Source organism: Pseudomonas sp. SIMBA_041 (assembly GCF_046535095.1).
GTDB lineage: Bacteria > Pseudomonadota > Gammaproteobacteria > Pseudomonadales > Pseudomonadaceae > Aquipseudomonas > Aquipseudomonas mucoides.
Genome location: NZ_JAWRXJ010000001.1, coordinates 630,586 through 688,256 on the forward strand (window position 1 = coordinate 630,586; position 57,671 = coordinate 688,256).

The window sequence follows — 57,671 nt, forward strand, 5'->3', positions numbered from 1 at the left end:
ACCGTCAATCAACGCTGCCAGGCCACGGGCTGCACTGCGCGCATCATCGAGCGGCAATACGCGGCGGAACTGGCAGCACAGGTTGGAATACAGACGGTGATCGTTGATCCGCTGCAACCTGTGCAAAGACGGGTGGTGCATGCTGGTGGCCCAGAAGGCCAGCCAGGTTTTCATTGCCGGGCCATTGACCTGGCTGGCGTCGAAGTTGCCTTCGATGATCACCTGCAGATGCGCCCGCGGGCTGTCATCTGTCAGCGCCTGACGGCGTGCGGTGACGTTCTCGCTGAGTACACTCATCAGGTACTGCGCCGTGGCAGCGATCAGGCCGTTCTTGTCCTGAAAATAGTGACTGATGATGCCATTCGAGACACCGGCCAAACGGGCGATCAGCGCAATGCTGGCGTCCCCCATACCGACCTGATCGACGGCCAGCAAGGTGGCTTCGATCAATTGCTGGCGGCGGATGGGTTGCATACCGACCTTGGGCATCTTGCACATCTCCTTAGGCCTTCCGGCGGACGTAAGACGTCCATCGGTTTGAGGGCCAGTCTATTTTGTTTTGATTGAACGTTCAATCAACAAAGAATAAGATCTGCGACAATTCGTCGCTGCTTACAGATTTTTCCTACGTGTAAATGACGATAAACCGACATCCAAAACGGCTCGAAACCCCTACGCCTTGGCGTTCCGGGCTTCGGGCTTTTTTCGGGGTGTCTTTATATCACCCGTCGGTCGGCTGCCCACTAACCGATTAGTCGGGTACCGCGTTGCCTTGTGTTCTTCTCTCGCACTGCCTGGAGCATCTGTGCCATGAGTTCTGCCTCTCTTATAAAGACCCCACCCGATAAGGTGACGGTCAACGGTTGGGTGTTCTACACCTCTACCGCGCTGATCCTGTTGTTGACCGCCATTCTGATCATCGCCCCGCAAGAGGCCGGCAGAGTGCTCGGTATTGCCCAGGCCTGGTTGTCCCGCAGCTTCGGCTGGTACTACATGGTGGTGATCGCCGCTTACCTGGTGTTTGTGGTGGGCCTGGCGTTTTCGTCCTACGGCAAACTGAAACTGGGCAGCAAGGACGATACCCCGGACTTCAGCTACGGCGCCTGGGCGGGGATGCTGTTCTCGTCGGGTATCGGCATTTCGCTCCTGTACTTCGGTGCCTCCGAGCCGCTGGACCACTACTTCAACCCGCCCGAAGGCGTGGCCGCGAGCAACATGGCCGCCCGTCAGGCCGTTCAACTGACGTTCCTGCACTGGGGCCTGCATGGCTGGGCGATCTACGCACTGGTCGGTCTGGCCGTGGCTTACTTTGCCTACCGTCACAACCAGCCGCTGGCGCTGCGTTCGGCGTTGTATCCGCTGGTGGGCGAGCGTTGGGTCAAAGGCGCGGCCGGTCATGCGGTGGACGGCTTTGGCATGTTCGTGACCTTGCTGGGGCTGGTGACGAACCTGGGGATTGGTTCGCTGCAAGTGTCTTCCGGGTTGGAAAACCTGTTCGGCATGGAGCACAGCAACACCAACCTGCTGATCGTGATCATTGTGATGAGCACCGTGGCGACCATCGCCGCTGTGTCCGGTGTGGAAAACGGTATCCGCCGTTTGTCCAACCTGAACATCGTGCTGTTCAGCGGTTTGCTGATTTTCGTCCTGTTGTTCGGCCCGACCCTGCACCTGCTCAACGGCTTCGTGCAGAACATTGGCGACTACCTGAACGGCGTGGTCCTGAAGACCTTCGACCTCTATGTGTACGAAGGCGACAGTGAGAAGTCCGACCGCTGGTTGGGCCTGTGGACCCTGTTCTACTGGGCCTGGTGGATTTCCTGGGCGCCATTTGTGGGCATGTTCATCGCGCGTATTTCCCGTGGTCGCACGGTGCGTGAACTGGTGGCCGGCGTGCTGCTGATTCCGCTGGGCTTCACCCTGGCGTGGCTGTCGATCTTCGGTAACTCGGCCCTCGACCTGGTGATGAACCATGGGGCGGTGGAGCTGGGGAAGACGGCGCTCGAACAGCCGTCCATGGCGATCTACCAGTTGCTTGAGCATTACCCGGCGTCGAAGGTTGTGATCGGCGTGTCGATTTTTGTCGGTTTTGTGCTGTTCCTGACCCCGGCGGATTCCGGCGCGGTGATGATGGCCAACCTTTCGTGCAAGGGCGGTAATGTCGACGAAGATGCGCCGCACTGGCTGCGGATTTTCTGGTCGGCGGTGATTACCCTGGTGACCATCGGCCTGCTGTTCGCCGGTAACTTCGAAGCCATGCAAACCATGGTGGTGCTGGCCGGTTTGCCGTTCTCGGTGGTGCTGGTGTTCTTCATGTTCGGCTTGCACAAGGCCATGCGCCAGGATGTGCAGATCGAGCAGGAGCAAGCGGAGTTGGCTGCGCGCGGTCGTCGTGGTTTCAGCGAGCGTTTGACTCAGTTGGACCTGCAACCGAACCAGTCGATTGTTCAGCGTTTCATGGACAAACAAGTCAGCCCGGCGCTGGAAGATGCGGCGGTGCAATTGCGCGGTCAGGGTCTGGATGTGCAGACGTTGCTGGGCAAGTCGAAACGCTGCATGGGCGTGCGTATCGAGATGGAAGAGGGCAACCCTTTTGTCTACGAAGTGAGCCTGGACGGCTATCTGGCGGCGGCGAGTGACACGGCGTCGGCTGAAAGCGCTGATGAACCGCGCGCACGCTACTACCGCGCCGAGGTGTACCTGCACAACGGCAGCCAGGATTACGACTTGATGGGCTTCACCCAGGATCAGATCACCCGCGACGTGCTCGATCAGTTTGAAAGCCATCGGCAGCTCCTTGGCCGTGTCTATAGCTAAACCTTGATAGGACGCGGTGTTTCAGTCTGAAACACCGCGTCCTATCCATCGCGGGCAAGCCCGCTCCCACAGGATTGTCACCGTCCTTGTGGGAGCGGGCTTGCCCGCGAAGGGGCCATCACTAGCAAAGCAGCTTGACCCGATGTCCCGATAAACAAAAACGCCGCGATCCTCTCGCGGCGTTTTTGTGTCTGCTGCCTTACCCCAGGTTCTTGCCGAGCAGCGCGTGATACAGCTCGCTGTCGCCGAGAATCCCGACCACTTTGTTGTTGTCGTGAAGCACCAGTTTGTTGCCGGTCTGATAACGAATCTGCAACGCATCGCGCATGCCGATGTTCGAGTCCACCAGCGTCGGCCGACGACCCAGACCTTCCACCGCTTGCCCTGGAATCCAGTTCTGCAGGTCCAGGCTCGCGCCGTTCTGGCGGGCGCCCTTGATGGTGTTGCCTTCAGCCAGGTCCAGCCACGAATCGCCGCCCGGATCGAGGCACACCGAACCGTTGATGCGCTTGCAGTTGTCCAGCGTGCGCATCAGGCTGCGGCCGCACAACACGTTCAGCGGGTTGGTGTGCGCGACGAAGGTCCGCACGTAGTCGTCCGCCGGGTTCAGCACGATCTCTTCCGGTTTGCTGTACTGAATGATCCGGCCGTCTTTCATGATCGCAATGCGGCTGCCGAGCTTGAGGGCCTCATCGAGGTCGTGACTCACGAACACGATGGTCTTGCTCAGCTTGCGTTGCAGTTCCAGCAATTCGTCTTGCAGGCCCTGGCGGATCAGCGGGTCGAGTGCCGAGAACGGTTCGTCCATCAGCAGAATGTCGGCGTCCATCGCCAGTGCGCGGGCCAGGCCCACACGTTGCTGCATACCGCCGGAAAGCTCGTTGGGTTTCTTGTTGCGCCATTGGGTCAGGCCCACCAGCTCAAGCTTGTCGTCCACCAATGTGCGGCGTTCCTTCTCGGGACGCCCCTGCATTTCCAGGCCGAAACTGATGTTTTCACGAACGGTCAACCAAGGCATCAGGGCGAACTTCTGGAACACCATCGCAATGCGCTTGGTGCGCATCATTTTCAGTTCTGCCGGGGTGCAGGAGGCGATGTCGATCTGCTTGCCTTCGTGCTCGACGAACAGCTTGCCGCGGCTGACGGTGTTGAGGCCGTTGATGCAGCGCAGCAGGCTGGACTTGCCGGAGCCGGACAGGCCCATCAGTACGCAGATTTCACCTTTTTCGACGTCCAGGCTGGCCTTTTCCACACCAACGATCTGCCCGGTCTTTTTCAGGATCTCGTTACGGGTCATGCCTTGATCCAGCAGTTTGAGTGCCTCGCGTGGATCTTTGGAGAAGATTACGTCGACGTTATCGAAGCGAATAATGCTCATGCGTCACCCCCTACTTTGGCGTCGGGTTGTTTGCAGATACGGTCGAGCATGATCGCCAGCAATACGATCGCCAGGCCCGCTTCGAAGCCCAGGGCGATATCAGCAGTGTTCAGTGCGTTGACCACGGGTTTGCCCAGGCCGTCGGCGCCTACCAGTGCCGCGATCACCACCATCGACAGCGACAGCATGATGCACTGGGTAATGCCGGCCGCGATGCTTGGCATGGCGTGGGGCAATTCAATCCGTGAGAGCAGTTGACGTCGCGAGCAGCCAAAGGCCTTGCCAGCGTCCATCAATTCTTCCGGTACATCGCGAATGCCCAGGTAAGTCAGGCGGATAGGCGCGGCAATCGCGAACACTACCGTCGAGATCAAGCCCGGGACCACACCCAGACCGAAGAGGGTCAGGGTAGGAATGAGGTACACGAAGGTCGGTACGGTCTGCATCAGATCGAGCACCGGACGCATCAATGTGTAGAACATCGGTTTGTGCGCGGCGACGATGCCCAACGGCACGCCGATGACCACGCAGACCAGGGTGGCGAACAGCACCTGGGCGAGGGTTTCCATGGTTTCCTGCCAGTACCCCAGGTTGAGGATCAGCAGGAAGGAGGCGATGACGAAAACCGTCAGTCCCCACTTGCGTTGAATGAAGTGTGCCAGTAGTGCGATGAGGCCGATCAATGCCAGCGGGTTGAACCAGGTCAGCGCAAAAGTCACGCCGTGGATCATCGTTTCCAGTGTCACGGCGATTGCGTCGAAGGTGTTGGCGCCGTGTTGCGTCAACCATTCAACGAAGCCCGCGATGTACTGGCCTAAAGGGATTTTCTGATCAATCAGCATGGTAGTGAACGTCCGCATGCAAGGAAATAAACAGCCCGGACGGCCGAAGCCGTCCGGCGTAAGCGATTACTGCGCGAGCTTGGCTTTCACGGCCTCCAGGCCTGGTTTACCGTCAATGGTGGTCACGCCAGCGAGCCAGGTATCGAGGACCTGTGGATTCTTTTTGAGCCAGGCCTTGGCGGCCGCGTCAGGCTTCATCTTGTCGTCCAGGATGTTGCCCATCAGAGAGCTTTCCATGTCGACGGTGAATTCCAGGTTCTTCAGCAGTTGGCCGACGTTGCTGCATTCCTGGGTGTAACCCTTGCGGGTGTTGGTTGCCACGGTGGCGGCGCCGAAGTCGGGGCCGAAGAAGTCGTCACCACCGGTGAGGTACTGGATCTTGAAGCGCTTGTTCATCGGGTGCGGCGCCCAGCCGAGGAAGACCACGGCGGTGTCGCGCTTCTGCGCGCGATCGACCTGCGACAACATGCCGGCTTCGCTGGACTCGACCACTTTGAAACCAGCGTCTTTAAGGCCGAAGGCGTTCTTGTCGATCATACTCTGGATCAGGCGGTTACCGTCGTTACCTGGCTCGATGCCGTAGATCTTGCCGTCGAGCTCTTTCTTGAATTTGGCGATGTCGGCGAAGTCATGCAGCCCTTTGTCGTACAACGCTTGCGGCACGGCGAGGGTGTACTTGGCGCCGGTCAGGTTGGTGCGCACCACATCGACGGTGCCGGCATCGCGGTAGGCCTTGATGTCGTTTTCCATGGTCGGCATCCAGTTACCCAGGAAGACGTCCATGTTCTTGCCGTCGGCCAGGGACTTGTAGGTCACCGGCACGGAAATCATCGTGGTTTTGGTCTTGTAGCCGAGGGCGTCGAGCACGACGCTGGTGGTAGCGGTTGTCGCGGTAATGTCGGTCCAGCCGACATCGGAGAAGTTTACGGTACTGCACTGAGCGGGTTCTGCAGCGTGAGCCAGTAACGGCAGACTCAGCATGGCGGCCAACAACAACGACGGGGAACCTTTCATGGATGGACTCCTTGGTGTTTTTTTTGGCAGTGTTCCGACTGGACCACCGCACTTATAGGTTGCGGTTGGATGGCGTTTTGGAGACAGCTCTACCACGGCGCCTTGCAATCGAGTCGATACGATCATGTACCAGTGAAAATCTGACGCCTACAGGGTGCGTCGTAACCAGTACAGGGAGGGTCGCATCCAGTGTCGGTGACGTCGTTTACAGCTTTTTTCAGCCCTCTTTTCCCCTCTGATCCGCTAAAAAACGGCGAAAACATTGCGTCGCCGCCCTGCGGCGTTGGTGGGCATGAGTGCGTCGGTGTGAGACGTCGAACGACATGACAAAAGCCTGATGATGCGGCCATCTCGGCGGATTGCAGCTTGAGCGTAGCAGCTCCGCCACTGGGCGCCTTTGCGTCTGGAGTCGGCACATCCAGGAGTTCGGCAGTAATGGCTATCAGTGTTTTCGACCTGTTCAAAATCGGCATCGGTCCTTCCAGTTCGCACACCGTGGGGCCTATGCGGGCCGCCGCGCTGTTTGTCGAGTCGCTTCGGGACAAGCATCTACTGGAGCAGGTGCGACGGGTCGAAGTTCAACTTTATGGTTCGCTGTCGGCCACCGGCATCGGTCACGGCAGCGACAATGCCGTCATCATGGGCCTGATGGGCGAATGGCCGGATGCGATCGATCCGTCGCAAATCGGCATTCGCATCGAAACCCTGCGTGAAACCCACATGTTGCTGCTCGACGGTCGCTTGTCGGTGCCGTTCATTTGGGCGCGGGACATGCGCCTGATCGACGAAAACCTGCCGTTCCACCCCAATGCCATGACCCTGATCGTCGAAGGCGATCACGGTGAGCTGCATCGCGACACCTACTATTCCGTCGGCGGTGGTTTTGTCGTGGATGAGGCCCAGGCGTCCAGCGGCGTGGTCGATCTGGACCGCACCGTGTTGCCGTACGATTTCTCCAGCGCCGTCGAACTGTTGAGCCTGTGCCAGACGCACAACCTGCGCGTGGCTGAATTGATGATGGCGAACGAGAAGGTCTGGCGCAGTGAAGAGGAAATCCGCGCCGGTCTGATGAAGTTGTGGCGTGCCATGCAGGATTGCGTCGACCAGGGCCTCAAGCACGAAGGCATCCTGCCCGGCGGCCTGAATGTGCGCCGTCGCGCGGCGAAGTTGCACCGTAGCCTGCAGGAACTGGGCAAGCCCAATGTGATCGGCTCGACCTTGAGCGCCATGGAGTGGGTCAACCTGTTTGCGCTGGCGGTCAACGAAGAGAACGCCGCGGGTGGGCGCATGGTCACGGCGCCGACCAACGGCGCGGCGGGGATCATTCCGGCGGTGTTGCACTACTTTATGAAGTTCAGCGAGGCGGTGACGGACGCCAACGTGGTCGACTATTTCCTCAGTGCTGCGGCGGTGGGCATTCTGTGCAAGAAGAACGCCTCGATCTCCGGCGCCGAAGTCGGTTGCCAGGGCGAAGTGGGTTCGGCTTGCGCGATGGCGGCAGCGGGGCTGGCGGAGATCCTCGGTGCCACGCCGGAGCAGTTGTGCAATGCGGCGGAAATCGGCCTGGAACACAACCTCGGCCTGACATGCGATCCGGTGGGCGGGCTGGTGCAAGTGCCGTGCATCGAGCGCAACGCGATTGCCGCGGTGAAAGCGATCAACGCGGCGCAGATGGCGCTGCGTGGGGATGGTCAGCACTTTATCTCGCTGGACCGGGTGATCCGCACCATGCGTGATACCGGCGCGGATATGCATGACAAATATAAAGAGACATCGCGGGGTGGGTTGGCGGTGAGCGCGGTGGAGTGTTGAGACCGAGTTAACGCCATCGCGGGCAAGCCCGCTCCCACAGGATTTGTTGTGTATTCAAAAACTGATGCGCACCACAAATCCCTGTGGGAGCGAACTTGCTCGCGATGGCGTCAGACCAGTCAAAACTGCGCGCTAAATGAACACCCGATTCAAAACACGCCACCTTTTAGCGCGTCGCTTACAGATAAGCCCCTTTCCGAATCACAGGGATCCAAACCGGCCCTGACCACTCGTCACCCGTGCTTGCGGTGACACTCTGTCCCGGCACCTCGCAGCCCTGTTCCCACAAGTGCTACCGATTTGCTCACGCCCCGCAAGGCAGGGCGTCTATCGCCGATAATGGCACTTATATCCACCCGTCGCCGCGCGGCTTATATAGACATGTCGCGACGTCGTTTTCAGGAGTTATTGAACGCGCATTCAATTTTAGGCATGGCATTTGCTCTGTCATTACAAAGCCCGTCTCCCACGCGAGAACGATGGCAATAACAAGAGCCTCCGCCTGAGGCCATCACCCGCTTTGTGTGAGGAGATACCGCGATGACGACGTCCAACTCCGGGGCTCAACCCCAGAACCGTGCGCCTCAATCCATCGGCTTTCTGCTGTTGGACAATTTCACGCTTATTTCTCTGGCCTCCGCAGTTGAACCCCTGCGCATGGCCAACCAATTGTCCGGCCGCGAGCTGTATCGCTGGTCCACACTCACCGTCGATGGTGGCCAGGTCTGGGCCAGTGACGGTCTGCAGATCACCCCCGACTGCTCCATGCACAAAGCCCCACCCCTGGACACCATCATCGTCTGCGGCGGTATCGGCATCCAGCGCACCGTTACCCGTGAACACGTGTCGTGGCTGCAAAGCCAGGCGCGTCAGTCCCGTCGCCTCGGCGCGGTCTGCACCGGCAGCTGGGCCCTGGCCTGCGCCGGCCTGCTGGACGGTTTCGATTGCAGCGTGCACTGGGAATGCCTGGCCTCGATGCAGGAAGCTTTCCCGCGTGTGGCCATGAGTACCCGCTTGTTCACCCTCGACCGTAACCGTTTCACCAGCTCCGGCGGCACCGCGCCACTGGACATGATGCTGCACCTGATCAGCCGCGATCACGGCCGTGAACTGTCCGCCGCGATCTCGGAAATGTTTGTCTACGAACGCATCCGCAACGAGCAGGACCATCAGCGTGTGCCACTCAAGCACATGCTCGGGACCAACCAGCCGAAATTGCAGGAAATCGTTGCGCTGATGGAAGCCAATCTGGAAGAGCCGATCGACCTCGACGAACTGGCGGTGTACGTCGCCGTTTCGCGTCGACAGCTTGAGCGCCTGTTCCAGAAATACCTGCACTGCTCGCCGTCGCGCTACTACCTGAAGCTGCGCCTGATCCGCGCCCGGCAGTTGCTCAAGCAAACGCCGATGTCGATCATCGAAGTGGCATCGGTGTGCGGTTTCGTGTCGACGCCGCACTTCTCCAAGTGCTACCGCGAATACTTCGGCATTCCGCCGCGTGACGAGCGCGTAGGTTCCAACACCACGCAACAGGTGGCGATGATGCCGCTGCCGCAAGCACTGGTGCTGTCGCCATTGTCGGGGCCGTTGTCGGCGTTGAGTCAGGCGCGTAACGAGTCGACTTTCGCTAGCGTACGGCTCTAGACCGCGCTGGCTTCATCGCGGGCAAGCCCGGCTTCTACAGGATCACGCTGTACTGTAGGAGCCGGGCTTGCCCGCGATGGCGGTTTATCAGGTTCTAGGGCTCTGTTGATACTCCGCCAACGCTGGCAGCAATTGCCTGTCGATCGCCTGACGCACTGCCGGCAGGATGGTCGCGCTGCTGGTGTACATATTCTTGACCATCTTGCGCAGTTCATATGCCCGGGCATCGTCCAATCCCCTTACCGCACACTCGCAAGCCTGTTCGGCTGTGGCACCGCTCGGCACTTGAAAACCCAACGATTTCAGCTGGCCCAACAGGTCTTCCTGGTCGATCAAATCGGCGTACATCATGACGCAATCCTTCTTCAGGGAACGGTGTCTTGGCTCGATTCTGGTAGGGGGACGAAGTGGCGGCAAGGGCGATTTGTCGCAATGGCCGCAATACCTATGAGCATGTCGTTTTCGGCTAACTTGTGAATCAAGGGAGTGGGCACACTGGACTCAGCTGGCAACACGAAGGTTTGGTCACCCTCGCGCAACGGCTCCTCAACAGTACCCTCCTCAGCTCCGATCCTGTCACGGCTTGATCGGGGTTTTTTTTGCCTGTGAATCAGGGCGGGATGGGGTGTCTGGATTTAAGCCATCGCGAGCAGGCTCACGCCTACACTCAACCGTATTCCTCTGAAAGAACCCGGTCAACGGCAGGAGTGAGCCTGCTCGCGATGAACGATGACGCGGTCTAGCGTTGCAACACCAGGATCCGCGACAACAACTCATCACGGTCGACATAGCACCCCTGAAAATGCCGGGCGCCACTGGCGGGATCAAACGCATTGCGCGCATGCAGCGTACGACGGTTATCAAAACACCACAGCTCGCCCGGATTCAGCCGCGTCATCACCCGAAACCGTGCTTCCCGAGTCATCGCGATGAACCGCCGGTAAGCGTGATACAGCCCGGGCATCTGCTCCACCGACGCATCAAACGGTCCGCGCAGGAAGTTCGCCATGCGGATTTCCGACACCTGCCCCCGTGCATCCAGCGCGATGATCGGCGCCAGGCAACGGTAGTCGCTGTGACGGTCCTTGTTGCGGAACTCCACAGGGATTTCACAGAGACTTTTAAACGCCTCGGGGTCCTCATTGCGCAAGGCATCGGCGATGGCAAAACCGTCGACAAAAATACTCTCGCCACCGTCGGCATCATTGACCAGGCAATGCAGGAATTGCAGCCCTGGTTGCAGCTCCCGGGTCGGCAGATCGCTGTGCAACGGCAGGTTGAAAGCGGTGTAGGCATTGCTGTCGGCATCGGCCTTGGATTGCACGTTGAACAGCACGCCGAAATTGCTCTCGCGGATGAAGGAAATCCGCTGGGCGATCAGCTTCAGCGAGCCCGGTTCAGTGGGTACGCCGCGCACTTGAGTCAGGCCGATATCGCGCACTGCCAGTAGCCATTGCAGCAGGGCGTCGTTGTCATTCATCAATGCCTGGTAATCGAACACCGGCAGCTGCAAATCCTGCTGCCACAGCCTGGCCTTGGGTTTACGCGCCTCCCGTTCGGCGCGGGATTCATCGTCATAGGCATGGGCGCGCAGCCAGCCGGGGTCGAAGCGGCTGAGATGGCCGTCCTGCCAATCGACGCAGAGACAACCTTCAGCATCGACGCGAGAGTCGGAGGGCAACAGGGTTTCGGCGACATCGACGATTTCCAGCACTTGCTCGCGGGTCACGGTATAGACGCATTGCGGGCAGGGGCAGTTGTCGCGCAACCACTGATGATGAAAGGGGCTGACGCGACCGTCCGCCCAGCTCACTTGAATTCGGTCCGCCAGGGTGTGCACGGCGGTCAACGCGCTGATCAACGGGTAGGTACGGAAGTCGGCAAAAGCGGCGGCGGTGTTCAATGGCGATCTCCTTGTTATTTTTTTTGGGGTAAAGCGATCACTCGACCAATGTACTCGGGGGTGGGCAAGTCAGTCTGCTCGGCGACGATGGCTTGCAGCTTGCTCAGCGACAGTTCACTGAAGGGCGCGGATCGCGGCCCGGCAAGGTCGACGTGCAGCAACATTTGCTCGTTGCCGGCCAGCTCCTTGTCGTCACCGACCCGATGCAGGCTGTGGTAGAGGTGCAGGCGTTTGCTGTCGTGACCGATGATTTGCGTGTGCACTTCGACGTCGGCGTCGAGCTTCACTTCGTGCAGGTAATTGAGGTGCAGTTCGAGGGTGAACAGCGAGTGGCCGCTGGCTTCGCGGTTGTTGCTGTCGAGCCCTAAGCGATCCATCAGCGCGTCGGTGGCGTAGCTGAAGATCAGCAAGTAGAAAGCGTCGCGCAGGTGGCCGTTGTAGTCGACCCAGTCGGGGATGATGCGTGTTTGGTAGGTGGTGAGGGTGGGCATGATGAGGATCCAGAATATAGGGTGATCGGGCTGCCGCTATCGCGAGCAAGCTCGCTCCCACAAGGACTGCGCAAAACCTGTGGGAGCGAGCTTGCTCGCGATGGGGCCAGTCCTGCCAGTTCATTACTCGCTGAAGGCCATCCCATGCTTTTCTTTGGTGGTCTTCACCGCTTCCAGCACCGCCAGCAGGCAATCATCACGATAGCGCTCCAGCGCCGAAATGCTGTGCGTGCCCAACTGATCAGTGGTGCCATCCACCACATCATCGATCAATTTGTCGGTCAGCTCCGGCGCTGGCAAATAGGTCCACGGCAACTGCAACGCCGGACCGAACTGCGCCATGAAGTGGCGCATCCCGGCGTCACCGCCGGCCAGCGTGTAGGTCAGGAACGTGCCCATGAATGACCAGCGCAACCCCGCGCCAAACCGAATCGCGTCGTCGATTTCACCGGTGGTTGCCACGCCGTCGTTCACCAGGTGCAGCGCCTCACGCCAGAGCGCTTCGAGCAAGCGGTCGGCGATAAAGCCGGGCACTTCCTTGCGCACATGCAGTGGACGCATGCCTAGGGATTCATACACTTTCATCGCCGCTTGAACGGCTTCGGGCGCAGTGTTTTTGCCACCGACCACTTCCACCAGCGGCAGCAGGTAGACCGGGTTGAACGGGTGCCCGACCACACAGCGTTCCGGGTGGGTTGCGCTCTCGTAGAACTCGCTTGGCAACAGGCCAGAAGTACTCGAGCCGATCAAGGCATTGGGCTTGGCGGCGGCGCTGATTTTGCTGTGCAGTTCCAGTTTAAGATCGAGGCGCTCGGGGGCGCTTTCCTGGATGAAATCGGCGTCGCGTACGCATTCTTCAATCGTCGCGACAAAGCGCAGGCGATCCTGAGAAGCACCAGGCGCCAAGCCTTGTTTCTCCAGTGCGCCCCACGCGTTGGCGACGCGTTTGCGCAGGGCGGCTTCGGCACCGGGCGCCGGGTCCCAGGCGATCACGTCAAGGCCATGGGCGAGCGCGCGGGACACCCAGCCGCTGCCGATGACACCGCTGCCCAGGGCTGCGAAGGTTTTGATTTCGGTGATAAAAGTCATGGCGACGTCCTGAAAGAATTCGGTGGTCCCGTAGGAGCCGAGCTTGCTCGCGATGGCGTCGGTAAATCCGGCACATTTTTGCGGCCGGGATACCGCAATCGCGAGCAAGCTCGGCTCCTACAGAGAGAGGGTTCGTGTTAACCGCGCTTGGTCAGGCCCATTTTTTCCCGGCCTTGCGCCGGCGTCAGAACCCGGGCGCCGAGGCGGCTGAGGATTTCGCCGGCGCGTTCGACCAGTTGGCCGTTGGTCGCCAGTACACCCTTGTCCAGCCAGATGTTGTCTTCCAGACCCACCCGAACGTTGCCGCCGAGCAGCACCGCTTGCGCTGCCATCGGCATCTGCATGCGACCGATACCAAAGCCTGCCCACACGGCATTGGCCGGCAGGTTGTCGACCATGGCTTTCATGGTGGTGGTGTCGGCCGGTGCGCCCCACGGGATGCCCAGGCACAGCTGGAACAACGGGTCGTCGAGCAGGCCTTCCTTGATCAACTGCTTGGCGAACCACAGGTGACCGGTGTCGAAGATTTCCAGCTCGGCTTTCACGCCCAGCTCTTGAATGCGTTTGGCGCCGGCACGTAGCTGGGCCGGGGTGGACACGTAAATGGTGTCGCCATCGCCGAAGTTCAGGGTGCCGCAATCGAGGGTGCAGATTTCCGGCAGCAGCTCTTCGACGTGGGCCAGGCGGGTCAGCGGCCCGACCAGGTCGGTGTTCGGGCCGAACTCCATCGGGTTCTCGCCGGCACCGATTTCCAGGTCGCCGCCCATGCCGGCGGTGAGGTTGACGATGATGTCAACGTCGGCCTCGCGAATGCGCTCCATCACTTCACGGTACAACGCCACGTCACGGCTGAACTTGCCGGTTTCGGGGTTGCGCACGTGGCAGTGGACCACGGTGGCACCGGCCTTGGCGGCTTCCACGGCGGCGGCGGCGATTTGTTTCGGGGTGACCGGCACGTGTGGGCTCTTGCTGGTCGTGTCGCCAGCACCGGTGAGTGCGCAGGTGATGATGACGTCGTGGTTCATGAGGCGGTTCCTTACAGGCGAGTGTTTTTCAGGAGAAAAGCCGGACGTAATAGTCCCGTTCGCAGCCCGCTCGGGCTGCGAATCGGTGGTTCGGTTCCAGGATTTATTTACTGGTCAGTTGCAGGTTTTCAGCCGCTGGTTTGCCATCGAAGGTGGTCACGCCTTCGAGCCAGCGCTGCTTGTCTTGCGGGTGATCTTTCAGCCATTGCTTGGCCGACTCGAAGGCGTCCTTGTGATCCAGCAGCGGCTGCATCATCCGGCTCTCGTCTTCGGCGGTGTAGGTCAGGTTGCTCAGCAAGCGACCGATGTTCGGGCACTGCTCGGCGTATTTCGGCGCGGTGACGGTCCAGACCGTGGCCATGCCTTCGTTTGGACCGAGGGCGTCGTCACTGCCGGTGAGGTAGGTCATCTTCACGTTGACGTTCATCGGGTGCGGCGCCCAGCCGAAGAACACCACGGCCTCGTTGCGGCGCACGGCGCGATCCACGGCGGCCAGCATGCCGGCTTCGCTGGACTCGACCAGCTGGAATTTGCCGAGGCCGAACTGGTTCTTGGCGATCATCGCCTTGATCTGGGTGTTGGCGCCCGAGCCAGGCTCGATGCCGTAAATCTTGCCGCCCAGTTCCTTCTCGAACTTGGCGATGTCGGCGAAGGTTTTCAGGCCCTTGTCGGCGAGGTACGTCGGTACGGCGAGGGTCGCGCGAGCGTCTTTCAGGCTCGGGGCTTGCAGCACTTTGACCTGGTTGCCATCGACGAACGGGGTGATGGTCTGGGTCATCAGCGGGTTCCAGTAGCCGAGGAACAAGTCCAGGCGCTGGTCGCGGATCCCGGCGAAGATGATTTGCTGGGACGCGCTGGTTTGTTTGGTGTTGTAGCCGAGGCCATCGAGCAGGACCTGGGTCATGGCGCTGGTGGCGATTACATCGGTCCAGTTCACTACGCCCATGCGTACGTTCTGGCACGATGCGGGTTCGGCGGCCATGACGCTGGCGCTCAGCAAAGCGGTACCACTGAGTGCAAGAACACAGCTGCTGATCAGTCGTTTCATCTCAGGTTCCTCGGCAGTTCGTTTATTGTGAGTTCCGGTGTCTGATGCGCCGGTGATGCCAAGTTACGCAGCTAAGCCCCCATGAAAGCGCACCACGGCGACCAGCTCTTGCACTGCAGCGACCTGTCCTCTTGAATGCCGCTTGCAAGTGGCGTATCAACGTCAAACGCTACCCGCCCTGACATTACCCGCCTATCGAGTGCGCTCCATGTCCCAGGATTTCTACTTCTTGTTGATGCCGGGTTTCTCGGCGATTGGATTTATCTCGGCCATCGAGCCGCTGCGGGTCGCCAATCGCTTTCGCGGCGAGCTGTATCGCTGGCATGTATTGAGCGCCGACGGCGGGGCGGTGCTGGCCAGCAACGGCATGTCGGTCAACGCCGACGCGGCGCTGGAGCCGCTGAAGAAAGGTGCAACCCTGTTGGTGGTCGCCGGTTTCGAACCGCTGAAATTCGCCACCCCGGCGCTGGAACACTGGTTGCGCCGGCTGGACAACGAAGGCGTGACCCTCGGCGCCATCGACACCGGCAGCTTCATTCTCGCCGAGGCCGGCCTGCTCGACGGCCATCGCCTGACGCTGCACTGGGAAGCCATCGACGCGTTCAAGGAATCGTATCCACAGCTGAGCGTCACCCAGGAGCTGTTCGAAATCGACCGCCGCCGCATCACCTCGGCCGGCGGCACCGCCTCCATCGACCTGATGCTCGACCTGATCGCCCAGGCCCATGGCCCGGAGCTGGCGATCCAGGTCAGCGAACAATTCGTGCTCGGGCGCATCCGCCCGCGCAAAGACCACCAGCGCATGGAAGTCGCCACGCGCTATGGCATCAGCAACAAGAAGTTGGTGCATGTGATTGGGGAGATGGAGCAGCACAGCGAACCGCCGCTGAGTACGCTTGAGTTAGCCGAATCGATCAAGGTGACGCGGCGCCAGTTGGAGCGCCTGTTTCGGTTGCACCTGAACGACACGCCGAGCAATTTCTACCTGCGCTTGCGGCTGGAGAAGGCCCGGCAGTTGCTGCGACAGACGGACATGAGTGTGCTGGAGGTGAGCATTGCGTGCGGTTTTGAATCGCCGTCGTATTTCACCCGCAGCTATCGGGCGAAGTTTGCGCGGTGCCCGCGCGAGGATCGCCGACGGCTAGGGGATGGGCGAGAGCTGGTCTGAGCACAGATTCCAACAACAAGAAAACCTGTGGGAGCGAGGCTGCTCGCGAATGCAATCTGTCAGCCGCCATTGATGTCGACTGACCCACCGCTTTCGCGAGCAGGCTCGCTCCCACAGTTATGATTTGGTGTGGATCTTATTTCTTCATTAAAGCCGAGCAGGCTGCTTTGTAGGCTTCATGCTGATACTTGTTCAGCGTCGCCGGCAGTTCCACGTTGTGCTTCTTGCTCTGCGCATTGATCGTCTGCGGCGACAGCAGCGTCACCTCGCAATTTTCCAGCAGCTGAAACACACCCTCGATCTTGAACGTGGTCGGTCCACCGGCGAACTCGCCTTTCTTGCTGCGCTTCTTGATCGCGATCCGGTCGATGGAGTTCTCGCGTACAAACGACGCCACCTGAGCGGCGAAGACTTTGACGTTCGCGGCTTCGTCGTCATCGTCGAGGGCGATTTTCTTGGTGGGCAGGGCTACGTGACTCAGCGTCTGACCGTCCAGGGACGCGACGGCAATGATCGCTTCGCTGCCTTTGATTTCGATGCCGCAGATTTTCATTTCGATCCCTTTCACAAATGGTTGTGTGCAGCCTACAGCTCAAGTTGATTAGCCGTGATGCCAAACGCCGCGGCAATTTTCTCGCGGGTGGCCTTGCGAGGCTTCGCTACAGTCTCTTGCTGGGCAAAAGCAGGTTGAGAAATGCCCATGCGTTTGGCCACCTCATCCTGTGTAAGGTTCAGGTGCTCACGCCAGGCGCGAATCGGCGTCGCGCCATCGACGATGCGGCTGACCACTTCATGGGGAATCAGATCGGGCTCAATCTTCTGCGCCACATATTGCGCATAGGGAATGACCACAAACGCAGGATTCCCCTCTGCGTCATTGATGATTTGAACGTCAGTAGGTGCGTTCATCGCGTTTTTTGACCTCTTGAATACTGACCACTTTGATTGCGCCATCCCAGTCGAACATAACTCGATAGTTACCCACTCGAAGTCGATAGGCGTAGTCATGACCGACCAGTGCTTTGACATTGCCTATATCAGGCATGTCAGTCAGCACCGTGACGGCATCACGAACCTGGATCTGGTGAACGGAATGCAATTTCAGAAGCTGCTTAACGGCCTTTCGAGTCCAGTGAATGCTGTTCATGGGAGAATATAAGTCTTTTATAAGATTTTCCAATCGTTACTTATATTTCTCTCTCGGCCAATTAACGAAGCATGTCGGGATGTTACCCAGGCAATAGGGTCTGCTGCGAGGTGTAGGGAGTGCTGTAGGTTCAGTCAGCAAGGTTTGTAGGAAACAGCATCTCTTGAGAATCGAAAGCCGGCGAAGGTGCCAGCTTCTGACGGAAATACAGCGTCACTCCTGCCCAATCGACTCCAAAAACTCCGACCGCTCATCACTCATCCGCGCCACGCAATCATTCTGCGCAATGGTGAATGCCTTGCTACCACTGGTCGCCGGAAACGCTTCAACCGCGCAATCCGCATCCCGGGTCTTCAGCCATTGCTGTTGGGCGGCTTTGAGTTTGGCGGTGATGTCGGCCAGTTGTGCCGGGTTCTTGCCGTAGGCCGTTTGCATGCGTTCGGCCAGGCCCTGGTAGTTTTCTTTGAGCAGGTCTTCGGCGGTGGTTCGGCTAAAGGCCGAGCATTCGAGGGTCTGGACGTCGTTTTCGACTTTGTCGCAGGGGTTGTCGTCGGACTCTTCTGCCGCGTGTACGCCGGTCGCTATCAGTGCCAGAGCCAGGAAGATCGATTTCATTGCGTCGCCGCCTCAATCCAATAGTGCATTCAGTAATGCCGCGAATTCTGGCCCATGCGCAGGCCCTTGAACAGGTGGGCAATCGTGCCTCGCGGCGACCCTTTGTCGCGGATTGACGCTTTCGGCAAACCCCCTGTCGTTTTTGCACCCGGCTGCCCCGTCCCTCAGGCATATGCTGGCCCCAAAGCGCCGGCACACGATTCGGCGCATGAATTGCTAATAGGGGACAGCCTGATGAGCCCAGCCGAATTGCACGCCGACAGTATCGTTATCGACGGGCTGATTATCGCCAAGTGGAACCGTGAACTGTTCGAAGACATGCGCAAGGGCGGTCTGACCGCAGCCAACTGCACCGTGTCGGTGTGGGAGGGCTTCCAGGCCACCGTCAATAATATCGCCGCCAGTCAGAAGCTGATCCGCGAGAACAGCGACCTGGTGATTCCGGTGCGCACCACCGCCGACATCCGTAAGGCCAAGGAGCAGGGCAAGACCGGCATCCTGTTCGGCTTCCAGAATGCTCACGCGTTTGAAGACCAGATCGGCTATGTCGAGGTGTTCAAGCAGCTCGGCGTCGGCATTGTGCAGATGTGCTACAACACCCAGAACCTGGTGGGCACCGGTTGCTACGAGCGCGATGGCGGCCTGTCGGGTTTCGGCCGTGAAATCGTCGCCGAGATGAACCGTGTGGGCGTCATGTGCGACCTGTCCCACGTCGGCTCGAAAACCTCCGAAGAAGTCATTCTCGAATCGAAGAAGCCAGTGTGCTACTCGCACTGCCTGCCGTCGGGCCTGAAAATCCACCCGCGCAACAAGTCCGACGATGAACTGAAGTTCATCGCCGATCACGGCGGTTTCGTCGGCGTGACCATGTTTGCGCCGTTCCTGGCCAAGGGCATCGATTCGACCATCGACGACTACGCCGAAGCCATCGAATACACCATGAACATCGTCGGCGAAGACGCCATCGGCATCGGCACCGACTTCACTCAGGGCCATGGCCAGGACTTCTTCGAATACCTGACCCATGACAAGGGCTACGCCCGCCGCCTGACCAGCTTCGGCAAGATCATCAACCCGCTGGGCATCCGCACCGTCGGCGAGTTCCCGAACCTGACCGAAACCTTGCTCAAGCGCGGTCATTCCGAGCGCGTGGTGCGCAAGATCATGGGCGAGAACTGGGTCAACGTCCTCAAAGATGTCTGGGGCGAGTAAACCCCTTTCAAACAACGATTCCTGTAGCAGCTGCCGAGGTACGAGGCTGCGTTGCGGTCCGCAGGACCGCCCTCGGGGGCCGCTTCGCAGCCCAACGCAGCCTCGCAGGCTCGACAGCTGCTACGGGACAACAGCACAACGAATTTTTCTGGAGTTAAGTTTCCATGGCCAAGATCGCCCCGCAATTGCCAATCGAAGTCGACAGCGAAACCGGTGTCTGGACCTCCGACGCCCTGCCAATGCTGTACGTACCGCGTCACTTCTTTGTGAATAACCATATGGGCATCGAGGAAGTGCTGGGCGCCGAAGCCTACGCCGAAATCCTTTACAAGGCCGGCTACAAATCCGCCTGGCACTGGTGTGAAAAAGAAGCCGAATGCCACGGCCTGGAAGGCGTCGCGGTGTTCGAGCACTACATGAAGCGCCTGTCGCAACGCGGCTGGGGGCTGTTCAAGATCCAGGACATCGACCTCGACAAAGGCACTGCCAGCGTCAAGCTCGAACACTCGGCGTTCGTCTACGTCTATGGCAAGGTCGGGCGCAAGGTCGACTACATGTTCACGGGCTGGTTTGCCGGTGCCATGGACCAGATTCTGCAAGCCCGCGGCAGCAAGATCCGTACGGTTGCCGAGCAAGTCTACGGTGGCTCCGAAGAAGGCCACGACGACGGTTTGTTCACCGTCAAGCCGTTGTAAGTCGAGGACCCTGCCATGGCTTTCGAAGCAATGTTCCAGCCGATCCAGATCGGCAAACTGACCATCCGTAACCGCGTGCTCAGCACCGCGCACGCCGAGGTCTACGCCACCGACGGCGGCATGACCACCGACCGGTACGTCAAGTATTACGAAGAGAAAGCCAAGGGCGGGATCGGCCTGGCGATCTGCGGCGGTTCCTCCAGTGTGGCCATCGACAGCCCGCAAGGCTGGTGGAAGTCGGTCAACCTGGCCGACGACCGGATCATTCCGCATTTCCAGAACCTGGCCGATGCCATGCACAAGCATGGCGCCAAGATCATGATCCAGATTACCCACATGGGCCGTCGTTCGCGCTGGGACGGCGAGCACTGGCCAACCCTGCTGTCGCCGTCGGGCATCCGTGAACCGGTGCACCGCGCGACCTGCAAAACCATCGAGCCGGAAGAAATCTGGCGGGTGATCGGCAACTACGCCAGCGCCGCGGCGCGGGCCAAGGCCGGTGGCCTGGATGGCGTCGAACTGTCCGCCGTGCACCAGCACATGATCGACCAGTTCTGGAGCCCACGCGTCAACAAACGTACCGACGAATGGGGCGGCAGCTTCGAGAACCGCATGCGTTTCGGCCTGGAAGTCCTAAAAGCGGTACGCAAGGAAGTCGGTCCGGACTTCTGCGTCGGCATCCGTCTGTGCGGTGATGAATTCCACCCGGACGGCTTGTCCCACGAGGACATGAAACAGATCGCCAAGTACTACGACGACACCGGCATGATCGACTTCATCGGTGTCGTGGGCTCGGGTTGCGACACCCACAACACCTTGGCCAACGTTATCCCCAACATGAGTTATCCACCGGAGCCGTTCCTGCATTTGGCGGCCGGTATCAAGGAAGTGGTCAAGGCCCCGGTCCTGCACGCGCAGAACATCAAGGACCCGAACCAGGCGACCCGTATTCTGGAAGGCGGTTACGTCGACATGGTCGGCATGACCCGTGCCCACATTGCCGACCCGCACTTGATCGCCAAGATCAAAATGGGCCAGGTCGACCAGATCAAACAATGCGTCGGCGCCAACTACTGCATCGACCGTCAGTACCAGGGCCTGGACGTGCTGTGCATCCAGAACGCCGCGACCTCCCGTGAATACATGGGCGTGCCGCACATCATCGAGAAGTCGACCGGTGTGAAGCGCAAAGTCGTGGTGGTCGGTGCCGGTCCTGCCGGGATGGAAGCGGCGCGCGTGTCGGCGGAACGTGGCCACGACGTGACCCTGTTCGAGAAGAAAGAATTCATTGGCGGCCAGATCACCACCGCTTCGAAAGCCCCGCAACGGGACCAGATCGCCGGTATCACCCGCTGGTTCCAGCTGGAGCTGGCACGTTTGAAAGTCGACCTGCGCCTCGGCGTGGCGGCGGATGCGGCGACCATTCTCGACCTGCGTCCGGACGTGGTGGTACTCGCTGTCGGCGGTCATCCGTTCCTGGAGCAGAACGAGCATTGGGGCGCGGCTGAAGGCCTGGTGGTCAGCAGCTGGGACATCCTCGACGGCAAAGTGGCGCCGGGCAAGAACGTGCTGGTCTACGACACCATTTGCGAGTTCACCGGGATGTCGACCGCCGACTTCCTCGCCGACAAGGGCAGCCAGGTTGAGATTGTCACTGACGACATCAAGCCGGGCGTGGCGATTGGCGGCACCTCGTTCCCGACGTACTACCGCAGCATGTACCCCAAAGAAGTGATCATGACCGGGGACATGATGCTGGAGAAGGTCTACCGCGAAGGCGACAAGTTGGTGGCGGTGCTGGAAAACGAATACACCGGCGCCAAAGAGGAGCGGGTGGTAGACCAGGTCGTCGTCGAAAACGGCGTGCGTCCGGACGAAGAAATCTACTACGCCCTGAAGGAAGGCTCGCGCAACAAAGGCCAGATGGACATCGAAGCCCTGTTCGCGATCAAGCCGCAACCTTCGTTGAGCGAGGCGGGCGATGGCTACTTGCTGTTCCGCATCGGCGACTGCGTGGCGCAACGCAACACCCATGCGGCGATCTACGACGCGCTGCGGTTGTGCAAGGATTTCTAACGGCTTGCACATGACCCTGTGGGAGCGGGATTGCCCGCGATAGCGGTGGGTCAGTCAATGCAGATGTGACTGACAAAATGCAATCGCGGGCAAGCCCGCTCCCACAGGAACCGAGTCAGGCATCTCGACCTGCAAGACCCCGAGGTCTTTGGGAGCTCCACCATGTTGAACACCCTTCTTCCAATCCTGTTGTTCGCCGCCCTGGGCCTTGCGGTCCTGGGCGCGTTGCGGCGGGTGGCCATGTGGCGCCGGGGCCGAGCCTCGAAGGTCGACCTGATCGGCGGCCTGTTCGCCATGCCCAAGCGCTACATGGTCGATTTGCACCATGTCGTCGCGCGGGACAAATACATCGCCAACACCCACGTCGCCACGGCCGGTGGTGCGGTGGCGTCCATTGTGTTGGCGATTCTGGTGCACGGTTTCGGCCTGCATAACCGCATCCTCGGTTACGCGCTGCTGTTGATGACGGCCGTGATGTTCGTCGGCGCGATCTTCGTTTACCTGCGTCGACGCAACCCGCCGGCGCGCTTGTCCAAAGGCCCGTGGATGCGCCTGCCGAAAAGCCTGTTGGCGTTCTCGGCATCGTTTTTCCTGTTGACCCTGCCGGTCGCCGGCATCCTTCCGGAAAACTTCGGTGGCTGGCTGGTGACGGCGATCCTCGGTGTCGGCGTGCTGTGGGGCGTTAGCGAACTGTTCTTCGGCATGACCTGGGGCGGGCCGATGAAGCACGCCTTCGCCGGTGCCTTGCACCTGGCCTGGCACCGTCGCGCCGAGCGTTTTAACGGCGGCCGTTCCACCGGTTTGAAACCGCTGGACCTGAACGATCCGACTGCGCCACTGGGCGTGGAAAAACCCAAGGATTTCACCTGGAACCAACTGCTCGGCTTCGACGCCTGCGTGCAGTGCGGTAAATGCGAAGCCGCGTGCCCGGCCTATGCCGCCGGCCAGCCGCTGAACCCGAAAAAACTGATTCAGGACATGGTCGTCGGCCTGGCCGGTGGCACCGATGCGAAATTCGCCGGTAGCCCGTATCCAGGCAAAGCCATTGGTGAGCACGCGGGCAATCCGCATCAACCGATCGTCAACGGTCTGGTGGACGCTGAAACCCTGTGGTCCTGCACCACTTGCCGTGCCTGCGTCGAGGAATGCCCGATGATGATCGAGCACGTCGACGCCATCGTCGACATGCGCCGCCATCTGACTCTGGAAAAAGGCGCGACCCCGAACAAGGGCGCCGAAGTCCTGGAAAACCTGATCGCCACCGACAACCCGGGCGGCTTTGCGCCGGGCGGGCGGATGAACTGGGCGGCGGACCTGAACCTGACGTTGATGAGTGAGAAGACATCCGTCGATGTGCTGTTCTGGGTCGGCGACGGCGCCTTCGACATGCGCAACCAGCGCACCCTGCGCGCCTTCGTCAAAGTGCTGAAAGCGGCCAAGGTCGACTTCGCGGTGCTCGGCCTGGAAGAGCGCGACAGCGGTGACGTGGCCCGGCGTCTGGGCGACGAAGCAACGTTCCAGCTGTTGGCCAAACGCAACATCCAGACCCTGGCCAAATACAGCTTCAACCGCATCGTCACCTGCGACCCGCACAGTTTCCACGTGCTGAAAAACGAGTACGGTGCCTTCGACGGTAACTACCTCGTGCAACACCACAGCACTTACATGGCCGAAATCATCGGTGCTGGCGTCCTGAACCTTGGTCAGCACAAAGGCAGCAGCGTGACCTATCACGACCCGTGCTACCTCGGCCGCTACAACGGCGAATACGAGGCACCGCGTGAAGTGCTGCGTGCCCTCGGCATCGAAGTGAAAGAAATGCAACGCTCCGGTTTCCGCTCGCGCTGCTGCGGCGGCGGTGGCGGCGCGCCGATCACCGACATTCCGGGCAAGCAACGGATCCCCGACATGCGCATGGAAGACATCCGCGAAACCGGCGCCGAGCTGGTGGCCGTGGGTTGCCCACAATGCACCGCGATGCTCGAAGGCGTGGTCGAACCGCGTCCGCTGATCAAGGACATCGCCGAACTGGTGGCCGACGCGTTGCTCGAAGATGCCGCACCAAGCAAACCGGCTGCACCGGCCCAACGTGAACCTGCGGAGGCCCACTGATGAGCGACATTATCCGCCGCGACCCCCGCGCCGAATGGATTGCCCGTAACCGCTTGCACCCGCTGCACGCGGCCATGCAACCGGCGCAACACAGCTGGATGGGGCCCAACGGGGTCATCCGCAAGAATCTGCACGGCATCGGTTTTATCGGTCCCAACGGGATCAAGCGCATTGACCGCAGTGGCGCTCAGCAGGGCGGCGCGACCAAGCGCACGGCTGCTGTTGAAGTGCAATTGCCGCTGCATCAAGTGCCGGCACCGGCGTTCTACATCAGCGTGGTGCCGGACATGGTCGGCGGCCGCCTGAGCAGCCACGACCGCGACTTGCTCGGCCTGGCTCATCAGTTGGCCGGCACGGACGGTGCGGTGTTGGCCGTGGTCTTCGGTGAACACAAGGAAAACGCCTTTGCGACGGCGGGCGTTGATCGCTTGCTGGTGCTGGAAGGCGAAGAATTCAGCGGTTATGCACCGGAACAACGAGTCCAGGGCCTGCGGGCTGTGGATAACCAGTTCAACCCACGTCATTGGTTGTTGCCGGACAGTCGTAGCGGTGGCGGTGAACTCGGTCGGCGCTTTGCCGCCGCACTGGGCGAACGCCCGGCCACGCGGGTCTGGCAGGTCAAGGACGAGGAATGCATCGGCCGCGCCGGTGCGGGGTTGCAAGACCTTGCGCGCCCGGTTGCACGCTTGATTCTGGCGGCGGCCGAATGCGCCGAACCGGTCAGCGAAACCCGTCACGAAGCACTGCCGGTGGAGTTATCCACAGCCGTGGCACGTAGCCTGTCGCGCATCGAAGACTTGGGCGCGGTAGCGGTGGACCCGGCGGCCATTCCCATGGCCGAAGCCGAGTTCATCTTCTCCGGCGGCAACGGGGTCAAGGACTGGGGACTTTTCCACAGGACCGCCGAGGCGCTGGGCGCCACCGAAGGCGCGTCCCGTGTGGCGGTGGACGATGGGTTCATGGCGCGCGACCGTCAGGTCGGCGCGTCCGGCACCTGGGTCACCGCACGGGTTTATGTGGCGGTGGGCATTTCCGGGGCAATCCAGCACCTGCAAGGCATCGGTGCCTGCGACAAGGTGGTGGCGATCAACCTCGACCCTGGCTGCGACATGATCAAACGGGCCGACCTGTCGGTGATCGGCGAGAGCGCCGAGATTCTTCAAGCCTTGATCGATGCGGTAGCGGCTTACCGCAACGACGCCAAGCGCGATGCGGCTTAAGGGAAGGAAAGGGTTATGAGCACGAAAATCATCAGCCTGGTGTCCATCGGCGCCCACCCGACCTCCGGCCGGCCACGTCGCGCGGAGCAGGATGCGCGAGCGGTGGAACTGGGCCTGCAACTGGCTGGGGATCACCTGCAAGTGCTGCATGCCGGCGACGTCGCGGAACCGGCGCTGCGCGCTTATCTGGGTATGGGCCTGGAGCAATTGCATGTGCTGGAACAACCGTCAGGCGCCGATGCCTTGCCGGCGTTGACCGCTTATTTGCGCGATGCCGGGGCGCAAGTCGTGCTGACCGGCAGTCAGGCGGAAACCGGTGAAGGCTCGGGCATGTTGCCGTTCCTGCTGGCGGAAAGCCTCGGCTGGCCGCTGGTGGTCGGTTTGGCGCAGGTGGAATCCATCGACGGCAATTCGGCGCTGGTGCTTCAAGCCTTGCCGCGGGGTCAACGTCGTCGTTTGAAAGTGCGTCTGCCGTTTCTCGCGACGGTGGATAACGCTGCGCCGAAGCCTCGGCAAAGCGCTTACGGCCCGGCGCGACGGGGTGTGCTGCAAGCCGATGAAGTCGAAGTGATCGACGATGAACTGTTGGCGGTCGCCACGTTGCAACCGGCCAAACCCCGGCCTAAACGCCTCAAGGTGATCAAGGCCAAGAGCGGCGCCGACCGGATGAAAGCGGCGACAGCCAAGGCCAGTGGCGGCGGCGGGCAGGTGCTCAAAGGCGTTACGGCGCAAGCGGGGGCCGAGGCCATTCTCAAGTTACTGATCGAAGAAGGCGTGGTCCGCTAACCGATCACCCCCACACCTCTAAAACTGTAGGAGTGAGCCTGCTCGCGATCGCGGTGCTTCAGTCGACATTTATCTTGAATGTCCGTCCGCCTTCGCGAGCAGGCTCGCTCCCACAAGGAAAAACAATGACTGTTGAATTTCGTTCGGCCCTGCGCGCGGATGCGCGGGAGATTGCTCGCTTGTTCCAGATTTCATCAGAGGGCGCTTCGGATTACATCTGGAGCCAGATGGCAGAGCCCGGCCAGGACCTGTTGGACGTTGGTGCCCTGCGCTATGCCCGCGACGATGTGGACTTCTCCTGGCAAAATTGCCTGATCGCCGAGGCAAACGGGGAGGTCATCGGGATGATGCACAGCTACGTGATGCGCCATGACCCGATGGCGGCGCCCGTCACCGACCCGGTACTGGCGCCGTACGCCACCCTGGAAATCCCCGACACCCTCTACATTTCCAGCCTGGCGCTGCATGAGGGCTGGCGGAACCAGGGCCTGGGCAAACAATTCCTCGCTTACGCCTACGACCGCGCCAACCAGTTGGGCCTCAATGGCCTGAGCCTGATCGACTATGCGGCCAATACCGGCGCCCGGCGGTTTTACGAGCGGCATGGCTTCCGTATCGTCGACACCTGCCAGATCACGCCCCACCCGATGATCCGGGTCACAGGCGAAGCCTATCTGATGTACCGGCCGTAGGGCTGCCTTCCGCCCTACCGCTCGGTGAACTACAGTTTTGCTGTGCGCTGGTTAAGGGTGCAGCACGGTTCACGGAGCTTTCAGACGTTCAGCGCTGAGTCGTAAAACCCGTTTTCAGGCGTGGGTTGAACATGAAGGCGTTGCGTTGGCGTGCGGCCTGGTTGCTCTGTGGGGTGATGTGCGTGCCGGCCGGGTTGATGGCGGCTGCCAACACTGAAGCCGATCAGGATTTTTATCAGTGGCTGGAGTCGGACCAAGGGCAAACAGCCTCCTTGGCCCAACTGCGCCAGCGCTGCGACAAGGTCGTGGACGCTACAAACAATCTCAACTGTTCAGTGTCCGTGTTCGCCCGCATGTTCGAGGCCAAAGCCGCCAATCAATTGCCTGATTACTATCTGGCAATCAAGCGCCGCCATGCTCAGGCCATTGCGAGTGACCCCGAGCTCAACGTCCTGTTCTCCATGTTTGGCCGTCAATCGATCGCGACCCTGCGCGCGGTCGGCGATTTTTCGGTGTCCAGCACCAAACGGCATGAAGTCCTTACGGTTTATCCGCTCCCCAGTGACGGTTACATCACGGACGAAGTGCTGCCGTACATCGACGTCAAAGCTGCCAATGGCGTCTCTTCACGCTTTATTGTCGATACCGGCGCACCGCAAACCCGGGTCAACGCCGAAACTGCGAAGCGCATGGGCATCACGCTGTTAACCGACTCCCATTACGGCTACAGCACGTTTTATGGCGAACATGACCTGTCGGCCAAGCTCGGGGTTTTTCATTCGTTGACGGTCGGCGGGAGCGAGTTTCGCAACGTCCTGGTGTTTGTCAGTGACCGGGATAACTTGTTAGGACTGGATCTGGTCGGCAAGCTGGGGCGTTTGAAGCTCACGAAAAAAACCCTGGAACTCAACGCGCAACCTCCCGCGCGGTGCGATTCGCCGGTGACCTATTCGCGCGCAGACATCAATCAACGACTGACCATTGCTGCACGGCTGGATCGTCGGGCGACGCTGGCGATTCTTGATACAGGTAATGTGGATTACTTGACGTCGGCCTCACCCGGTGACTTGCCTGTTCACGTCGCCGAAAACTCGCGACACCAGACGTTCAAAGGCGAGTTGGATTTGTCTGGCGACGTCCGGGCAATCACCTACAAATACTATCCAGGCTTCACCATTCCTCCGTCTTTGGTGTTCGGGCAGTACGTGCCTTCGATTTTGCTCGGGTGGCGGGCATTCAATGACTATGAATTGAACCTGGACCCGCTTTCGGGGCGCTCGTGCCTGAATAAAACCTGATTTACCCACAAAGCCTGTTAGCGCTTCTGTGGATAACGTGTTCGCCCCTCGCTACGACCTATGCAAATCAAGGCCTGTAAGCCTTCGTACAAAAAACAACCAACCTAACGTGCGGTTTTTACAGGCTTTTTGCGGTGGATAAGGTTTCTCACTGTTCAATACTTGCCCCCAATCTCTGTTGGCGCTTCTGTGGATAAGATGTTTGCTAACCGCTACAAGCTATATAAACCGGGCTATTCGGGTGCTTGGTTAAAAAATGATCAAATCATGGGTTTGGACCGCTAAACATGCCGAATACCCCTATTTATCGCGGCTTTCAGCGGTTTTCCACAGATGTGCAGAAGTTGCCCCCAAAGTCTGTTGGCGCTTCTGTGGATAAGGTGTTTGCCATCCTCTGCAGGCCACGTAGAACGTGCCCCACAAGCTTTCGATCAAAAAATAACCAGCGACTGTTAAAAACCAGGCTTCTGGATAAGTCACGGATTTTCTTCGGTTTATGTGGAGAAAGTTTTGTGTAAAACCACACTTGTCCCCAATAGCTGTGGGTGGAGGTGTGGATAACTTGTTTGTGGAAGGCTGGGAGGTGCGTAGGGCATAGCGCTGAACGGAATAGATCATATTTCGTACAGTTCTGAATCGGGGAAGGGGTATCGGGGGCGGGGAAGGATGGGTTGTTGGGGAGGGCGCCATCGCGAGCAGGCTCGCGCCTACATTTGATCTGTGTCGGTCACAAATCCCTGTAGGAGTGAGCCTGCTCGCGATGCTTTTAGCTCTGTCAGCCTTGAACAGGAACGCCTTTGAGGTACGGTGCCGGCTCAGCCCCGAGGTTGTTCAGCAAACGCTCGCTGTACCAATCCACAAAGTTCACCACGCCAAACTCATAGGTCTTGGAGTAAGGCCCAGGCTGGTACGCCGTGGAGTTGATGCCGCGCTGGTTTTCTTCTGCCAGACGACGGTCCTGGTTGTTGGTTTCATCCCACACTTTGCGCATGCGTTCTACGTCGTAGTCCACGCCTTCGACTGCGTCTTTGTGCACGATCCACTTGGTGGTGACCATGGTTTCCTGAGCGCTGATCGGCCACACGGTGAAGACGATGATGTGATCGCCCATGCAGTGGTTCCACGAGTGCGGCAGGTGCAGGATGCGCATCGAGCCCAGGTCGGGGTTCTTGATGCGGCCCATGAGCTTGGCGCAGCCCTGTTTGCCGTCCATGGTCATCGACACGGTGCCTTTGAGCAGCGGCATGCGCACGATACGGTTACGCAGGCCGAAACTGGCGTGGGCGTACGGGATCTTCTCGGCTTCCCAGGCAGCGGCGGAGGCGGCGACGTGGTCCTTGAAGGCCTGGTCGGCGCGCGGGTCGGTGACGTCGTCCCATTCCAGCAGGGTTTTCAACAGTTCCGGGTGCGATGCGTTGCAGTGGTAGCACTCGCGGTTGTTTTCCAGCACCAGTTTCCAGTTGGCTTTTTCGTACAGGTTGGTCTGGATCGCCACCTTGGTGTTTTCCATGTCGTACGGTTCCATGTAATGGCTCAACGTCGACAGGAAGTCATCAATGGCCGGCGGGTTCTCCGACAGGCTGATGAAGATGTAACCACCGGCGGTCTTCACGTTCACCGGTTTGAGGCCGTACTGCTTCATGTCGAAGTCGGCGCCCATTTCGGTGCCGGCGAACAGCAGGCGGCCGTCCAGTTCATACGTCCACTGGTGGTAATGGCAGACCAGTTTGGCGACCTTGCCTTTTTCACTGGTGCACAGACGCGAACCGCGGTGGCGGCAGACGTTATGGAACGCATGCACCACGCCGTCGGCGCCGCGAATCACGATGATCGGGTTCTTGCCGACTTGCAGGGTCAGGTAGTTGCCCTTGGTCGGGATCTCGCAGGTCATGCCGGCGATCAACCATTCTTTCTGGAAGATTTCCTGCATGTCGATATCAAACAGCCGCTCGTCAGAGTAAAACGGCTGCGGCAGCGAGAAAGTCCGCTCGCGCTCTTGCAGCATCTGCGCGGTGGCCTTGCGTGCGGGTTCCAGTGGATCGCCCAGGCTCAGGGTAGTGGTGACGTCCATCGTGTATTTCCTCAAGGCCATCTGCGTGGCCGCGAAAGTGGCTGATCAGGTTTGCTACGCAAGGTGTAAAGGATGTGTCTTGGTATGGGGCGAGTGTGGGGCCGGCGTTGCCCGGAACCTTATCTACGAGCGACATGGCCCACTCTGTTCCCGACGCGCAACCCCCGGTAGTTGGGGCTTGGTCGCGATAAGTATGTGAATGTCGCAGATAGGTAAATGGGTGGTTCGCACGTTACGCAGAATCGCCAACATAAGGCCGAGCATCGGCGGTGGAGAACAGCATGTCCAACAGCTTCCTGAATCCGGTAACGACCCAGACCTGGGCCAATGGTCGTCACATCGTCCGTTGCGTCAAAGTCATCCAGGAAACCTGGGATGTGCGCACCTTCTGCTTTATGGCTGACCAGCCGATCCTGTTCTTTTTCAAGCCGGGGCAGTTTGTCACCCTGGAGCTGGAAATCGACGGCGTGCCGATCATGCGCTCCTACACCATTTCCAGCTCGCCATCGGTGCCTTACAGCTTCTCGGTGACGATCAAGCGCGTGCCCGGCGGCAAGGTCTCGAACTGGCTGCACGACACTCTGCATGAAGGTCAGGAGCTGGCGGTGCATGGCCCGGTCGGGCTGTTCAACGCCATGGACTTCACCGCGCCGAAGGTGCTCTACCTCAGCGGTGGTGTCGGCATCACGCCGGTCATGTCCATGACGCGCTGGTTCTATGACACCAACGGCAACGTCGACATGGTGTTTATCCACAGCGCCCGCTCGCCCAAAGACATCATTTACCACCGCGAGCTGGAACACATGGCGTCGCGGATCGACAACTTCAGCCTGCACCTGATCTGCGAGAAGCATGGTCTTGGCGAACCGTGGGCCGGTTATCGCGGTTACCTGAACCACAAGATGCTCGAATTGATGGCGCCGGACTTCCTCGAACGCGAAGTCTTCTGCTGCGGCCCGACGCCCTACATGAATGCGGTGAAGCGCATGCTCGAGACCGCCGGTTTCGACATGTCGCGTTACCACGAGGAATCGTTCGGTGCGACGCCACCGGAAGCCCGCGCAGACGCCGTGGAGCAAGCCGAGCAAGCAGCGGATGCACCGGAAATCGACGTGGCAGACCTGCATCAGGTGGAATTCACCGCCTCCGGCAAAAGCATTCGTGTGGCGCCGGGCGAAACGGTGCACGCGGCTGCGGCCAAGCTTGGGCTGTTGATACCGAAAGCGTGCGGGATGGGGATTTGCGGTACGTGCAAGGTGATGAAGCTGGGTGGCGAGGTCGAGATGGACCACAACGGCGGGATTACCGAGGAAGACGAAGCCGAAGGGTTCATCCTGTCGTGCTGCAGCGTGCCGAAGGGCGACGTGCGTATCGAGTTCTAAACCTGTGGGAGCGAGCTTGCTCGCGATAGCGGTGGATCAGTCAATATCAATGTTGAATGTTCCGGCGTCATCGCGAGCAAGCTCGCTCCCACAGTGGTTTGTGTTTTAGTCCACGAATAAGTCGGGCATCAGCTTGTCGTTGGTGCCGGGCTCAAAGCGGTAGTGATCGAATTCGGTCACGCCATGCTCCCGTAGAATCTCCTCATCAATCAGCAATCGCCCGGTGATGCTGCGACCGCTGCTGTCCAGAATGACGTGGGCGGCATCGGCCATGATTTCGGGCGTTCGCGCATGCTTGAACGATTCCCGTGAGCCAAGCTGAAACTCAATAGCGGCGGTGGCGATCATGGTCTGTGGCCACAGCGAATTGACGCTGATGCCGTAATTTTTGAATTCCTCGCTCATGCCAATCGTCAGCATGCTCATGCCGTATTTGGTCACGGTGTAGGGGCTGTACTGGGCAAACCATTGGGTCGCCAGGTTCAGCGGCGGCGACAGGTTGAGAATGTGCCCACCGGTTTTTTTCAGATAGGGCAGGGCAGCCTGGCTGCACAGCAACACGGCGCGGGTGTTGATCTGGTGCATCAGGTCGAAGCGCTTGAGTTCGATGTGTTGAACCCCGGTCAGCTTGATCGCCCCGGCGTTGTTGATCAGCGCATCGATGCCGCCGAAATGTTCGTTGGCCTGGGCGAGCGCGTTGCGCACGGCATCTTCGTCACGCACATCCACCTGCAAGGCCAGCGCCTTGCCTCCCGCTGCCTCAACTTCCTGCGCCACGCTGAAAATCGTGCCCGGCAACTTCGGGTGCGGCTCGGCGCTTTTGGCCGCAATCACAATGTTGGCCCCATCCCGCGCAGCTCGCAGCGCGATCTCACGACCAATCCCACGGCTGGCACCGGTAATGAACAGGGTTTTGCCTTGTAAGGACATGCGTACGCTCCTGATTATTATTGTCTGAGCGGATAGAAATGGCTCGCCAATCAATGTAGACCAAGAGTTTCAGGGTGAGTGATCAGGGGAGGGGGAAAGGGGGGTTGTGGCGAGGGAGCTTGCTCCCGCTGGGCTGCGAAGCGGCCCCGAATACTGAGAATGCGGTCTGTCTGGCAGACCGCATTGGCTGGTTCTACGACGGCTGCGCCGCCGAGCGGGAGCAAGCTCCCTCGCCACAGGGGATCGGGTTGCTGTTTGAAGGAATCAGCGGGACATGACTTCGCGGATGTCGGCGGCCAGTTCGCGTACGCGTTCTTCTTCGGTGTCCCACGAGCACATGAAGCGTGCGCCGCCGTTGCCGATGAAGGTGTAGAAGCGCCAGCCCTTGGCGGTCAGTGCGGCGATGGCCGGTTCCGAGAGTTGCAGGAACACGCCGTTGGCCTGCACCGGGAACATCAGTTCCACGCCCGGGATGTCGCTCACCAGTTCGGCCAGCAACTGTGCGCAGCGGTTGGCGTGGTGGGCGTATTTGAGCCAGGCGTCGTTTTCCAGAATCCCGACCCACGGGGCCGAGAGGAAGCGCATCTTCGAGGCCAGTTGACCGGCCTGTTTGCAGCGGTAGTCGAAGTCTTCAGCCAGTTTGTGGTTGAAGAACAGAATCGCCTCGCCGACCGCCATGCCGTTTTTTGTACCGCCGAAGCACAATACGTCTACGCCGGCCTTCCAGGTCAGGTCTGCCGGGGAGCAGCCGAGGAACGCACACGCATTGGAGAACCGCGCGCCGTCCATGTGCAGGTTCAGGCCTAGCTCTTTGCAGGTGGCGCTGATGGCGCGAATTTCTTCCGGGGTGTAGACGCTGCCGACTTCGGTGGCCTGGGTCAGGGTCACGACGCGCGGTTTCGGGTAGTGAATGTCCTGGCGCTTGAGAGCGACTTCGCGGATCGATTCCGGGGTCAGCTTGCCGTTTTCAGTGCGGGCGATCAGCAGTTTGGAGCCGTTGGAGAAGAATTCCGGTGCGCCGCATTCGTCGGTTTCGACGTGGGCGGTTTCCGAGCAGATCACGCTGTGGTAACTCTGGCACAGCGACGACAGGGCCAGCGAGTTGGCGGCGGTGCCGTTGAAGGCGAAGAACACTTCGCAGTCGGTTTCGAACAGTTTGCGGAAATCGTCGGACGCGCGAGCGGTCCATTCATCGTCGCCGTATGCGCGCTGGTGGCCGTGGTTGGCCTGTTCCATGGCCGCCCAGGCTTCAGGGCAGATACCGGAATAGTTGTCGCTGGCGAATTGTTGGCTCTTATCGGTCATGGCCCTGCTTTCCGTGGTCGAGACGCCTATGGTGAAGCGACTCGTGGTCAATGATGGTGCGCACTTTACCGAAGATCATCCGGGGAGCACACGCGATGCGTCTGACAGAAAAATACAAAGACGACGGGCAATTATGCACATGACTCAACGGGATGGGGCACTGGATCTGCTCAAGTGGCTGGCGCTATTGAGCATGGTGCTCGATCACCTGCGATATGTCGGTTATTCCGTCGATCTGCTGTATGTGCCGGGGCGGCTGGCGTTTCCGTGGTTCTGTCTGGCGATGGCGGTGAATGTTTCCCGTGCACGGGAAGTGCCCCATCAGTGGCGTTATCTGGGCTGGTTGCTGCTGTTCAGTGCCATCAGTGAGATCCCTTACAGGTTGTACATTCCTGATCCCGACACCTTGAACGTGTTGCCCACGTTGGCGCTTGGGCTGTTGGTCGCTCGGGGCTGGCAGCACCCGACGCTGCAATCGCGACTGTTGGCGGTCGCCGCTTTGACGCTGGCGGCAGTGTTCCCGGAGCGACTGATGTTTGGTTTCTTCGGGGTGTTGTTGCCGCTGGCGATGTTGCTGGTGATCCGGCGTCCCTGGTATTTCGCGCTGCTGCCGGGGCTGGTGTGCCTGGCGGCCAATGAATGGCGGGTGCTGATTCAAGCCGCGAAGCTGGGCAATAGTGCTGCGGTGCCAGGCATCGCCGCTTGTCTGATTGCGCCACTGTTGGGGACGCTGCTTTTGCGACATGCCAAAGGCATTCATCCACTGCCGATGCGGCGTTGGGCCTATGCCCTCTATCCGCTGCATTTTTTCCTGTTGCTACTCGTCCGCCAAATCGTCACCTGACCGCTGTGGGAGCAGGTTTGCTCGCGATATCGGTTTGTCATTCAACAGGGATATCGACTGACCCGCCGCCGTCGCGAGCAAGCTCGCTCCCACCGGGATCTCTGGTGGTTCGGGGACCGTGTCCGGTCAGGCATTTCGGCTCATGTCGTAAACGCACCTTTGCGTGGCGTCCGTAGGCATTTGGCCTGTCTGCGCCGGTCATACCATCGCATCCAAAGGGCACTGTCGAAACACCAGTGCCTTACCGAGACGAATGGCGCATAGATGCCGCTGGGAGAGACGCGATGTTCAGCAAGCAAGACCAGATCCAGGGTTACGACGATGCACTGCTGGCGGCGATGAATGCCGAAGAGCAACGTCAGGAAGATCACATCGAGCTGATCGCGTCAGAGAACTACACCAGCAAACGCGTCATGGAAGCGCAAGGCAGTGGCCTGACCAACAAATACGCCGAAGGCTATCCGGGTAAGCGCTACTACGGTGGCTGCGAGCACGTCGACAAGGTTGAAGCCCTGGCCATCGAACGCGCCAAGCAACTGTTCGGTGCCGACTACGCCAACGTCCAGCCGCACTCCGGCTCTTCGGCCAACAGTGCTGTGTATCTGGCGCTGATCCAGCCAGGCGACACCATCCTCGGCATGAGCCTGGCCCACGGTGGTCACCTGACCCACGGCGCCAAAGTGTCGTCCTCGGGCAAGCTGTACAACGCCGTGCAGTACGGCATCGACACTAAAACCGGGTTGATCGATTACGACGAAGTCGAGCGCCTGGCCGTCGAATGCAAGCCAAAAATGATCGTTGCCGGCTTCTCGGCTTACTCCAAGACTCTGGACTTCCCACGTTTCCGTCAGATCGCCGACAAGGTCGGTGCCCTGCTGTTCGTCGACATGGCGCACGTTGCCGGTCTGGTCGCTGCTGGTCTGTACCCGAATCCGCTGCCGTACGCTGATGTGGTGACTACCACCACTCACAAGACCCTGCGCGGTCCACGTGGCGGCCTGATCCTGGCCAAGGCCAACGAAGAAATCGAGAAGAAGCTCAACGCCGCCGTTTTCCCGGGGGCCCAGGGCGGCCCGCTGATGCACGTGATCGCTGGTAAAGCGGTGTGCTTCAAGGAAGCGCTGGAGCCGAGCTTCAAGGCTTACCAACAACAAGTGATCGACAACGCCCAGGCCATGGCCGGCGTGTTTATCAAACGCGGCTACGATGTAGTGTCCGGCGGTACCGATAACCATCTGTTCCTGGTCAGCCTGATCCGTCAGGGCCTCACCGGCAAAGACGCGGATGCAGCACTCGGTCGCGCCCACATCACTGTGAACAAGAACGCTGTCCCGAATGATCCACAGTCGCCGTTCGTCACCTCCGGCCTGCGCATCGGCACCCCGGCGGTGACCACGCGCGGCTTCAAGGTGACCCAGTGCGTCACGTTGGCCGGCTGGATCTGCGACATCCTCGACAACCTCGGCGATGCCGATGTCGAGGCCAATGTTGCGCAGCAAGTATCGGCCCTGTGCGCGGACTTCCCGGTTTATCGCTGAGCGCGGTTTTGGAGTAAATGACTATGCAACGCTACTCGGGCTTCGGCCTCTTCAAACACTCCCTCAGCCATCACGAAAACTGGCAGAAAATGTGGCGCACGCCGACCCCGAAAAAGGTCTATGACGTAGTCATCGTCGGCGGTGGCGGGCATGGTCTGGCGACCGCCTACTACCTCGCCAAGGAACACGGCATCACCAACGTGGCCGTGGTCGAGAAAGGCTGGCTGGGCGGCGGTAACACCGCGCGCAACACCACCATCGTTCGCTCCAACTACCTGTGGGACGAGTCGGCGCACCTGTACGAACACGCGATGAAACTGTGGGAAGGCCTGTCCCAGGACCTGAACTACAACGTGATGTTCTCCCAGCGCGGCGTTTACAACCTGTGCCACACCCTGCAGGACATTCGTGATTCCGAGCGTCGGGTCAGTGCCAACCGCCTCAACGGCGTGGACGGTGAACTGCTCGATGCCAAACAAGTAGCCGACGAGATTCCGTACCTCGACTGCTCGAAAAACACCCGCTACCCGGTGATGGGCGCGACCGTCCAGCGTCGCGGCGGCGTGGCCCGTCACGATGCCGTGGCCTGGGGCTTTGCCCGTGCCGCCGACGCCTTGGGCGTGGACCTGATCCAGCAGACCGAAGTGATCGGTTTCCGCAAGGAAAACGGCGTGTGCATCGGTGTTGAAACCAATAAGGGCTTCATCGGCGCCAAGCGCGTCGGTGTGGTCACTGCCGGTAACTCCGGGCACATGGCCAAACTCGCCGGTTTCCGTCTGCCGATCGAATCGCACCCGCTGCAAGCGCTGGTGTCCGAGCCGATCAAGCCGATTATCGACAGCGTGATCATGTCCAACGCCGTACACGGTTACATCAGTCAGTCCGACAAGGGCGACCTGGTGATCGGCGCCGGTATCGACGGCTACAACGGCTACGGCCAGCGCGGTTCGTACCCGGTGATCGAACACACGATTCAAGCCATCGTCGAGATGTTCCCGGTACTGTCCCGCGTCCGCATGAACCGGCAGTGGGGCGGCATCGTCGACACCACGCCTGATGCCTGCCCGATCATTTCGAAAACGCCGGTACCGAACATGTTCTTCAACTGCGGTTGGGGTACCGGTGGCTTCAAGGCGACACCTGGCTCGGGCAACGTGTTTGCCGCGAGTCTGGCCAAGGGTGAAATGCACCCATTGGCTGCACCTTTCTCCATCGACCGTTTCCACAACGGTGCGTTGATCGATGAACACGGCGCTGCTGCGGTTGCCCACTAACAGGAGAAATCCCCATGTTGCATATCTTCTGTCCTCACTGCGGCGAACTGCGCTCCGAAGAGGAATTTCATGCATCCGGCCAGGCGCACATCCCGCGCCCACTGGACCCGACCACCTGCACCGACGAGGAGTGGGGCGACTACATGTTCTTCCGCGATAACCCTCGCGGCCTGCACCACGAGTTGTGGGACCACGTTGCCGGTTGCCGTCAGTACTTCAACGTCACCCGCGACACCGTGACCTACGAGATTCTCGAGACCTACAAGATCGGCACCAAGCCGCAGTTCACCGACAAGACTGAAAGTCCGAAAGCGGCCGCGCAGGCTCTGGGAGCTAAGGTATGAGCCAGATCAATCGCCTGTCCAACGGTGGACGGATCGACCGCAACAAAGTGCTGAACTTCACCTTCAACGGCCAGAGCTACAAAGGCTTTGAAGGCGACTCGCTGGCCGCTGCACTGCTGGCCAACGGCGTCGACATCATCGGTCGCAGCTTCAAGTATTCCCGTCCGCGCGGCATCTTCGCGGCGGGCGCTGAAGAGCCAAACGCCGTGCTGCAGATCGGCGCGACTGAAGCCACGCAGATTCCAAACGTACGCGCCACGCAACAAGCGCTGTATCAAGGCCTGGTCGCCACCAGCACCAACGGCTGGCCAAGCGTGAACAACGACATGATGGGGATTCTCGGCAAGGTCGGCGGCAAGCTGATGCCACCGGGCTTCTACTACAAAACCTTCATGTACCCGCAATCGTTCTGGATGACTTACGAGAAGTACATTCGTAAAGCCGCCGGTCTTGGCCGCTCGCCAACCGAGAACGACCCGGACACCTACGACTACATGAACCAGCACTGCGACGTGCTGATCGTCGGCGCTGGCCCTGCTGGCCTGGCGGCTGCACTGGCTGCTGCGCGCAGCGGTGCCCGAGTGATTCTCGCCGATGAGCAGGAAGAGTTCGGCGGCAGCCTGCTCGACTCCCGCGAAAGCCTCGACGGCAAGCCTGCTGCCGAATGGATCGCCAGCGTCATCGCCGAACTGAAAGACACCCCGGACGTGCTGCTGTTGCCGCGCGCCACGGTCAACGGTTACCACGACCACAACTTCCTGACCATCCACGAGCGCCTGACCGATCACCTCGGCGACCGTGCTCCGATTGGCCAGGTGCGTCAGCGCATCCACCGCGTTCGCGCCAAACGTGTCGTGCTGGCGACCGGCGCTCACGAGCGTCCGCTGGTCTACGGCAACAACGACGTGCCGGGCAACATGCTTGCTGGTGCTGTGTCGACTTACGTGCGCCGCTACGGCGTGGCACCGGGCAAAAAACTGGTGCTGTCGACCAACAACGATCACGCCTACCGCGTTGCTCTGGACTGGCTCGACGCCAGCCTGCAAGTCGTCGCTATCGCCGACGCCCGCAGCAATCCTCGTGGCGCTTTGGTTGAAGAAGCACGTGCCAAAGGCATCCGCATCCTGACCGGCAGCGCCGTGATCGAAGCCCGTGGCAGCAAGCACGTGACGGCGGCTCGTGTGGCGGCTATTGATGTCAAAGCACACGCCGTGACCAGTCCTGGCGAGTGGCTCGAATGCGACTTGGTTGCCAGCTCCGGTGGTTACAGCCCGGTGGTTCACTTGGCGTCGCACTTGGGTGGCAAGCCGATCTGGCGCGAAGACATCCTCGGTTTCGTACCGGGCGAAGCACCGCAAAAACGCGTGTGCGTCGGTGGTATCAACGGTGTCTACGGCCTCGGCGATTCCCTGGCCGACGGTTTTGAAGGGGGCGCTCGCGCCGCTGCCGAAGCCGGGTTCCAAACGGTCGAAGGCGTACTGCCAAAAGCCTTGAGCCGTCTGGAAGAGCCAACGCTGGCGCTGTTCCAGGTGCCCCACGAAAAAGCCACCGCACGGGCGCCGAAGCAATTCGTCGACCTGCAAAACGACGTCACCGCTGCCGCCATCGAGCTGGCGACCCGCGAAGGCTTCGAGTCGGTCGAGCACGTCAAACGCTACACCGCACTGGGCTTCGGTACCGACCAGGGCAAGCTCGGCAACGTCAACGGCCTGGCCATCGCTGCCCGTTCGCTGAACGTGACCATCCCGCAGATGGGCACCACCATGTTCCGCCCTAACTACACGCCGGTGACGTTCGGCGCCGTGGCCGGTCGTCACTGTGGGCACATCTTCGAGCCGGTCCGTCACACCGCACTGCATCACTGGCACGTGAAAAACGGCGCTGAGTTTGAAGATGTCGGTCAGTGGAAACGTCCGTGGTACTTCCCGAAAAGCGGTGAAGACATTCATGCCGCGGTGAAACGCGAATGCAAAGCCGTGCGCGACAGTGTTGGTCTGCTGGATGCGTCGACCCTGGGCAAGATCGATATCCAGGGCCCGGATTGCCGTGAGTTCCTCAACCGCATCTACACCAACGCCTGGACCAAGCTCGACGTGGGCAAGGCGCGCTACGGCCTGATGTGCAAAGAAGACGGCATGGTCTTCGACGACGGCGTCACCGCTTGCCTCGCCGACAACCATTTCGTGATGACCACCACCACCGGCGGCGCTGCACGCGTGCTGCAATGGCTGGAAATCTACCACCAGACCGAATGGCCGGAGCTGAAGGTGTACTTCACCTCCGTGACAGATCACTGGGCAACCATGACCCTGTCCGGGCCGAACAGCCGCAAGCTGCTCAGCCACGTCACCGACATCGACCTGAGCAACGAAGCCTTCCCGTTCATGACCTGGAAAGAAGGTCTGGTCGGTGGTGTGCCGGCGCGGGTGTTCCGGATTTCGTTTACCGGTGAGCTGTCGTACGAAGTCAACGTGCAAGCCGACTACGCCATGGGCGTGCTCGAGAAAATCGTCGAGGCCGGCAAGCCATACAACCTGACGCCGTACGGCACCGAGACCATGCACATCCTGCGGGCCGAGAAGGGTTTCATCATTGTCGGCCAGGACACTGACGGCTCGATGACGCCGGATGACTTGAACATGGGCTGGTGCGTCGGTCGCACCAAACCGTTCTCGTGGATCGGTCAGCGTGGCATGAACCGCGAAGACTGCGTGCGTGATCAACGCAAGCAACTGGTGGGCCTGAAGCCGATCGATCCGACCAAATGGCTGCCGGAAGGTGCGCAACTGGTGTTCAACACCAAGCAAGCGATCCCGATGACCATGGTTGGCCACGTGACCTCCAGCTACTTGCACAACTCCCTGGGCTATTCATTTGCCATGGGCGTGGTGAAAGGCGGGTTGAAGCGTATCGGTGAGCGTGTGTTCGCACCGCTGGCGGATGGCAGCGTGATCGAGGCGGAAATTGTTTCTTCGGTGTTCTTCGATCCTAAGGGTGATCGCCAGAACATCTGACACCACAGAACCTGTGGGAGCGTGGCTTGCCCGCGATGAACGATAGCGCGGTGCCTCAGGCAGACCGAGTTGCTCCCATCGCGGGCAAGCCCGCTCCCACAGGGAAACGAATTCAGGAAAGGTGCTTTATGACCGCAGCCAATGTTTACCAACAACGCCCAACCACCGGGGCCAAGGCCGAGTCGTCGCTGCATCATGCCGACCTCGCCAGCCTGGCGGGCAAGGGCCGCAAAAACGCCGGCGTGACCGTGCGTGAGAAGAAACTCCTCGGCCACCTGACCATCCGTGGCGATGGCCACGATGCTGCGTTTGCCGCCGGCGTACACAAGGCGCTTGGCATCGAATTGCCGGGTGCGCTGACCGTCGTCATCAAAGGCGAAACCAGCCTGCAATGGATGGGGCCGGATGAGTGGCTGCTGATCGTGCCGACCGGTGAAGAATTTGCCGCCGAGCAAAAACTGCGTGAAGCGCTGGGCGACCTGCACATCGCAATCACCAACGTCAGCGGCGGCCAGCAGATCCTCGAACTGAGCGGCCCGAACGTGCGCCAGGTGCTGATGAAATCCACCAGCTACGACGTGCACCCCAACAGCTTCCCGGTGGGCAAGGCCGTGGGCACGGTGTTCGCCAAGTCGCAACTGGTGATTCGCCATACCGCTGAAGACACTTGGGAACTGCTGATCCGCCGCAGCTTCTCGGATTACTGGTGGTTGTGGTTGCAGGATGCGGCCGCTGAATACGGCCTGAGCGTCCAGGCTTAATGATCGTTCCCCTGTGGCGAGGGAGCTTGCTCCCGCTCGGCTGCGCAGCAGTCGTAAAACCTGAGCCCGCATTCCTCCTGAGTGAATGCGGTCGCTGATTTTGGGGTCGCTTCGCAACCCAGCGGGAGCAAGCTCCCTCGCCACAGGTCTTCGCAGCCGTGTAGGTATTTTCGAACAGGAGTCACCGCACTATGAGCCGCGCCCCAGACACATGGATTCTGACCGCCGACTGCCCCAGCGTCCTCGGCACCGTGGACGCGGTGACCCGCTTTCTGTTCGAGCAGGGCTGCTACGTCACCGAGCACCACTCCTTCGATGACCGGCTCTCGGGCCGCTTCTTCATTCGCGTGGAATTCCGTCAGCCCGAAGGCTTCGACGAGCAAGCCTTCCGCGCCGGACTGGAAGAACGTGGCAAAGCCTTCGGCATGGTCTTCGAACTGACACCACCGAACTACCGGCCAAAAGTGGTGATCATGGTCTCCAAGGCCGATCACTGCCTCAACGACTTGCTCTATCGCCAGCGCATCGGCCAGTTGTCGATGGACGTGGCCGCCGTGGTTTCCAACCACCCCGACCTCAAGCCGCTGGCCGACTGGCACCAGATTCCGTACTACCACTTCCCGCTGGACCCCAACGACAAGCCGTCGCAGGAGCGTCAGGTATGGCAGGTGATCGAAGAGTCCGGCGCCGAACTGGTGATTCTTGCGCGCTACATGCAAGTCCTGTCGCCAGAGCTGTGCCGCAAACTCGACGGCAAGGCGATCAACATCCATCACTCCCTGCTGCCCGGTTTCAAGGGTGCCAAGCCGTATCACCAAGCCTACAACAAGGGTGTGAAACTGGTTGGCGCGACGGCGCATTACATCAACAACGACCTGGACGAGGGGCCGATTATTGCCCAGGGCGTGGAGGCGGTGGACCACAGTCATTACCCGGAAGACCTGATCGCCAAGGGGCGGGATATCGAAGGGCTGACCCTGGCGCGGGCGGTGGGTTATCACATTGAACGACGAGTATTTTTGAACGCCAATCGCACCGTCGTTCTCTAGATTGCTATCGCGAGCAAGCTCGCTCCCACAGGGTTTTGTGTCGTTCACAAGTCTTGTGGTCAACCGCTGCCACTGTGGGAGCGGGCTTGCCCGCGATGAGGCCCCAACAGACAAAGCAAAGACACACAGGCAATAACCCGAGCAATCAACGCGCCGCCGCTCCATGGCGACGCGACCGCTACATAAAAACAACAGCGAGGTGAAAGCATGTCTGGCAATCGTGGTGTGGTGTATCTCGGCAATGGCAAAGTCGAAATACAGAAAATCGACTATCCGAAAATGCAGGACCCGCGCGGCAGGAAGATTAATCACGCTGTCATCCTGCGTGTGGTTTCCACCAACATCTGTGGTTCCGACCAGCACATGGTGCGCGGCCGCACCACCGCTCAGACCGGTCTGGTGCTCGGCCACGAGATCACCGGCGAAGTCATCGAGAAGGGCAGCGACGTCGAAAACCTGCAAATCGGCGATCTGGTGTCCGTACCGTTCAACGTCGCTTGCGGGCGCTGCCGTTCCTGCAAAGAGATGCACACCGGTGTCTGCCTCAGCGTCAACCCGGCCCGTCCGGGCGGTGCTTATGGTTATGTCGATATGGGCGACTGGACCGGCGGCCAGGCCGAATACGCGATGGTGCCGTACGCTGACTTCAACCTGCTGAAACTGCCGGATCGCGATCGCGCGATGGAAAAAATCCGCGACCTGACCTGCCTCTCCGACATCCTGCCAACCGGTTACCACGGCGCCGTGACGGCGGGTGTTGGCCCAGGCAGCACCGTGTACATCGCGGGTGCCGGTCCGGTCGGTCTGGCAGCCGCCGCTTCCGCTCGCCTGTTGGGCGCGGCAGTGGTGATCATCGGTGACGTCAATACCGTTCGCCTGGCGCACGCCAAGGCACAGGGTTTTGAAATCGCCGACCTGTCCCTGGACACGCCGCTGCACGAACAAATCGCTGCGCTGCTGGGCGAGCCGGAAGTGGATTGCGCTGTCGACGCCGTAGGCTTCGAAGCGCGCGGTCACGGCCATGACGGCGTGAAACACGAGGCCCCTGCCACCGTGCTCAATTCGCTGATGGGGGTGGTTCGTGTCGCCGGTAAAATCGGTATTCCAGGCCTCTATGTGACTGAAGACCCGGGTGCTGTAGATGCCGCCGCGAAAATGGGCAGCCTGAGCATTCGCTTTGGTCTGGGCTGGGCCAAATCCCACAGCTTCCACACCGGCCAGACGCCGGTGATGAAGTACAACCGCCAACTGATGCAGGCGATCATGTGGGACCGCATTCACATTGCCGACATCGTTGGCGTGGAAGTCATCAGCCTGGATGACGCGCCACGTGGTTACGGCGAGTTCGATGCGGGCGTGCCGAAGAAGTTTGTGATCGATCCGCACAAACTGTTCAGCGCGGCGTAAGCGTTACGCAAGACGGGAGAAGGGCGACAGAGATGTCGCCCTTTTTTATTTATTGCTGCTGTTGAATGAGCACTCGCTGATGGACTTCGTGCAGTGATTTGATTTGTCCCAAACTCCAGGTGCTGGCTTCCAATCTTTCACATTATCGAGAACCATCGCTATTTTCCCGTAGCGACAGCTCATTTGACTGACGGTCATGGGGAGGCCGTCCTCGCCTTCGTCTTCGGTGATGTAGGCCGCGCTTTCGAAGCTGAAAGAGGGGGCTTCGGTCTGCCAGTACTCACCTTTCCAGATCCGGCCCGACTTGTCTTTTGCGGTAAAAACGTTGTCTGCCTGTTTGAAAGTTGATGGATCAGGACAGGTGTCTGCGTAGGCGAAGTTGCTGATGGTCAGAATCGCAAAGGTGCTTGAAATAATAGTTGTGCGCAAAACGCTCTCCTTGTGTGTTTAATGTCCATGCGGCACACAAGTAATGTTGAGTGCTGTGGAGTTGTGAAGTTATAGGCAGGTAGCTAAGTGCCGACTGTCAGAGCTAACTCAAGTTAATTGGTTTTTTTGCGTCTAATTATTTGAATGTTTGTCGCGTAGTACCGGCCGTTATCACCTGGGACGATGTCATACGTTACGGTATCCCCTGCAACTGGGAGATTAAGTTGTGCGATGGTGGTTGGCTACTGTCAGATCTAACAGTTTTTTATGAGGGTTCGGCGTAATAAATAACCTTTTTATAATTTGAGACAGACATTGATGTTTTCATTGCTACTGGTCTTGCTTAGTTACAGCGAAAAAAATGGCAACACCAGCAAGGAACAACACCGCCAAAACCCCGGTCAAACCGGCAGTTTTCCCGTCCGCTCACAGGCGGTTTTCATGGCACAAGAGGATGTCTGAATGAAGATTTCACGCGGTTTGGCACTGGCTTCGCTGATGACCCTTGCGGCCAGCCCGGTCTTCGCCGGGTTCAGCCTGGACGATGTGACCAAAGCGGCCTCAAGCATGCAGGGCGGTAATACAGCCGCCGCCGCGGCGCCGACTTCAGAAACGGCCGGTTTGTTGAGCGCGCTCAGCCAATTGAACGTGACACCTCAACAGGCCGTCGGCGGGACTGGGGCGATGCTGGGGCTGGCGAAGAATCAGTTGAGCTCGACCGATTACTCGGAACTGGCCAAAAGCGTTCCGGGCATCGACAAGTTGTCCGGCGGCGGTGAGCTGGGCGCGCTGGCCGGCCTGCTTGGGTCTTCCGGCAAGGCGGCCGGTCTGGACAATGCCTTGGGTGCCGTGAAGAACACCAATGATCTGAACAACGCTTTTAGCGAGTTGGGCATGGACAGCGGCATGATCGGCCAGTTTGCCCCGGTGCTGTTGCAATACCTCGGTCAGCAGGGCGTTGGTGGCTCGTTGCTGGAAAGCCTGGGCAGCATCTGGGGCGCCGGCACCGGCAGTTGATTCAACGGCGCTCGGCGCGCAATGCGTCGATACGCTGGTCTTTTTCGATCCAGAGCTGGTTGACCCAGTTCTGGATTTTTTCGCGAAACAGCGGATCGTTTTCGTAATCGCCTTGCCACAGCGCGGGGTCTAGTTCGCGGGTCTTGATGTCGATGATGACCCTCGGCACATTACCGCTGATCAAATCCCAGAACCCCGGAATCGCCTGTTGCGGATACACCACCGTCACATCGAGCACGGCATCCAGCTGTTCGCCCAATGCCGCCAGCACAAACGCCACGCCGCCTGCCTTGGGCCGAAGCAGGTGAGTGAAGGGTGATTGCTGCTGGGCGCTTTTCGCGGCGGTGTAGCGAGTGCCTTCGAGGTAGTTGACCACCGTCACCGGCTGACGCTTGAACAGCTCGCACGCCGCTTTGGTGATCTCCAGATCCTTGCCGGCCAACTCCGGGTGCCTGGCCAGGTAGGCCTTGGTGTAACGCTTCATGAACGGGTAATCCAGCGCCCACCATGCCAGCCCCAGGAACGGCACCCAGATCAGCTCTTTCTTGAGGAAGAACTTGAAGAACGGCGTGCGCCGGTTGAGGGTCTGGATCAACGCCGGGATATCAACCCAGGATTGATGGTTGCTGATCACCAGGTAAGACGTGTCGACGCGCAGGCCTTCGCCGCCGCGGATGTCCCAGCGGGTCGGGATGCATAGACGGAAGATCAGTTTGTCGATCTCGGCCCAGGTCTCGGCGATCCACATCACGGCCCATGAGGCGTAGTCGCGATAGCGACCGGGCAGGACCAGTTTGAGCAGGGCAAATACCATCAGCGGCCCGATCAGGACCAGGGTGTTGAGCAACAGCAGCAGGGTGACGAAACAGCCGGTGAGCAGGCGGCGCATAAGTAACTCTTGGGATCATGTGGGCGCGCCATGATAAGCAGCTTCGGGCGGGAGGCCAAATCGGGGGTGACGAATGTTTCACCTTTGGGGCGTTAATCTTGCGACACGCTCGCTCCCACGCAGAGCGTGGGAACGATCTACTCGACAACGGTCTAACATCCCGCTGCCCACTCCTTATGGATGCCCATTACGTGAAATCGATCCTCGCACTGCTTTCCCTGGTGGCCCTGCCAGTCCTGGCCGCCGAGCCGACCCTGTACGGGCGTTACGAATACATCGCGCTGCCGGAAATCGGCGGCGAAGTGCTCAAGGCCAAGATGGACACCGGTGCCCTGACCGCGTCGCTGTCGGCCAAGGACATCGAAACCTTCACCCGCGACGGCGAAGACTGGGTACGTTTTCGCCTTGCCACCAAGGACGCCAGCAACAAGGTCTACGAACACAAGGTCGCGCGGATCAGCAAGATCAAGACCCGTTCCGAAGAAGAGGACGATGACAAGGAGGCGACCGAGCCCACCAAGCGTCCGGTGGTCGATCTGGAGCTGTGCCTGGGCAACGTCAAGCGCACCGTCGAGGTCAACCTGACCGACCGCAGCAGCTTCAACTACCCTTTGCTGATCGGCGCCAAAGCCTTGCGTGAATTCGGCGCGGCGGTGAACCCGGCACGCCGTTTTACCGCCGACAAACCCGATTGCTGAATTCAAGTGGTCTCATTGACGTGACGTGAGCCTTGGGGCACCGTTCGCCCACTTCATAACCGGGCCAGGACGCCATGCCTCATATCTTGATTGTCGAAGACGAAGCGGCGATTGCCGACACCCTGGTTTTCGCGTTACAGGGTGAAGGCTTCACCACGACCTGGCTGAGCCTGGGCGCGGCAGCGCTGGATCATCAGCGTGCCATGCCAGCCGATTTGATCATTCTCGACATTGGTTTGCCCGACATCAGCGGCTTCGAGACCTGCAAGCAATTGCGCCGTTTCAGCGAAGTGCCGGTGATTTTTCTCAGTGCCCGCGATGCCGAAATCGATCGTGTGGTCGGCCTGGAAATCGGTGCCGACGATTACGTGGTCAAGCCGTTCAGCCCGCGGGAAGTCGCCGCGCGGGTCCGGGCCATTCTCAAACGCATGGCGCCAAGGACGGTGGCCGAATCCTCATCGGCGTTGTTTCGGATCGACAACGAACGGGTGCAAATCAATTATCGCGGTCAGCCGCTGAGCCTGACCCGTCACGAATTCCGCCTGCTGCAATGCCTGCTGGAACAACCCGAGCGGGTGTTCAGTCGCGAGCAATTGCTGGATGCGCTGGGCATCGCCGCCGATGCCGGTTACGAGCGCAGCATCGACAGCCACATCAAGAGCGTGCGCGCCAAATTGCGTCTGGTACGGGCAGACGCGGAGCCGATCCAGACCCATCGCGGCCTCGGCTACAGCTACAGCCCGGGGCACAGCTGATGCCGCTGGGGATCCGGATTTTTCTGGTCTATGTGTTGTTCATCGGCCTGACCGGTTACTTCGTGCTCAACACCGTGATGGAAGAAATCCGCCCCGGTGTGCGCCAGTCCACCGAAGAAACCCTGGTCGACACGGCCAACCTGATGGCCGAAATCCTGCGCGACGACTTCAAGGCCGGGACCCTCAACCAGAATCGCTGGCCCGAGTTGCTCAAGGCCTACGGCGAGCGGCAACCGAAAGCCAGCATCTGGGGCTTGCCGAAGAATCAGGTCAATCACCGCATCTACGTCACCGACGCCAAAGGCATCGTGGTGCTGGACTCCAGCGGGGCGGCGGTGGGGCAGGATTACTCGCGCTGGAATGACGTTTACCTGACCCTGCGCGGCGAATACGGCGCTCGCTCCACGCGTAGCGACCCGAACGACGCCCACTCTTCGGTGATGCACGTCGGCGCACCGATCCGCGACAACGGCCAGATCATCGGCGTGGTCACCGTGGCCAAGCCCAACAGCTCGTTGCAGCCTTACGTCGATCGCACCGAACGAAGATTGCTGGCCTATGGCGCCGGGTTGATCGGTCTTGGTCTGTTGTTCGGAGCGTTGTTGTCATGGTGGTTGAGCGCGGCACTGCGCCGGTTGACCGCGTATGCGCAAGCGGTGAGTGACGGCCGTCGGGTCGAGGTGCCGCATTATCGCGGCGGTGAGCTGGAGCAACTGGCGACAGCGGTGGAGCACATGCGCACGCAGCTCGAAGGCAAGGCCTACGTCGAGCGTTATGTGCACACGCTGACCCATGAGTTGAAGAGCCCGTTGGCGGCGATTCGCGGGGCGGCGGAATTGCTGCAAGGCGAGATGCCGTTGGCGCAGCAGCAGCGGTTCGTCAGCAATATCGATAGCGAAAGTGTGCGGATGCAGCAGTTGATTGAGCGGCTGCTGAACCTGGCTCAAGTCGAACAGCGGCAAGGTCTGGAGGAACGGGTAGCGGTGCCGTTGGCCGGGTTGGTGGATGAAGTGTTGAAGGCTCAGGCGGCTCGGATCGAGGGTAAGCAGTTGCGTGTGGAGCAACGGATTTCGTCGGACCTGACGCTAACCGGTGAGCCGTTTCTGTTGCGTCAGGCGTTGGGGAATTTGTTGGAGAATGCGCTGGATTTCACCCCGGTTCAGGGTGTGCTGCGTTTTAGCGCCGAGCGAATTGGGGAGCAGATTGAGTTCAGGCTGTTTAACCAGGCGGAGGCGATTCCTGACTATGCCTTGCCGCGTCTGAGCGAGCGGTTTTACTCATTGCCGCGTCCGGACAGTGGTCGCAAAAGCACTGGGCTGGGGCTTAATTTTGTCGAAGAAGTGGTCCAGTTGCATGGCGGGACATTGAGCATTGGCAATGTCGAAGGTGGTGTTGAGGTCAGGTTGCGCCTGGTTTAGGACCGAGTCGTTGCCATCGCGAGCAGGCTCGCTCCCACAGGGGGCGGTGCAGTCTCCACATAATCTCCACATTCCCCCCATAAATCCCCCACACAGCCCTCCCAGACTCTCCCCATCCAAACAGGGAGAGTCCCATGAACCGCAGCCTGACCCTAAAACTCGGGGCCATTGCCCTTCTGATTTTGTTGCTACTGATTCCGCTCTTGATGATCAACGGCCTCATCCAGGACCGCCAGCAACGGCGTGACGGTGTACTCGAAGACATCGCCCGCAGCGCAAGTTTCAGCCAGCAACTGAGCGGCCCGCTGATGGTGGTGCCGTATCGCAAAGTGGTGCGCACCTGGAAACTCAACGAGAAAACCAACCAGCGCTACCAGGACATCGGCGAAGAGCGCGGTCGTTTGTACTTCCTGCCAGAGCGTTTCGAGCTCGATGGCCAGATCCAGACCGAGCTGCGCTCGCGAGGCATTTACGAGGCGCGCCTGTTCCACGCGGAAAACCACATCAGCGGGCATTTCTCGGTGCCGGCGCAATGGGGCATCAAGGAAGACTTCGCGGATTACCGGTTCGACCAGCCGTTCCTGGCGGTGGGTATCAGCGACATTCGTGGCATCGAAAATGCGTTGAAGCTGGACCTGAATGGCCAGACGCTGGACTTCGTTCCGGGCAGTCAGGTGGGTTGGCTGGGTGAAGGCGTACACGTAACGCTGCCGGCGCTGGACACAAAACAAGTCACGGAACTGGCCTTCGGTTTTGACCTGCGGTTGCAGGGCTCCGGGCAGTTGCAAATTCTGCCGGTGGGCAAGACCAGCAAAGTCTCGCTGAGCGCGAACTGGCCGCATCCGAGCTTCATCGGCAACTACCTGCCGGCCCAGCGTGAAGTCACCGATCAAGGTTTTACGGCCAACTGGCAGACCTCGTTTTTCTCCACCAACCTGCAAGAAGCGCTGAGCAGTTGTGTGTCCGGCGGTGGTTGCGAGGCGTACAACGGGCGCAGTTTCGGCGTGAGCTTTATCGATCCGGTGGATCAATATCTGAAGAGTGATCGGGCGATCAAATACGCCTTGCTGTTTATCGTCCTGACCTTCGCTGGGTTCTTCCTGTTCGAAGTGCTGAAAAGCCTGGCGGTGCACCCGGTGCAATACGCGTTGGTCGGCGTGGCTTTGGCGTTCTTCTATCTGTTGTTGCTGTCGCTGTCCGAGCACATTGGTTTTGCCCTGGCGTATCTGTTGTCGTCGGCGGGCTGTGTGTTGTTGATCGGGTTCTATGTCTGCCATGTGCTGCGCAGCGTGCGCCATGGCTTGAGTTTTTCGGTGGGGTTGGCGGCGTTGTACGGCTTGCTCTATGGCTTGCTGAGTGCCGAGGATTACGCGTTGCTGATGGGCTCGTTGTTGCTGTTCGGGTTGCTCGGGGTGTTCATGGTGCTGACCCGCAAGCTGGACTGGTACGGGATCGGGCAGAAAAGCGCCAAGCCGATGGTGTTTGATCTGGGGGCGGTGGAATGAGCCGGTCGATTGGGTTGCGTGAGGATCAGCGTGAAGGGGAGGTATTGGCGACGCTGATTTTTGAGCTGTTTCCGGTGGATTTTGTGTGGTGCCATCGCAAGCAAGCTCGCTCCCACAGGGGATCTCCAGTTAACACAAAATCTGCGCACACCAAAGAACAAATGTGGGAGCGAGCTTGCTCGCGATGAGGCCAGTGCAGTCAGCGAAAATCTAAACCTTAGGCATCGTCGCCAACATCGAAGGCCGCTGACTTACCTCGAAATACCACGCCGCCAACTGCGGATTCGCCTCGCGCCATTCCAGATCCGGATGGCGCAAGTCGATGTAGCCCAGCGCACAGGCCACGCTGATCGCCGCCACATCGAAATGGCTGGTCAGCTCGGCAATCGCGTCTTTTTCGAGCAATGCCAACCCGCGACGAATCTTGTCGCGCTGGGCATCCAGATACTCGTCCCAGTGCTTCTGCGGGTCGCGCAGGACCATTTCGTAACGAACCAACACCGACGCGTCCATGATCCCGTCGGCCAGGGAGGCCAGGGTCAGGCGCCGCCAGCGGGCCGAGCCTTCGCGCGGAATCAGCGGGTTGCCGACGTGCTGGTGATCGAGGTAATCGAGGATTACCCGGCTGTCATGGATGACACTGCCGTCGGCCAGGCGCAGGGCGGGAATTTTGCCCAGCGGGTTGTCTTCGTTGAGTGACAGGTCCGGGTTGACCGGCGTGAGCACACAGTCCTGCAACGCCACGCGGCCGGTCTGACCGGTCTCGTGCAGCAGTACCATGACTTTACGAACGAAGGGCGATAGCGAGTTGTGGTACAGGGTCATGCTGGGGGCGGACATGGCAACGTCTCGGTCGGTGGCAGTGTCGGGCAGCATAGCGCGTTGACCCGATAGCTCAAGCTCGCTCCTACATAGTTCAGTGGCGTTGCAGCAGGCCGCGCAGGGCGAAGAACGCGGGCACGCCCAGGCCGAGCCAGCTCAGGGCGTCCCACACGCCATCACCCAACAGCGCGGCGAACAATCCGGCGGCGCTGAGCAAGGCGATGAACGCGGGCGTGCCGAAGACCTTCCAGAAGTTCGATTGCCTGCGCTTCATGCATGAGCCTCGGCAGGTTCGAGCACAGGTTTTGCCGCTTTGCGCCGCACCACCCACAGGTAAACCCCGCTGCCGAGCACGAGGATGGTCAGCACGTCGAGGGTCGCCCACAGGATCTTCATCGGCAGGCCGCCGTAGTCGCCAAAGTGCAGGGGCTGCGACATGCCCATGGCGTCCATGTACCACGGTCTTTCAGCCACCGCGGTGACTTGCAGGGTGCTGGCGTCGATCAGCACCGGTGTCAGCAAATGCGATGTCAGGTGGGTGCTGCCTTTCATGAACACCGCGTAATGGTGTTCGCTGGAAAACCGCGTGCCAGGGAAGGCGATGAAATCGGGCGTCATGTCCGGTGCCACCTCCGTGGCAATGTCGAGTAGACGGCTCGCCGGTGCGAGGTGCGTCAGTGGTGGCGCGTCGCGGTACGGCGCGACCATCGCGGTCAGGCTGTCGTTGCGCCAGGCAGCAATCAGCAGGTCGGCACAGGCGCTGATCACGCCGGTGACGCCGACGACCAGCGCCCAGGTCAGTGTGACCACACCAATCAGGTTGTGCAGATCCAGCCAACGCAGGCGGGTGGATTTGTCCTGGCGCACGGTGGCGAACTTCAAACGACGCATAAACGGCAAATACAGCACCGTCCCGGAAATGATGGCCGCCACAAACATCAACCCCATGAACGCCAGCAGCAACTTGCCCGGCAGACCGGCAAACATGTCCACATGCAGGCGCAGCATGACCATCATGAAACCGCCATTGGCCGAGGGCATTTCCACGGCTTCACCGGTGCGGGCATCGAGCATGAAGGTGTGCGAGGCGTTCGGCTCGGTGCCGGCGGTTGCCGCCATGATCGTAACGGCGCCGTTGGGCTCGTCGTCCTCAAAACCGAAATACTGCATGACTTCGCCGGGGCGGTGCTTTTCAGCCGCCTGCACCAACTGCTGCAAGTCCAGCCTCGGCGTGTCCGCCGGCATCGACTTCAACTCGGCGGCATCGCCCAGCAGATGGTCGATCTCGTGGTGGAAGATCAACGGCAACCCGGTCAATGCCAGCATCAGCAGCAAGACCGTGCAGATCAGGCTGGTCCAGGTGTGGACGAAGGACCAGCGGCGAATTGTTTTACTTTTCATTTCCAGGCCTTCAGAAATACCAAAGCCGTCCTGAAGAGGACGGCCTGGTTGTGGGGCATGTCAGGTCAGACGATTACCACTTGTAGGTTGCACTGGCGACGACGCTGCGCTGGTCACCGTAGTAGCAGTAGAAACTGTCACAAGTCGAGATGTAGTCCTTGTCGAACAGGTTGGTGGCGTTCAGCGCCAGGGACGCACCTTTCAGGGTGTTGTCCAGGCGGCCGAGGTCGTAATGAAGGGCGGCGTCGAACACGGTGTAGGCATCTGCCTTGCCCAGTTCGGTGTTGGCCTGGTCACCGTAGGTATTGCCGGTGTAGCGAACGCCGGCGCCTACGCCGAAGCCGTCCAGCACGCCGTTGTGCCAGGTGTAGTCAGTCCACAGCGAGGCCTGTTGGTTAGGCATCAGCTGCAGGCGATTGCCTTTGAAGTCGCCATCCTGCACTTCGGATTTGGCCAGGGTGTACGCGGCGATGAGCTTGAGGTTTTCGGTCACGTCGGAAACCGCTTCCAGTTCCAGGCCTTTGACTTTGACTTCACCGGTCTGGCTGGTAATTGGCGTGGCGCCGACGGTGGTGGTGACGGAGACGTTTTTCTGGGTCAGGTCGTAGATTGCAGCGGTCAGCAGGGTATTGCTGCCGGGCGGCTGGTACTTGATGCCCAGTTCCCACTGTTTGCCTTCGGTGGGTTTGAACGATTCAGTGGACGAGGCCGCTGCACCGGTGGTCGGCTGGAAGGATTCGGCGTACGACAGGTACGGCACAAAGCCCGAATCAAACACATAGCTGATCGCTGCGTTGCCGCTGAAATTCTTGTCGCGCTCGGTGTTGGTGGCATCGCCCTTGTTGAAGAACTTGGTGCCGGTGTGCACCCAGTCTTCACGGCCGCCGAGGGTCAGGCGCCATTGATCGAGGGCCATTTGGTCCTGCACGTACAGGCCGGTCTGGTAGGTCTTCTGGTCATAGTCGTAGAACGCGGTGGAACGGTCCGGACGCTCGATCGGCAAGCCATGGATCGGGTTGTTGACGTTGATCGGCGGTGCGCTGCCGAAAATGGAGAGGTAGTTGGTGTTGCTGCGCTGGTGGTCGAGACCCAGCAGCACGGTGTGATTCACTTCGCCGGTGGCGAAGTCGGCCTGGAAGTTGTTGTCCACGGCGAACTGGCTGATGTCTTCTTCGACGCTGGTGGTGGAGCGGCCCACGTTGCCGGCGTCATCCACCTGGGTGAACGGATACGAGCCAACGGTGACGGCCTGGAACGACAGGTCCGACTTGGTGTAACGCAGGTTCTGCCGGAATTGCCACACGTCGTTCAGACGATGTTCGAACGCATAGCCCAGCGCGTAGTAGGTGCGGTCGTAGTATTCCCAGTCCGGATCACCGAGGTTCTTGTGATGGGAAATATCGCCGAACGGCATGTCGATTTTGGTGCCTTGCACCGGCAGGAACTGGCTGGTGATGCCGGTATCGTCACGGGTGAACTGGGTCAGCAGGGTGAACCGGGTGTCTTCGTCGATGTTCCAGGTCAGGCTCGGCGCGATGTTGTAGCGCTTGTTCTCGACGTGGTCTATCTGCGTATCGCTGTCGCGCACCACGCCGCTCAATCCGTAGAGAAACTGGCCTTCGTCATCGATCTTGCCGGTGCTGGCGAAGTTGATCTGGCGATGGTTGTCGCTGCCGTATTGCACCTCGATCTCGTGGCTATCCACCGCTGATGGGCGGCGGCTGACCATGTCAAGCAGGCCGCCCGGCGGGGTCTGGCCGTACACTGAAGACGCCGGGCCGCGCAGCACGGCGAGGCGATCGAGGTTCCAGGTTTCCTGTTTCGGGTTGGCGTACACGCCTTTAGGCAGGGGCAGGCCGTCGAGGAACTGGGTCGGTTCGAAACCACGCACGCGCAACCAGTCGGCGCGGGTGTCGCTGCCGTAGCTACTGGCGGTGGTGCCGGGCATGTAGCGTACGGCGTCATCGAGGTTCTGGACGTTGCGGTCGTCCATTTGCTCGCGAGTCACGACGGAAATCGAGCGCGGTGCTTCGACCAGCGCGGTATCGGTCTTGGTGCCAGCGGCGGTGCGTTTGGCGAGGTAGCCGTCTACCGGGCCCCAGGCGCTTTCGGTATTTTCCACACCAATGACCGCGGTTTCCGGCAGGGCCAGTGTGCCCTCGGGAATGGCGACCAGGCTGTACGTGCCGGCGCTGCTCTGTTCCAGTTGCAGACCGGTGCCGCGCAAGGCTTCACGCAGGGCGGCGGCCGCGTCGAACTGCCCCTTCACCGGCGCCGAGGTCTTGCCTGCGGCCAGGGATGGATTCAGCGACAGCGCCAGGCCGGCCTGGCTGGCGATCTGGTTCAGGGTGCTGGCCAATGGCGCGGCCGGCAGGTTGTAGGCGTGAACACTGGAGGCCTGTTCAGCGGCGATCAGCTGAGTGCTGGCCAGAGGGGCGCAAAGGGCAATGGCAATTGCCAGCAGACTGGGGCGCAACAAGGTGTTCAGCGAACGGGACATACGGCGGCTCCTGAATGGAAACATTTCTCAATTGCTTAGGTGCCGGACGAGAATTGAAAAGTGATAGGGCTGGATGAAAATAATTTCGATTCAGAAATCGGGTGCTGATCTGTCGACATGATCGTTCCCACGCAGAGTGTGGAGCGATCATCACTTAAGGCCGGGCGTCAGCCTTCGCCACCGTCACCCACCACGGCGTGTGCTGTTCGATCTGCACCGGCAGGGTCGGCAACAGGGCGCTCAAGGCTTTATCGGTGTCGTGCAGCGGGAAGCTGCCGGTGATCCGCAGGTCGGCAATCTCGGGCGCAACCCCCAGGTGCCCGGGCCGATACCGGCCGAGTTCGTGCACCAGGTCTTTCAGGCGCGCGTTATCGACCACCAGCATGCCGCGAGTCCACGCATCGGCGCCGGCATTCACGGCGACAATCGGTCCCAGGCCATTGCTGCGCATCAGCACTTGCTGACCTTCTTGCAGAATCTGTTCTTCAGCGCTCGACTCGGGATGCGCGGCGACAGCGGACTTCAACACGCTCAGACGTGTGCCTTCTTCCTCGCGCTTGACCAGGAACAACGTCCCGAGGGCGCGCATGCTACCTTCGCGGGTTTCGACGATAAACGGTCGGGCATCGCCATGACCGGTTTCGACGAGGATTTCGCCTTCCTGAAGGATGATCCGCCGCCGCTTCTCATCAAAACGGATGTCCACGGCACTGTGGGTGTTGAGGTTGAGCAGCGTGCCATCCGCCAGGCGCAGGGTGCGCTGCTCGCCCGTGGCGGTGCGCTGGTCGGCCAGCCAGTAGTCGAGGGGCAGATAACGCTCACCGGCAAACAAGGCCAGCCCGATCACTGCGATAACACTGGCCACGCCGTTGCCCAGTTTGCGCACGCGGCGGCGAATGCTTTCACGTGATTGCAGCAATGCCGTACGGGCCGGGCCGTTGGCGACGCTGAAACGCTGGTCGAGCATGCCCAACTGGCGCCAGGCGCGGGCATGTTCCTCGTGGGCTGCGTGCCACTGGCTGAACGCTTCGCGCTCCACCGGGCTGCCGGAGTCGAGGGACAATTGCCAGGCAATCGCTGCATCCAGCACCTTGGCCGACACGGGTTTGGAACTGACCGGGCTCATACCGGTTCACCGTACAACGCGATGTAGCACTGACGAATCCCCTGGGCCAGGTATTGCCGGACACGCGGCACCGAGACGCCCAGTCGTTCGGCGATTTCGGCATGGGTGAGGCCGTCGAGGCGGTTATAGAGAAACGCGGCGCGAGCCTTGCTCGACAGCTGACCCAGCAAACGGTCAATGGCTTTGAGGTCTTCGAGGATTAACTGCTGCTCCTCGATCGACGGTTGTTCGCCTTCGGGGATCAGCATCAGTTCGGTGAGGTAGGCCTGTTCCAGCGCGGCGCGGCGGAAGTAGTCGAACAGCAGGCCTTTGGCAATCGCCACCAGAAACGCCCGCGGCTCGCGAGGTTCTTTCAGCTCATCGCGGCCCAGTAACCGTACAAAGGTGTCCTGGCTCAGGTCTTCGGCACGCTGCGGGCACGCCACGTTACGTCGCAGCCAGGCCAATAGCCAACCGCGGTGGTCGCGATATAACGCACCAACGAGCTCACTGTGGGGGCTTTGGATTGACGACACGCAGCATCACCGATTGGGAAGTGTTAACTAACGAGAATTGTTCGCGATTGTGGCAGAGGCGGGGAAGGTAAGCAATTGGCGCTGGTCGGGCGAATTGTGGCGGTAGGCATGCAGTTCGACCGCGTTATCGTTCATCGCGGGCAAGCCACGCTCCCTGTGGGAGCGAGCTTGCTCGCGATGAGGCCAGAAAAGTCACTGCATAGTTAAAAGGACGGCGCATGTTGCCGGCGTTTCCACTGACTCAACCGCTGCTGCAAGTTCAACGGACTATGAATCTGCTGCTGCCGCGCCCGGCTAAACAGGATCAACGCCAGCTCAGCCGTCGCCAACGCGTCGGCACTGGCGTTATGTCGCTCGAACACTTCCAGTTTGAACCAGTCGATCCACTCATCCAGACCGGCCTCGCGAATGTGCGCCTGAGGGCACAGCAGCGGGGCGATGTCTGCCACGTCCAGAAACGGATGAGTCAACTTGTAGCCCAAGTGGTCTTTCAGCGCGCGGCCCAGCATGTGCTGATCGAACGGCGCATGAAACGCCAACACCGGGCTGTCGCCGAGGAACTCCATGAAGTCGAGCAAGGCTTGCGCCGGATC

General features: G+C 60.2%; 52 protein-coding genes (2 of these 52 only partly in view). 26 read left to right on the forward strand and 26 right to left on the reverse strand.

Annotated features, from left to right (window positions below; genetic code table 11):
* Positions 1-489 carry the 5' portion of a transcriptional regulator BetI gene (gene betI, locus SB725_RS02955; protein ID WP_027926636.1) on the reverse strand. The gene continues 105 nt to the left of window position 1, outside the view, so the window shows 489 of its 594 coding nt (coding positions 1-489); it begins with the start codon at positions 487-489; its stop codon lies off the left edge, out of view.
* Between the two features lie 378 nt (positions 490-867).
* Between betI and SB725_RS02960 the strand changes: the two genes are divergently transcribed.
* The gene (locus SB725_RS02960; protein WP_231986537.1) at positions 868-2,817 is read left to right on the forward strand and encodes a BCCT family transporter; all 1,950 of its coding nucleotides are present in this window, start codon (positions 868-870) and stop codon (positions 2,815-2,817) included.
* A gap of 199 nt (positions 2,818-3,016) precedes the next feature.
* Here SB725_RS02960 and choV read toward each other — a convergent pair whose 3' ends face one another.
* The 3 genes from choV to SB725_RS02975 form a co-directional block, all read right to left on the reverse strand.
* The gene (choV, locus tag SB725_RS02965) at positions 3,017-4,195 is read right to left on the reverse strand and encodes a choline ABC transporter ATP-binding protein (RefSeq protein ID WP_027926638.1); all 1,179 of its coding nucleotides are present in this window, start codon (positions 4,193-4,195) and stop codon (positions 3,017-3,019) included.
* On the reverse strand, positions 4,192-5,037 hold the full coding sequence (gene choW / locus SB725_RS02970) for a choline ABC transporter permease subunit (protein ID WP_027926639.1): 846 nt from the start codon (positions 5,035-5,037) through the stop codon (positions 4,192-4,194). Before choW ends, choV begins: the two co-directional genes overlap by 4 nt.
* Before the next feature lie 66 nt (positions 5,038-5,103).
* Complete coding sequence (locus tag SB725_RS02975) at positions 5,104-6,051, reverse strand: choline ABC transporter substrate-binding protein (protein WP_027926640.1); 948 nt, start codon at positions 6,049-6,051, stop codon at positions 5,104-5,106.
* A gap of 435 nt (positions 6,052-6,486) precedes the next feature.
* Here SB725_RS02975 and SB725_RS02980 point away from each other — a divergent pair, with 435 nt between their 5' ends.
* Positions 6,487-7,863 carry an L-serine ammonia-lyase gene (locus tag SB725_RS02980; RefSeq protein ID WP_027926641.1) on the forward strand — a complete coding sequence of 459 codons (1,377 nt, stop codon included), beginning with the start codon at positions 6,487-6,489 and terminating at the stop codon, positions 7,861-7,863.
* A 540-nt stretch (positions 7,864-8,403) separates the two neighbouring features.
* Positions 8,404-9,507: a GlxA family transcriptional regulator gene (locus SB725_RS02985; protein ID WP_027926642.1), complete on the forward strand. Its 1,104-nt coding sequence runs from the start codon at positions 8,404-8,406 to the stop codon at positions 9,505-9,507.
* 87 nt (positions 9,508-9,594) lie between these two features.
* On the opposite strand, the gene SB725_RS02990 is transcribed toward SB725_RS02985, so the two are convergent.
* The 6 genes from SB725_RS02990 to choX all read right to left on the reverse strand — a co-directional run bounded on the left by SB725_RS02990 (position 9,595) and on the right by choX (position 15,063).
* The gene (locus tag SB725_RS02990) at positions 9,595-9,858 is read right to left on the reverse strand and encodes a hypothetical protein (protein ID WP_027926643.1); all 264 of its coding nucleotides are present in this window, start codon (positions 9,856-9,858) and stop codon (positions 9,595-9,597) included.
* Positions 9,859-10,246: 388 nt separating this feature from the next.
* Complete coding sequence (locus SB725_RS02995) at positions 10,247-11,410, reverse strand: gamma-butyrobetaine dioxygenase (protein WP_027926644.1); 1,164 nt, start codon at positions 11,408-11,410, stop codon at positions 10,247-10,249.
* Positions 11,411-11,424: 14 nt separating this feature from the next.
* A complete protein-coding gene (locus SB725_RS03000) occupies positions 11,425-11,901 on the reverse strand; it encodes a thioesterase family protein (protein ID WP_027926645.1) in 477 nt (158 codons plus the stop codon).
* A 123-nt stretch (positions 11,902-12,024) separates the two neighbouring features.
* Positions 12,025-12,990, reverse strand: coding sequence for an L-carnitine dehydrogenase (locus tag SB725_RS03005; protein WP_027926646.1), 966 nt, complete (start codon positions 12,988-12,990; stop codon positions 12,025-12,027).
* Positions 12,991-13,127: 137 nt separating this feature from the next.
* Entirely contained in the window at positions 13,128-14,015 is an 888-nt protein-coding gene (locus SB725_RS03010) for a 3-keto-5-aminohexanoate cleavage protein (RefSeq protein ID WP_027926647.1), read from the reverse strand.
* Positions 14,016-14,118: 103 nt separating this feature from the next.
* Complete coding sequence (gene choX / locus SB725_RS03015) at positions 14,119-15,063, reverse strand: choline ABC transporter substrate-binding protein (protein ID WP_027926648.1); 945 nt, start codon at positions 15,061-15,063, stop codon at positions 14,119-14,121.
* A gap of 208 nt (positions 15,064-15,271) precedes the next feature.
* Here choX and SB725_RS03020 point away from each other — a divergent pair, with 208 nt between their 5' ends.
* Positions 15,272-16,231 (forward strand): GlxA family transcriptional regulator, encoded by a 960-nt coding sequence (locus SB725_RS03020; RefSeq protein WP_027926649.1) that lies wholly within the window; start codon positions 15,272-15,274, stop codon positions 16,229-16,231.
* A gap of 136 nt (positions 16,232-16,367) precedes the next feature.
* Here SB725_RS03020 and SB725_RS03025 read toward each other — a convergent pair whose 3' ends face one another.
* From SB725_RS03025 to SB725_RS03040, 4 genes are all read right to left on the reverse strand, one after another.
* Positions 16,368-16,784, reverse strand: a complete 417-nt coding sequence (locus tag SB725_RS03025) for a DUF3010 family protein (protein WP_027926650.1) — start codon at positions 16,782-16,784, stop codon at positions 16,368-16,370.
* A gap of 32 nt (positions 16,785-16,816) precedes the next feature.
* Positions 16,817-17,140, reverse strand: a complete 324-nt coding sequence (locus SB725_RS03030) for a helix-turn-helix domain-containing protein (RefSeq protein WP_027926651.1) — start codon at positions 17,138-17,140, stop codon at positions 16,817-16,819.
* Positions 17,124-17,378 (reverse strand): type II toxin-antitoxin system RelE family toxin, encoded by a 255-nt coding sequence (locus SB725_RS03035; RefSeq protein WP_027926652.1) that lies wholly within the window; start codon positions 17,376-17,378, stop codon positions 17,124-17,126. Before SB725_RS03035 ends, SB725_RS03030 begins: the two co-directional genes overlap by 17 nt.
* A 213-nt stretch (positions 17,379-17,591) precedes the next feature.
* Complete coding sequence (locus SB725_RS03040) at positions 17,592-17,993, reverse strand: lysozyme inhibitor LprI family protein (RefSeq protein ID WP_027926653.1); 402 nt, start codon at positions 17,991-17,993, stop codon at positions 17,592-17,594.
* Between the two features lie 234 nt (positions 17,994-18,227).
* Here SB725_RS03040 and SB725_RS03045 point away from each other — a divergent pair, with 234 nt between their 5' ends.
* From SB725_RS03045 to SB725_RS03080, 8 genes are all read left to right on the forward strand, one after another.
* The gene (locus tag SB725_RS03045; protein WP_410921245.1) at positions 18,228-19,205 is read left to right on the forward strand and encodes a dipeptidase; all 978 of its coding nucleotides are present in this window, start codon (positions 18,228-18,230) and stop codon (positions 19,203-19,205) included.
* A 164-nt stretch (positions 19,206-19,369) separates the two neighbouring features.
* On the forward strand, positions 19,370-19,900 hold the full coding sequence (locus tag SB725_RS03050) for a DUF5943 domain-containing protein (RefSeq protein ID WP_007947752.1): 531 nt from the start codon (positions 19,370-19,372) through the stop codon (positions 19,898-19,900).
* 15 nt (positions 19,901-19,915) lie between these two features.
* A complete protein-coding gene (gene dgcA, locus SB725_RS03055; RefSeq protein ID WP_027926654.1) occupies positions 19,916-21,976 on the forward strand; it encodes a dimethylglycine demethylation protein DgcA in 2,061 nt (686 codons plus the stop codon).
* A gap of 162 nt (positions 21,977-22,138) precedes the next feature.
* Positions 22,139-24,088, forward strand: a complete 1,950-nt coding sequence (dgcB, locus tag SB725_RS03060; RefSeq protein ID WP_410921247.1) for a dimethylglycine demethylation protein DgcB — start codon at positions 22,139-22,141, stop codon at positions 24,086-24,088.
* Positions 24,088-25,308, forward strand: a complete 1,221-nt coding sequence (locus tag SB725_RS03065; protein ID WP_027926656.1) for an electron transfer flavoprotein subunit alpha/FixB family protein — start codon at positions 24,088-24,090, stop codon at positions 25,306-25,308. Before dgcB ends, SB725_RS03065 begins: the two co-directional genes overlap by 1 nt.
* A gap of 15 nt (positions 25,309-25,323) precedes the next feature.
* Positions 25,324-26,094 carry an electron transfer flavoprotein subunit beta gene (locus SB725_RS03070; RefSeq protein WP_194940430.1) on the forward strand — a complete coding sequence of 257 codons (771 nt, stop codon included), beginning with the start codon at positions 25,324-25,326 and terminating at the stop codon, positions 26,092-26,094.
* A 125-nt stretch (positions 26,095-26,219) separates the two neighbouring features.
* Entirely contained in the window at positions 26,220-26,786 is a 567-nt protein-coding gene (locus tag SB725_RS03075; protein ID WP_027926658.1) for a GNAT family N-acetyltransferase, read from the forward strand.
* Between the two features lie 131 nt (positions 26,787-26,917).
* Complete coding sequence (locus SB725_RS03080; protein WP_410921248.1) at positions 26,918-28,084, forward strand: retropepsin-like aspartic protease; 1,167 nt, start codon at positions 26,918-26,920, stop codon at positions 28,082-28,084.
* 775 nt (positions 28,085-28,859) lie between these two features.
* Here the strand turns inward: SB725_RS03080 and gbcA are convergent.
* The gene (gbcA, locus tag SB725_RS03085; RefSeq protein WP_027926660.1) at positions 28,860-30,155 is read right to left on the reverse strand and encodes a glycine-betaine demethylase subunit GbcA; all 1,296 of its coding nucleotides are present in this window, start codon (positions 30,153-30,155) and stop codon (positions 28,860-28,862) included.
* 281 nt (positions 30,156-30,436) lie between these two features.
* Here gbcA and gbcB point away from each other — a divergent pair, with 281 nt between their 5' ends.
* The gene (gene gbcB / locus SB725_RS03090; protein ID WP_027926661.1) at positions 30,437-31,537 is read left to right on the forward strand and encodes a glycine-betaine demethylase subunit GbcB; all 1,101 of its coding nucleotides are present in this window, start codon (positions 30,437-30,439) and stop codon (positions 31,535-31,537) included.
* 105 nt (positions 31,538-31,642) lie between these two features.
* Here gbcB and SB725_RS03095 read toward each other — a convergent pair whose 3' ends face one another.
* Both SB725_RS03095 and SB725_RS03100 read right to left on the reverse strand, forming a co-directional pair.
* Positions 31,643-32,467 (reverse strand): SDR family oxidoreductase, encoded by an 825-nt coding sequence (locus SB725_RS03095; RefSeq protein ID WP_027926662.1) that lies wholly within the window; start codon positions 32,465-32,467, stop codon positions 31,643-31,645.
* A gap of 264 nt (positions 32,468-32,731) precedes the next feature.
* Entirely contained in the window at positions 32,732-33,772 is a 1,041-nt protein-coding gene (locus SB725_RS03100) for a low specificity L-threonine aldolase (protein WP_027926663.1), read from the reverse strand.
* A 133-nt stretch (positions 33,773-33,905) separates the two neighbouring features.
* On the opposite strand from SB725_RS03100, the gene SB725_RS03105 reads away from it, so the two are divergent.
* The 8 genes from SB725_RS03105 (at position 33,906) to fdhA (ending at position 44,003) form a co-directional block, all read left to right on the forward strand.
* On the forward strand, positions 33,906-34,616 hold the full coding sequence (locus SB725_RS03105) for a TraX family protein (protein WP_027926664.1): 711 nt from the start codon (positions 33,906-33,908) through the stop codon (positions 34,614-34,616).
* A 284-nt stretch (positions 34,617-34,900) separates the two neighbouring features.
* The gene (glyA, locus tag SB725_RS03110; protein WP_027926665.1) at positions 34,901-36,154 is read left to right on the forward strand and encodes a serine hydroxymethyltransferase; all 1,254 of its coding nucleotides are present in this window, start codon (positions 34,901-34,903) and stop codon (positions 36,152-36,154) included.
* Between the two features lie 23 nt (positions 36,155-36,177).
* Positions 36,178-37,428 (forward strand): sarcosine oxidase subunit beta, encoded by a 1,251-nt coding sequence (locus tag SB725_RS03115; protein WP_007947735.1) that lies wholly within the window; start codon positions 36,178-36,180, stop codon positions 37,426-37,428.
* Between the two features lie 14 nt (positions 37,429-37,442).
* A complete protein-coding gene (locus SB725_RS03120; RefSeq protein WP_007947734.1) occupies positions 37,443-37,772 on the forward strand; it encodes a sarcosine oxidase subunit delta in 330 nt (109 codons plus the stop codon).
* Complete coding sequence (locus SB725_RS03125; protein ID WP_027926667.1) at positions 37,769-40,786, forward strand: sarcosine oxidase subunit alpha; 3,018 nt, start codon at positions 37,769-37,771, stop codon at positions 40,784-40,786. Before SB725_RS03120 ends, SB725_RS03125 begins: the two co-directional genes overlap by 4 nt.
* 128 nt (positions 40,787-40,914) lie before the next feature.
* Positions 40,915-41,547: a sarcosine oxidase subunit gamma gene (locus SB725_RS03130; RefSeq protein ID WP_027926668.1), complete on the forward strand. Its 633-nt coding sequence runs from the start codon at positions 40,915-40,917 to the stop codon at positions 41,545-41,547.
* Positions 41,548-41,738: 191 nt separating this feature from the next.
* Positions 41,739-42,596, forward strand: coding sequence for a formyltetrahydrofolate deformylase (gene purU / locus SB725_RS03135; RefSeq protein ID WP_027926669.1), 858 nt, complete (start codon positions 41,739-41,741; stop codon positions 42,594-42,596).
* A 207-nt stretch (positions 42,597-42,803) separates the two neighbouring features.
* A complete protein-coding gene (gene fdhA, locus SB725_RS03140; protein ID WP_007947729.1) occupies positions 42,804-44,003 on the forward strand; it encodes a formaldehyde dehydrogenase, glutathione-independent in 1,200 nt (399 codons plus the stop codon).
* 45 nt (positions 44,004-44,048) lie between these two features.
* Here fdhA and SB725_RS03145 read toward each other — a convergent pair whose 3' ends face one another.
* A complete protein-coding gene (locus SB725_RS03145; protein ID WP_027926670.1) occupies positions 44,049-44,432 on the reverse strand; it encodes a DUF3757 domain-containing protein in 384 nt (127 codons plus the stop codon).
* Between the two features lie 462 nt (positions 44,433-44,894).
* On the opposite strand from SB725_RS03145, the gene SB725_RS03150 reads away from it, so the two are divergent.
* The gene (locus SB725_RS03150) at positions 44,895-45,449 is read left to right on the forward strand and encodes a DUF2780 domain-containing protein (protein WP_059183050.1); all 555 of its coding nucleotides are present in this window, start codon (positions 44,895-44,897) and stop codon (positions 45,447-45,449) included.
* Position 45,450: 1 nt separating this feature from the next.
* Here the strand turns inward: SB725_RS03150 and SB725_RS03155 are convergent, their stop codons facing one another.
* Positions 45,451-46,338 (reverse strand): acyltransferase, encoded by an 888-nt coding sequence (locus tag SB725_RS03155; protein WP_027926672.1) that lies wholly within the window; start codon positions 46,336-46,338, stop codon positions 45,451-45,453.
* A 191-nt stretch (positions 46,339-46,529) separates the two neighbouring features.
* Between SB725_RS03155 and SB725_RS03160 the strand changes: the two genes are divergently transcribed.
* From SB725_RS03160 to creD, 4 genes are all read left to right on the forward strand, one after another.
* A complete protein-coding gene (locus SB725_RS03160; RefSeq protein ID WP_027926673.1) occupies positions 46,530-47,036 on the forward strand; it encodes an ATP-dependent zinc protease in 507 nt (168 codons plus the stop codon).
* A 74-nt stretch (positions 47,037-47,110) separates the two neighbouring features.
* Positions 47,111-47,791: a two-component system response regulator CreB gene (gene creB, locus SB725_RS03165; protein ID WP_027926674.1), complete on the forward strand. Its 681-nt coding sequence runs from the start codon at positions 47,111-47,113 to the stop codon at positions 47,789-47,791.
* Positions 47,791-49,209, forward strand: a complete 1,419-nt coding sequence (gene creC / locus SB725_RS03170) for a two-component system sensor histidine kinase CreC (protein WP_410921250.1) — start codon at positions 47,791-47,793, stop codon at positions 49,207-49,209. Before creB ends, creC begins: the two co-directional genes overlap by 1 nt.
* A gap of 134 nt (positions 49,210-49,343) precedes the next feature.
* A complete protein-coding gene (creD, locus tag SB725_RS03175) occupies positions 49,344-50,714 on the forward strand; it encodes a cell envelope integrity protein CreD (protein WP_410921252.1) in 1,371 nt (456 codons plus the stop codon).
* 210 nt (positions 50,715-50,924) lie between these two features.
* On the opposite strand, the gene SB725_RS03180 is transcribed toward creD, so the two are convergent.
* From SB725_RS03180 to SB725_RS03210, 7 genes are all read right to left on the reverse strand, one after another.
* Positions 50,925-51,554, reverse strand: coding sequence for a glutathione S-transferase family protein (locus SB725_RS03180; RefSeq protein WP_410921253.1), 630 nt, complete (start codon positions 51,552-51,554; stop codon positions 50,925-50,927).
* Positions 51,555-51,630: 76 nt separating this feature from the next.
* The gene (locus SB725_RS03185; RefSeq protein ID WP_027926678.1) at positions 51,631-51,810 is read right to left on the reverse strand and encodes a hypothetical protein; all 180 of its coding nucleotides are present in this window, start codon (positions 51,808-51,810) and stop codon (positions 51,631-51,633) included.
* Entirely contained in the window at positions 51,807-52,937 is a 1,131-nt protein-coding gene (locus tag SB725_RS03190) for a PepSY-associated TM helix domain-containing protein (RefSeq protein WP_027926679.1), read from the reverse strand. The genes SB725_RS03185 and SB725_RS03190 overlap by 4 nt, the downstream gene beginning before the upstream one ends.
* Before the next feature lie 73 nt (positions 52,938-53,010).
* A complete protein-coding gene (locus SB725_RS03195; RefSeq protein WP_059182051.1) occupies positions 53,011-55,437 on the reverse strand; it encodes a TonB-dependent siderophore receptor in 2,427 nt (808 codons plus the stop codon).
* Between the two features lie 154 nt (positions 55,438-55,591).
* Positions 55,592-56,563 (reverse strand): FecR domain-containing protein, encoded by a 972-nt coding sequence (locus SB725_RS03200; protein WP_027926681.1) that lies wholly within the window; start codon positions 56,561-56,563, stop codon positions 55,592-55,594.
* On the reverse strand, positions 56,560-57,078 hold the full coding sequence (locus SB725_RS03205; protein ID WP_027926682.1) for an RNA polymerase sigma factor: 519 nt from the start codon (positions 57,076-57,078) through the stop codon (positions 56,560-56,562). The genes SB725_RS03200 and SB725_RS03205 overlap by 4 nt, the downstream gene beginning before the upstream one ends.
* A 203-nt stretch (positions 57,079-57,281) precedes the next feature.
* Positions 57,282-57,671 carry the 3' portion of a PolC-type DNA polymerase III gene (locus SB725_RS03210; protein ID WP_027926683.1) on the reverse strand. Its footprint extends 318 nt past the window's final position, so 390 of the gene's 708 nt are visible here — the last part of the coding sequence; its start codon lies beyond the right edge, outside the window; it ends in the stop codon at positions 57,282-57,284.

Excerpts from the sequence above, each read along its gene's own strand:
- SB725_RS03000 (WP_027926645.1), bottom strand. The coding sequence starts at position 11,901 with ATGCCCACCCTCACCACCTACCAAACACGCATCATCCCCGACTGGGTC.
- SB725_RS02975 (WP_027926640.1), bottom strand. The coding sequence starts at position 6,051 with ATGAAAGGTTCCCCGTCGTTGTTGTTGGCCGCCATGCTGAGTCTGCCG.
- SB725_RS03025 (WP_027926650.1), bottom strand. The coding sequence starts at position 16,784 with ATGAAAATCTGCGGCATCGAAATCAAAGGCAGCGAAGCGATCATTGCC.
- creD (WP_410921252.1), top strand. The coding sequence starts at position 49,344 with ATGAACCGCAGCCTGACCCTAAAACTCGGGGCCATTGCCCTTCTGATT.
- dgcB (WP_410921247.1), top strand. The coding sequence starts at position 22,139 with ATGTTGAACACCCTTCTTCCAATCCTGTTGTTCGCCGCCCTGGGCCTT.
- SB725_RS03040 (WP_027926653.1), bottom strand. The coding sequence starts at position 17,993 with ATGAAATCGATCTTCCTGGCTCTGGCACTGATAGCGACCGGCGTACAC.
- creB (WP_027926674.1), top strand. The coding sequence starts at position 47,111 with ATGCCTCATATCTTGATTGTCGAAGACGAAGCGGCGATTGCCGACACC.
- SB725_RS03150 (WP_059183050.1), top strand. The coding sequence starts at position 44,895 with ATGAAGATTTCACGCGGTTTGGCACTGGCTTCGCTGATGACCCTTGCG.
- SB725_RS03200 (WP_027926681.1), bottom strand. The coding sequence starts at position 56,563 with ATGAGCCCGGTCAGTTCCAAACCCGTGTCGGCCAAGGTGCTGGATGCA.
- SB725_RS03115 (WP_007947735.1), top strand. The coding sequence starts at position 36,178 with ATGCAACGCTACTCGGGCTTCGGCCTCTTCAAACACTCCCTCAGCCAT.
- SB725_RS03020 (WP_027926649.1), top strand. The coding sequence starts at position 15,272 with ATGTCCCAGGATTTCTACTTCTTGTTGATGCCGGGTTTCTCGGCGATT.
- SB725_RS03070 (WP_194940430.1), top strand. The coding sequence starts at position 25,324 with ATGAGCACGAAAATCATCAGCCTGGTGTCCATCGGCGCCCACCCGACC.
- SB725_RS02985 (WP_027926642.1), top strand. The coding sequence starts at position 8,404 with ATGACGACGTCCAACTCCGGGGCTCAACCCCAGAACCGTGCGCCTCAA.
- choV (WP_027926638.1), bottom strand. The coding sequence starts at position 4,195 with ATGAGCATTATTCGCTTCGATAACGTCGACGTAATCTTCTCCAAAGAT.
- SB725_RS03155 (WP_027926672.1), bottom strand. The coding sequence starts at position 46,338 with ATGCGCCGCCTGCTCACCGGCTGTTTCGTCACCCTGCTGCTGTTGCTC.
- SB725_RS03195 (WP_059182051.1), bottom strand. The coding sequence starts at position 55,437 with ATGTCCCGTTCGCTGAACACCTTGTTGCGCCCCAGTCTGCTGGCAATT.
- SB725_RS03120 (WP_007947734.1), top strand. The coding sequence starts at position 37,443 with ATGTTGCATATCTTCTGTCCTCACTGCGGCGAACTGCGCTCCGAAGAG.
- choX (WP_027926648.1), bottom strand. The coding sequence starts at position 15,063 with ATGAAACGACTGATCAGCAGCTGTGTTCTTGCACTCAGTGGTACCGCT.
- SB725_RS03075 (WP_027926658.1), top strand. The coding sequence starts at position 26,220 with ATGACTGTTGAATTTCGTTCGGCCCTGCGCGCGGATGCGCGGGAGATT.
- fdhA (WP_007947729.1), top strand. The coding sequence starts at position 42,804 with ATGTCTGGCAATCGTGGTGTGGTGTATCTCGGCAATGGCAAAGTCGAA.
- gbcA (WP_027926660.1), bottom strand. The coding sequence starts at position 30,155 with ATGGACGTCACCACTACCCTGAGCCTGGGCGATCCACTGGAACCCGCA.
- SB725_RS03095 (WP_027926662.1), bottom strand. The coding sequence starts at position 32,467 with ATGTCCTTACAAGGCAAAACCCTGTTCATTACCGGTGCCAGCCGTGGG.
- SB725_RS03030 (WP_027926651.1), bottom strand. The coding sequence starts at position 17,140 with ATGAACGCACCTACTGACGTTCAAATCATCAATGACGCAGAGGGGAAT.
- SB725_RS03190 (WP_027926679.1), bottom strand. The coding sequence starts at position 52,937 with ATGAAAAGTAAAACAATTCGCCGCTGGTCCTTCGTCCACACCTGGACC.
- gbcB (WP_027926661.1), top strand. The coding sequence starts at position 30,437 with ATGTCCAACAGCTTCCTGAATCCGGTAACGACCCAGACCTGGGCCAAT.
- SB725_RS03035 (WP_027926652.1), bottom strand. The coding sequence starts at position 17,378 with ATGAACAGCATTCACTGGACTCGAAAGGCCGTTAAGCAGCTTCTGAAA.
- SB725_RS03065 (WP_027926656.1), top strand. The coding sequence starts at position 24,088 with ATGAGCGACATTATCCGCCGCGACCCCCGCGCCGAATGGATTGCCCGT.
- creC (WP_410921250.1), top strand. The coding sequence starts at position 47,791 with ATGCCGCTGGGGATCCGGATTTTTCTGGTCTATGTGTTGTTCATCGGC.
- SB725_RS03010 (WP_027926647.1), bottom strand. The coding sequence starts at position 14,015 with ATGAACCACGACGTCATCATCACCTGCGCACTCACCGGTGCTGGCGAC.
- SB725_RS03100 (WP_027926663.1), bottom strand. The coding sequence starts at position 33,772 with ATGACCGATAAGAGCCAACAATTCGCCAGCGACAACTATTCCGGTATC.
- SB725_RS03050 (WP_007947752.1), top strand. The coding sequence starts at position 19,370 with ATGGCCAAGATCGCCCCGCAATTGCCAATCGAAGTCGACAGCGAAACC.
- SB725_RS03125 (WP_027926667.1), top strand. The coding sequence starts at position 37,769 with ATGAGCCAGATCAATCGCCTGTCCAACGGTGGACGGATCGACCGCAAC.
- SB725_RS03005 (WP_027926646.1), bottom strand. The coding sequence starts at position 12,990 with ATGACTTTTATCACCGAAATCAAAACCTTCGCAGCCCTGGGCAGCGGT.
- SB725_RS02990 (WP_027926643.1), bottom strand. The coding sequence starts at position 9,858 with ATGATGTACGCCGATTTGATCGACCAGGAAGACCTGTTGGGCCAGCTG.
- SB725_RS03180 (WP_410921253.1), bottom strand. The coding sequence starts at position 51,554 with ATGTCCGCCCCCAGCATGACCCTGTACCACAACTCGCTATCGCCCTTC.
- choW (WP_027926639.1), bottom strand. The coding sequence starts at position 5,037 with ATGCTGATTGATCAGAAAATCCCTTTAGGCCAGTACATCGCGGGCTTC.
- SB725_RS03130 (WP_027926668.1), top strand. The coding sequence starts at position 40,915 with ATGACCGCAGCCAATGTTTACCAACAACGCCCAACCACCGGGGCCAAG.
- glyA (WP_027926665.1), top strand. The coding sequence starts at position 34,901 with ATGTTCAGCAAGCAAGACCAGATCCAGGGTTACGACGATGCACTGCTG.
- SB725_RS03185 (WP_027926678.1), bottom strand. The coding sequence starts at position 51,810 with ATGAAGCGCAGGCAATCGAACTTCTGGAAGGTCTTCGGCACGCCCGCG.
- SB725_RS03080 (WP_410921248.1), top strand. The coding sequence starts at position 26,918 with ATGAAGGCGTTGCGTTGGCGTGCGGCCTGGTTGCTCTGTGGGGTGATG.
- SB725_RS03045 (WP_410921245.1), top strand. The coding sequence starts at position 18,228 with ATGAGCCCAGCCGAATTGCACGCCGACAGTATCGTTATCGACGGGCTG.
- SB725_RS03105 (WP_027926664.1), top strand. The coding sequence starts at position 33,906 with ATGCACATGACTCAACGGGATGGGGCACTGGATCTGCTCAAGTGGCTG.
- SB725_RS02980 (WP_027926641.1), top strand. The coding sequence starts at position 6,487 with ATGGCTATCAGTGTTTTCGACCTGTTCAAAATCGGCATCGGTCCTTCC.
- dgcA (WP_027926654.1), top strand. The coding sequence starts at position 19,916 with ATGGCTTTCGAAGCAATGTTCCAGCCGATCCAGATCGGCAAACTGACC.
- purU (WP_027926669.1), top strand. The coding sequence starts at position 41,739 with ATGAGCCGCGCCCCAGACACATGGATTCTGACCGCCGACTGCCCCAGC.